This window comes from Propioniciclava tarda (assembly GCF_900182665.1).
In the GTDB taxonomy this organism is placed as follows: domain Bacteria; phylum Actinomycetota; class Actinomycetes; order Propionibacteriales; family Propionibacteriaceae; genus Propioniciclava; species Propioniciclava tarda.
The window spans coordinates 57069-97767 of sequence record NZ_FXTL01000012.1 but is presented as its reverse complement, the minus strand read 5'-3'; the positions used below and the strand labels follow the sequence as shown (position 1 = coordinate 97767).

Sequence of the window (40699 nt, the reverse complement as noted above, 5' to 3'; positions counted from 1 at the left end):
GATCAGAGCTACTTGGACTTCAGATCATCCTCGGGAAGGTGCGCTCCTTCACGTCACCCGGCCGAGGACCATCCACAGGTTCTGATCATTGCTCCATCGGTGCTGGGGCCTGTGCTTTCTACCAGAGCGACATGACGAACGCCGAAAAGTACTGGGCCGCTGGCGTGGCCGCGCATCCGAACAACCCCGAGCTGCGCTACGACTTGGGCTTCATCTACATGACGACGGGCCGCAGCGCGCAGATGAAGGAGCAGTGGGACAAGGTCGTCGAGCTGGCCCCGAACTCCACGCTGGCCAAGACCGTCCAGCAGCAGGTCGGATCCATCAAGTCCACCGCTTCGCCCGCTCCATCAGCGACGCCGAGCAAGTGATCCCATGATCGAGGTCGGGCTGGCAGTCGCGTTCATCGCGGGGGTGGCGTCGTTCGCGTCGCCCTGCTGCCTGCCCATGGTCCCGGTCTGGGTGAGCTACGTCGTCGGTGCCCACCCCACCCCGGGTCGGGCCGCTCGCTCGGTCGCGTTGCGGCAGTCCCTGGCCTTCGTCGCCGGCTTCACGGTCGTCTTCGTTGCACTCTGGGCCTCGCTCGGCCTCGTCGGCTACGCCCTGCGCGACCAGGCGGCGCTGCTTCGCCAGATCGGGGGAGCGGTCCTGATCATCATGGGCTTGCACGTCGCAGGGCTCATCTCCATCCCGGTCCTGGGCCGCTCGATGGGCCTCGACGCCGGACGCCTCGTCAAGCGCCGCGCGGACGGCACGGTGGCGCAGCAGGGGCCGAGCCTCGGCCGCTCGCTGCTGTTCGGCGTGGTATTCGCGGCGGGCTGGACGCCGTGCGTCGGCCCAACACTGGGCGCGATCATCGGGATGGCGTCCCTTCGGTCCAGCTTCGCCCAGGGCACCCTGCTGCTGCTGGTCTTCGCGCTCGGGCTCGGCCTGCCCTTCGTGCTCGTGGCACTGGGGGCGGACGCCGTCCGACGTCGTCTCGCCTGGTTCACCGCGCACGAGGCCGTCGTCTCCGTCGTAACCGGCGTGCTGCTGATGATCGTCGGCTTCCTGATGATCACCAACCTGCTCGTCAGGCTCTCCCAGTTCTTCCCGCAGTTCCCCGTCTGAAACCGTCTGAAAGTAGTTGCGTGATGACCACACCTGTGAAGGATGGCGCCGAAGTCACCGGTAGCGTTCCGGGGCATGTCGACGCTGTCGACGTCCTCGACGGTGGGCGGCGCCCGAGCGCCGAGGGCGTGAGCATCCTCGGCCGGGTGTGGGGCTTCTTCATCGCGATGCGGACGGGCCTGTTCATCATCCTGATCCTCGGCCTGCTCACCCTCATCGGCACGGTCATCGGTCAGGTGTCCGAGGAGGTGCTCGCGGACCCCGTGGCCTACCAGCAGTGGTTTGAGGCGGGTCCGAGGCAGAAGTTCGGCGGCTGGGCCACGGTCTTTGACGCGCTCGGCCTCTTCCACGTGTTCTCCGCCTGGTATTTCCGGGCACTGTTCGCCACCTTGGCCGTGAGCATCCTCGCCTGCTCGGTGAACCGCGCCCCTCGCCTGTGGCGGGTGGCCACCAAGCCCCGCACGTCGATGAACGACGCGTTCTTCGCTGCGGCGCCGCTGAAGGCCGAGTTCGTCCTGCCGGTGGGCGTCGATGCTGCGGTGGAGCGGGTCAAGGCCGGCTTCGCTCAGGAGCACTTCCGGGTGCTCGACGGCAGCAAGAAGTCCAGGTGCGGATGTGTACGCGGACAAGTTCCGCTGGGGCCCCTTCGGCACGGTGGTGGCCCACCTCAGCTTCTTGATCATCCTGGCCGGGTTCGTCGTCTCCGGGACCTCCGGTTTCAAAGACAACCAGGTCATCGCGCCGATCGGCGTCCCCGTGGCCGTGGGGCACGACACCGGGCTGACCGTGACGGCGATGTCGTTCCAGGACAGCTACTACGACAACGGCTCGCCGAAGGACTACGTGTCCGATCTCGTCGTGACCAAGGGGGGCGTCCAAGTGGCCCGGCAGGAGACCCGGGTCAACACGCCGCTGATCGTGGACGGCGTTTGGTTCCATCAGGCGTTCTTCGGGGTGGGCGCTGACGTCACGGCGACGAAGGACGGTCAGACCATCTTCACCGACACCGTTCCGCTTCAGTGGACCTCCGACGACGGCCAGCGGTCGATTGGGCAGTTCGCCATCCAGTCGGCCGGTGTGTCCGTCTACGTCATCCAGGCGGCGTCCGGGGCGAAGCTCGCGGACCTGCCGGCCGGGTCAGTGGCCCTCGAGGTGCACAAGACCGGCGTCACCGATCCCCAGGTGCAGGTGGTCAGTCAGGGCAAGTCGGCCACCATCGACGGCATCACCTACACGTTCGACCGGAATCGCCAGTACACAGGCCTCGCCATCACGCGCGACCCCGGATCGTGGATCGTCTGGCTGGGCAGCATCCTGCTGATCCTGGGCAGCTACCTCACGTTCTTCCTTCCCCACCGCCGCGTCTGGGTGCGGGTCCGCCCCACCGCGAAGGGCAGCAGCATCCAGGTCGGCTCGCCGATCAAGAGGGACCCGGCCTTCGAGCCGCGGTTCAACGACATCGTCGCCCGCATTCAGTCCACCGAGTCCTAGCCACCTAGCCACCGTCAAGCGAAGGAGCAACCGCCATGCTTGTCTACTCCCAGTACGCGATCGTCGCGGCGCTGGTCGCCACCGCCCTGGCCAGCGTCTGTTACATCTGGGCCGTCGTCAGGGGCCACCAAGAGATCATGGCGGCGTCCGGAGTGCAGCGCCGCACCAAGGTGCTGGTAGGCACCACCGGAGATCACCTCGATGATCTTGAGTCCCTGACCGAGACCCCGGTGGCCAGCACGCAGGTGGCCCCGTCCGGACCCGCCGCTGGCAGCCTGGCTCGGTACGGATCGTTGCTCGCTTGGCTCGCCCTCGGGTTCCTCACCGTCGCCCTGGTGCTGCGCACGATCGTCACCGGCCACGGACCGTTCGTCACCCAGCATGAGTTCGCGACGTCCACCGCGTGGGGCTTCCTCGCGATGTACCTCTTCTTTGAATGGCGGTACCGGGCCCGCACCCTCGCCCTGCTGATGTTGCCCATCACGGCCGGCGCCCTGCTGTATGCGCTGTCGTGGGCCACGACGGCCGATCCGCTGGTTCCGGCCCTGCAGAACAGCCTGCTGCTGACCACGCACATCATCGTCGCCGTGTTCGCCTACGGCGCCTTCGCGGTCTCCGCCGCCGCCGCGGGCCTCTACCTGCTCGTCTCGTACTGGCCGGAGCGCTTCGGTCACGTCCTGCCCAAGGAGGACGTCCTCGACCGGCTCGGCTACCGCGCGGTCGTCATCGGCTACCCCCTGCTCACCATGGTGATCGTCCTGGGCGCCGTCTGGGCCGAGATCGCGTGGGGCAGCTACTGGAGCTGGGATCCCAAGGAGACGGCGTCCCTGGTCACGTGGCTCATCTACGGCGGCTACCTGCACGCACGCGTCGCTCGCGGCTGGGTCGGACGTGGCGCCGCCTACCTGCTGCTCGTCGCCTTTGCCTCGGTCATCCTGACCTTCGTCGGCAACGCCTTCTTCGGCGGCCTGCACAGTTACGGCACCGGTCGCTAGCCGGACGCCTCACGCCGGGCCCCGGTGGCCCGGCACGGGAAGGGAACGAACATGTCAGACCACGTGGACGAGTCGTTCGACGAGTTCCTCGACGACGACGTCGATGAGCCGGCCCGTCCTGTCCGGCTGGCGCCGGTGGATGTGCTGTCGGACGCTCCTGCTGGGGCCCGGGAGCGCATCAGGTCGTCCAAGCTCGGCACCCTGGTGGTCCTGCTGATCACCGCCGCGGTGGTCGCCGGGGGCGTGTGGCTGGTCAACCAGGGCAATGCCAAGAACGCTGCCGCGCAGACCGCCGGCGGGACCGTCGTCAAGATGCCGGGGATCTCCAAGGTGGCCCCTCCGGAAGTGGGCAAGCCGGCGCAGGACTTCACCATTACGACCTATGACGGCAAGTCGGTGTCGCTGTCGGGACTCAAGGGCAAGGCCGTCTGGGTGACGTTTGGCGCCAGCTGGTGCTCCGGCTGCCAGGCCGAGGTCCCCGACATCAACGCCGCAGCCAAGGCGTTCGAAAGCAAGGGCGTTGTCGTCTTGGGGGTCAACATCTCCGAGGACAACGCCGCCGTGAAGGCGTACGCCCAGCGGATCGGGCTGATGTACCCGATCGGCGCCGACCCAGAGTCCGCCATCGCGGACGACTACGCGGTCTCCGCGATTCCCTCGCACTTCTTCATCGACGCCAACGGCGTCGTCCGCGACATCCGCCTCGGCGCCCTGTCGCCGTCGATGATGGAATCCATCCTCAACAAGCTGGTGGCGTCATGAACGATGATCCCGACTCCCCGGATGCCCCTGACGTCTCCGACAACGGTGTCGCGGAGCCGTCGGTGTCCGCCACCACCCCCAAAGCCCCGCGGACGCCTCCGCCGGTTGCTGGACCGCATCCCGATTCCGCGTCCCGACACGAAGCGCGGCGCGATCTTCCTGATCCTGGCCGTCCTGGCGGTGGGTGCTGCCGTGACCCTGGCCGGGGTGCACGTGGTCGAGTACTCCGGGAGCACGGCCTTCTGCACCCAGCTCTGCCACACGATGGAGCCGCAGAAGAAGGCGCATGCGGCGTCCACTCACTCCGAGGTCGAGTGCGGGTCCTGCCACGTGGCCCCCGGCGTCTACGGCTTCGTCAAGGCGAAGCTGGAGGGCACCCACGAGCTGTTTGCCCTGATCACCAACACCTACCCGCGGCCGATCCCCGCGATCGAGCACTCGAAGCTGCCTTCGACCACGGTGACCTGCCAGGCCTGCCACCCGCTGGCGACCCGAAGACCGGCGAGCACGTCACGTACATCAGCCTCGCCAAGATCCGGCAGTCGAACGACGCCGGCAACGAGGTCCAGCGGCTCAAGGCCGCGGGACAGGTGCGGACGATGGACTGCACTGACGGCCACAACCGGGTCGGGCACTCGGTGCCGTCGGTGTCCAAGGCCGTTGACGAGTCCATGGTGGCGGGAGCGATCGATCCCAGCCTGCCCTACGTCAAGCGCAGCGCGGTCGCACTGCTGACCCGGCCCTACGCGTCCGCCGAGGCCGCTCAGACCGCGATCAACGGCTTGGGCGTCCAGTACGCGCAGGCGTATCCGCCCGTCGCGACGGCCAAGGCCAAAGAGATCAGCGCGGCCAGCCAGGAACTGAACAAGCTCTACAGCCTGATCGCGACGCCGCACATGAACACCGGCGACATGACGTACGCCGACAACCTCGGCCACCAGAACGCGCCAGACTGCTTCCGCTGCCATGACGGAGCGCACTTCAAGGTGGTCGGGAACCAGGTCACCAAGGACGCGATCCCGTCCACGTGCAACACCTGTCACACGTTCCCCCAGATCGCCAGCGGCAACTTCATCCCGCAGGGCGCGACGCAGTTCGGCCCGACGTCGGCGGTCCCGGTGGGCGAGAAACCGGCCGACCACAACGACACCCTGTGGGTCTTCAACCACCGCAACGTGGCCGGCGGCGTCAACCCGACCGGCACCAGCTGCGGCTCCTGCCACACGCCGTCGTACTGCTCGACCTGCCACGACAGCGGTGCGATCGAGGTCGATCACTACCAGATGCTCTACAACCACGCCCAGTCCGTACGGGACGCCGGCGCCACCACGGCCTGCGCGGTCTGCCATCAGCCCTCGTACTGCGATCAGTGCCACCAGGGGGACATTCTGGGCCCGACCAACAGCCACCTCGACAAGCCGGGAGGGTAGTCGTGCGCACAGCCACCGCGCGGGTGCCCACCCCGGACAGCGAGGTGTGGCTCTCGGTCCACGACGCCAGCGCGATGCTGGGTGTCTCGCCCGCGACCCTGCGGCGCTGGAGCGTCGCAGGCGAGATCGAGGCGTTCACCACCCCGGGTGGGCATCGCAGGTTCGCCCTGTCGACCTTGCGGGCCCTGCTGCGGATGTCGTCCCAGACCCCGGTGCGGCTGGCTGCCTTGGGGGAGTCCTCCGAGCGCCTGGTCAAGGTGATCCGCAGGCACGCGCGGTCGGCGTCCGGGAACTGCTCCTGGCTAAGAGGCGTGGCCGACGAGAATCGGGAGACCTTGCGCGAGCAGAGTCGCGCCATGGTCCAGGGACTGGTCGGTTACTTGGACGCCGCGACCCCCGATGCCCAGGACGCGGCCCTGTCGGACGCCGAGACCGCGGCCCGCGTTGTCGGGGCCATGTCTGCGGCCCACGGCGGCGACCTGGTCGAAAGCTTCGGGGTGTTCCTGCGTTTCCGGTCGCTGGTGATGCGCGAACTGTGCTCCCTGGCGGTGCGGCGCAGTCTGTCGACGCCCGAGGCGACCACCTTGCTCACGAGGGGCGGCGAGGCGGTGGATCGCATGCTGGCTGCGATGGTGGACGCCCATGCGGCCGCCTGAGCGGCCGTGTGTATAGTGCTCGCCATGGCTAGGGCGTGCCTGCTTCTTGGACGCCGCAGCGAGGCCTAGGGCGTCCCTCGTGGGCAGCCGGTCAGGCTTCCTCGTTGCGGAGTTTCGCCACGCCTGGCGTCGGATCAGCCATCAATCGAGGAAGACACCATGACCGACACTGTCGCGAGCACGAGCCCCTTCGGCACCCGGATCCAGGGCCGCGCCAACCTGCAGCAGCCCAGCCCGATGCCGCACCATCGCTACCACCCCTTCAACCCCATCGAACTGCCCGATCGCACGTGGCCGTCCAAGAAGGTCACCCAGGCACCGCGCTGGCTTTCGACCGATCTGCGCGACGGCAACCAGGCGCTGATCGATCCCATGACGCCGGCCCGCAAGCTCAAGCTGTTCAACCTGCTGGTCGGCATGGGGTTCAAGGAGATCGAGATCGGCTTCCCGTCGGCGTCCCAGACGGACTTCGAGTTCGTCCGGAAGCTGATCGACGAGGGCCGCATCCCGGACGACGTCCAGATCACCGTGCTGACCCAGGCGCGCGAGGACCTGATCTCGCGCACAGCCGAGTCGCTGGTCGGGGCCAAGCGGGCCAACATCCACATGTACAACGCGACGGCCGAGATGTTCCGGCGCGTGGTGTTCGGCATGGACGAGGCCCAGTGCATCGCGATGGCGCGCCGGGGCACCGAGCTGGTCATGAAGTACGCCGAGCAGTACCTGGGCGAGACGGCGTTCGGCTTCCAGTACAGCCCCGAAATCTTCACCCAGACGCCCACGGACTTCGCCATCGAGGTCTGCAACGCCGTCATGGACATCTGGCAGCCCGGTCCGGACCGCGAGATCATCCTCAACCTGCCGGCCACCGTTGAGATGTCGACGCCCAACACCCACGCCGACCAGATCGAGTACTTCGGACGCCACATCCGCAACCGCGACAACGTGTGCATCTCGTTGCACCCGCACAACGACCGCGGGACGGCCGTGGCCGCGGTTGAGCTGGGCCTGATGGCCGGCGCCGATCGGGTCGAGGGCTGCCTGTTCGGCCACGGCGAGCGGACCGGCAACGCCGACCTGGTGACGCTGGCGATGAACCTGTTCAGCCAGGGGATTGATCCGCAGCTCGACTTCAGCAACATCGACGAAGTCCGCCGCGTGGTCGAGTACTGCACCGGACTGCCGGTCCACCCGCGCCACCCCTACGCCGGCGACCTCGTCTACACCGCCTTCTCGGGGTCGCATCAGGACGCCATCAAGAAGGGCCTGGAGTCGCTCGAGAAGAAGGCCAAAGCCGAGGGCAAGTCCATGCACGACATCGCGTGGGAGGCCCCGTACCTGCCGATCGATCCGCATGATGTGGGCCGCACCTACGAGGCCGTGATCCGGGTCAACAGCCAGTCCGGCAAGGGCGGCATGGCCTACATCATGAAGACCGACCACAACATGGACCTGCCGCGCCGGCTGCAGATCGAGTTCAGCCGCGTCGTCCAGCGCCACACGGACTCCGCCGGTGGTGAGGTCAGTTCCGACACGATCTGGCAGATCTTCAACGACGAGTACCTGACCCACACGACCCCTCTCAAGCTGGTGAAGTACACGTCGGCGTCCGTCGACGAGGGTTACACCGTGGACGCCGTGGTCGCGATCGACGGTGTCGAGCGCACGGTCTCGGGGGAGGGCAACGGTCCCCTGTCGGCCTTCGTGGACGCCCTGGGCTCGGCCGGGTTCGAGGTCCGGGTGCTCGACTACACCGAGCACGCGCTCAGCAAGGGCGGCGATGCCACGGCTGCGGCGTACGTCGAGTGCGAGGTCGGCGATCCCGAGCACGCCGAGGTCCTGTGGGGCGTGGGCATGTCCCAGTCGATCGTGACGGCGTCCATGCGCGCCGTGGTCAGCGCCATCAACCGGCACTCCACGCGCGACTGAGCGAATCTCGCGGCGGCGCCGTGGCCCTCGGGGCTACGGCGTCGCTGTCGTTGCGGGCGGTGCCGGAGCCGTCGTCGAGGTAGCCGGCGCGGCCGCCGTCGTGGTGGTGGTCGTCGTCGCGGCCTGGACCGGGGGAGTCATCCGCACGGGTGCCTTGGTCGTCACTTTGGTCGTCGCCTCGGTGGTGGCGGCCGCGTGGGTCGTCGAGACCGTCGGGCTCGGGCTCGGCGTGTGCGTCGGGGAGGCGCTCGGCCCAGGGGACGCCATGGGCGTAGCGGTCTGCGCAGCGGGCCTGCTCACAGACGGGCTCTCAGCCGGTTGGGCGAGTGCCACGGTGGCGTTTCCGGCACTGGAGTTGGCGCGCAGAGAAGCGATCATGGCCGGGCCTGCCCCTACCCCCACCGCCGCCAGGGCGAGGACGGCCGCCGCCGCGGCCGCACCTCGGCGACGGAGCGACCCTGGATCAGCCTCGGGCCGCGCGGGCGGGGAGTCCGTGTACGGAATCGGTTCGGGGGTGCTGGCTGGCTGCACTGCGGACACGGCAAAGAGGGCGTGGGTCGCCGGGTGCTAGGGCTCGCTGAAGGGGAGCGCTTCTGGTGCGCTGTGCGGCTCCTGCGTCTCCGGCGCCTCGATGGGTGGACGCGCTGCCGGAGGCGGCGACTCGCTCAAGAGAACCGCTCCCAGGTCGGCGGCCACCGCTACGGCCGCGGTGGCGATGGGGCGTTGGCGGCCGAGAGCGGGGACGCCGTGACGAGGGGCGATCGGCGGCTCCCGCGCCGGTGCCGCCAGGGGCGGGCGGTTGGCCGGGGGCGGTACCGCGAAAGCCCAGGCGTCGTGAGGTTCGTCCCCGGACGCGACCGCCGGCCCGGACGCCGCCAGGGGCTTGAGCACCGCCACGGCCGCCTCCGGGGCCGACGAGACTGCCTCCCCGAACCTCGCTGACAAGGCACTGATGATGGGCGAGGACGGGCCGCAGCCCTCGACCAGCACGGACCGGGGGAGCGCCGCACCCTGGGCTTCGAGCGCTGTCAAGAGGCCCTCGGCGGCCGAGTTCGCCACCCGAGCGACGGGCCGGTCGAGCTGAGCCCGGCTGATCCGGACGGCTGACAGTCCGGGCAGTTGAACGTCGAGGCGCTGGGCCCGGGGTAGCAGCACGGGCGCGGCCTCGCAGCCGGCGGCGAGGCCGCGCGCCTCGGAGTCGGTGAGCCGGCGTCCGGCTGCGGTTTCGGCCTCTCTCCGGGCGATCTCCGTCGTGTGGTCGACGAGGTCGTCGGTGGTGAGCTGGAAAGGGAACTGGCCGATCGTCCGGCCCTGCGGTGCGTCCAGGAGGGTCGCGGTGGACGCCTCAGGCCCGAGGTTGATGACCAGGACGCCGCCGGCGGGCTCGCCTGCACTGAGCGCAGCCAGCACCGCCGCGTGCTCGGCCACCTCGACGCTCGGCGCTCCCGCCGTGGCCAGGGCATCGGTGAACTCCTGCAGCACGGCGGGCGACCACCGCGGCGGGGTGACGAGGATGACCCGGTCGGTCGTGGACGGCAGCGCGCCCGTCAGGATGCGCGCGACCAGCTCGGTGGCGCTGTGCGCGGTGCCGCCGAGCAGGACGGGCACGGCATCGCCGATGCGCAGCGTCAGGCGGTCCCAGCCGGCCCCGGGCTCCTCTCGAAGCAGGTCGGCCGCCTCCTGGCCAGCACGACGGCTCCATCGCGCCAGGTGGCGGCGGCCGGGACGCTCCAGCAACGGACGGTCCCCATCTCGCGCGTCGCCAAACGGAGCCCGGCGCCCCGAAGGTCGACGGCAACGTTGGCGGCTGGTCCGAACAAGGTGTGATTGCTCCTGGCGTGCTGGTTCTGACAACGCTGGCGGGGATCTCTTAACGGTCCTGCCCCGGCTTTCGTCCGGGCGTGAACCACGATGATGCCAGCCTGCGGAGGACCAGTGCGCGACGACGCGATGCCATCGCTCGATGACGTGCGCGCGGCCATCGCCCACGAGCGCCTGGTGGCCTGGGACGACGAGGCCGTCACCGCCCAACTCAAGGACCTCCAGGCCCAACTGGACGCCAGCGCGGACGCCCCACCTGACCAGCAGCTTGCCGCCGCCGAGGCCGTGGCGGAGGCTCTAGATCGGCTCCGGTCCGCCAAGGGTCAGGCCCAGGGCCAGGCGGCCGCTCCCACGCCGCGCCCGGCTCCGGCGGGCGACCGTCCCGTGGACGCACGCACCCTGCTGGCCCGGCCGGTGTCCGGCCTCAACTCGGACCGGCGGCGGGTCGCCGTCGACCTGTTGGAGGCGGCCTACAACCCGAATGCCTACCTCGATTCCTGGCACCCGGCCGACCTGCTAGCCGAGCTGGCGCTCTGGCGCTCCGCGGCGTCCGACCCGACCTTAGGGCGTCCGGTCCGCCGGGCCGCCGCGCAGGTGGGGCGTGCCTGCGAGCAGTTGCTGTCCGCGCGCTCCACCAACTGACCCGACCCGCGCGAGACCGGGCGCGTCGGCGTCCGCAGCGTCGATAGGATCGACGCCATGCCCAAAGTCCTCATGAAGCTCCCGGTCGGGGAGAAGGTCGGTCTCGCATTCTCTGGTGGTCTGGACACCTCGGTGGCCGTCGCCTGGATGCGCGAGAAGGGCGCGATCCCGTGCACGTACACCGCGGACATCGGCCAGTACGACGAGCCCGACATCGACTCGGTGCCGGGACGGGCAACGGAGTACGGCGCCGAGATCGCTCGCCTGGTCGACTGCACCGAGAACCTGGTCCATGAGGGACTGGTGGCGCTGAGCTGCGGCGCCTTCCACATCCGCTCCGCGGGCCTGCCGTACTTCAACACCACCCCGCTGGGACGCGCGGTGACCGGCACCATGCTCGTCAACGCCATGTTCGCCGACGGCGTCAACGTGTGGGGCGACGGCTCCACGTACAAGGGCAACGACATCGAACGGTTCTACCGCTACGGGCTGCTCGCCAACCCCGAGTTGCGCATCTACAAGCCCTGGCTCGATTCCGACTTCGTCAACGAGTTGGGCGGACGCCACGAGATGAGCGTCTGGCTGAAGGAGCGCAACCTGCCCTACCGCGACTCGGTCGAGAAGGCGTATTCGACGGACGCCAACATCTGGGGCGCCACGCACGAGGCCAAGACCCTGGAGCACCTGAACGAGTCGATGGACATCGTCGAGCCGATCATGGGCGTCGCGCACTGGCGCGACGGCGTCCAGATCGACCCCGAGATCGTGTCGATCACGTTCGAGCAGGGCTGGCCGGTCGCGATCAACGGCGAACGCCTCGACCCGGTCGCTCTGGTGCGCAAGGCCAACGAGATCGGCGGACGCCACGGGCTCGGCATGACCGACCAGATCGAGAACCGCATCATCGAGGCCAAGAGCCGCGGCATCTACGAGGCGCCCGGCATGGCGCTGCTGCACATCGGCTACGAGCGGCTGGTCAACGCGATCCACAACGAGGACACGGTCGCCAGCTACCACAACGAGGGCCGCAAGCTCGGTCGCCTGTTGTACGAGGGCCGCTGGCTCGACCCGCAGGCGCTGATGATCCGCACGTCGATCCAGACCTGGGTGGGCTCGGCGGTCACGGGCACCGTGACGGTCCGGCTGCGCCGTGGCTGGGATTACACGGTCCTCGACACCGAGGGCCCGCAGCTCAGCTACCACCCCGAGAAGTTGTCGATGGAGCGCGTCGACGACGCCGCCTTCGGCCCGGTCGACCGGATCGGTCAGCTGACCATGCGGAACCTCGACATCGCCGACACCCGCACGCGACTTGAGCAGTACAGCGCCCTCGGCCTCGTCGGCGGCACTGTTGCCAAGCTCGTCGGCCCGCTGGAGGCCGGCCTCGCCAAGCGTTACCTCACCGACCAGATGGAGAAGGTCGACCCCGAGATCGAGGTTGCCCAGGCCGACGGCTCCTTCGACCTCGGCACGGACTGACCTCGCCGTGGACCTGTCCGACGTCGAGTGGGGCGACGTCCTGAGCGACGCGGACGGCGTCCTGGCCGTCGAGGGTCGGGTCGGCGATGCCGACGTGCTCGTGCTGCGGTTCGCCGATCCGGGCGACCGTGACGCGGTCGCGTCCGGCCTGCGGGCGGACGCCGCAGGCCCGGCCTTACCGGTGCTCGGCTCCGGCGAGGGCTGGGTGATCCTGGGCGTGGACGACGGCTTCGACGCCCTCCTCGAGCAGCGGGGATTCGAGGCGGAGGCGTCCTCGGGTCAACCGTTCGGTTGATCGGCTCGCCTTGCCTCGCTCAGACGCCGCGGACTACCTTTTAGGGACACAATGTCTCTAAGAAGGTTTCGATGAGCACCTCACCCATGCCAAGCCGAGCCGACGGCGTCCGACCAGGCACGTCGCCTTGGCGCGCACTCGCGGTGCTGGCCGCCGGGCTGGCCATGATCGTCCTCGACGGCACCATCGTCGGCATCGCGCTGCCGACGATCATCTTCGATCTGCACCTCGGCATTGCCGAGTCGGTGTGGGTCAACTCGGTGTACTCGATGATCTTCGCCGGGCTGCTGTTGAGCGCGGGCTGGCTCAGTGACCGCATCGGACGCCGCCTGCAGTTCCTGATCGGCGTCGGTGTGTTCATCGTGGGCAGCGTCCTGGCCGGGGTCGCCGCGGACGCCGGACTGCTGATCGCGTCCCGCGCGGTCCAGGGCGTCGGCGGGGCCCTGATCATGCCGACCACCGTGTCGACCATCAACGTCCTCTTCCGTGGACGCGATCGCGCGGCCGCGTTCGGGATCTGGGGCGCCGTCATGTCGGGCACCGCCGCGATCGGGCCGCTGCTCGGCGCGGCGCTGACCCAGTACGCCGACTGGCGCTGGGTCTTCTTCGTCAACGTCCCGGTGGGCCTGGTGGTGCTGGTGCTGGGCGCGCTGTGGATCCCGGAGAATCGGGGAGTTCAGCGGGTCGGCTTCGACCTGGCCGGACTGGTCCTGAGCGCAGGCGCCCTGAGCCTGCTGGTGTTCGGGCTCATCGAGGGCACTGACCTGGGCTGGTGGCGTCCGAAGGACGTCTTCGTCCTGGGCCCCCTGACCTGGCCCGAGACCGCTGCGGTGTCGCCGGTCCCGGTCGCGCTGGGGCTTGGTCTCGTCATGCTGGTGGCGTTCATCGTCGTCCAGCGAAACCGGGCACGGGCGGGGCGCGGGGTCATCCTGGACCTGGGGCTGTTCGCCCTGCCCACCTTCACGTGGGGCAACGTCGCCGCCGCGATGGTGGCCGTCGGCGAGTTCGCCCTGGTGTTCGTGATGCCCCTGTTCCTGATCTTCGTCGCGGGGCTGGACGTGCTGGCCGCCGGTTGGGTGTTGGCCGCGATGGCCATCGGCGCCTTCGCGTCAGGTGCGGCAGCGCGGCACCTGGCCGCGGCGCTCGGCGCCGCCTCGGTCGTGGTGCTGGGCTTGGTGCTGGAGGTCGTTGGAGTCGCTGCCACGGCGCTCGTCCTCACCCCGTCCACGCCGGCTGCCCTCATCGCCGCCACGATGGCCGTGTATGGGCTCGGTCTGGGGCTCGCGGCGGCCCAGCTGACCTCGACCGTCATGGTCGCCGTGCCCCAGGCGATGTCGGGCGCGGCGTCCGCGGCGCAGAGCACCGTCCGGCAGGTCGGCTCGGCCTTGGGTTCGGCGTTGGCCGGGACGACCCTGGCGATCGGTCTCGGGGTCATGCTGCCCGTCCGCCTCGCCGAGATCCCGGGCCTGCCGGCCAACGTCCCGGACCAGGTCGTCTCCGCCACGATCGACAGCGTCGGAGCGCTGATCCCGTTGCTGCGCTCGGGCAAGGGCTACAACACGCTCGGCGAGTGGCGGTTGCCCGTCGGGGACGCCCTGGCCCACGGCTTTGCGGACGCCACCGTCGTCACGCTGTGGGTGGCCGTCGCCTTCCTCGTCCTGGGCCTGCTCGCCTCGATGCTCGTGCAGCGCTACGGACGCGACGCCCACGCGGCTGACGTGGCCGCAGAGGCGTCCGGGACTCGTCAGCCGTAGGGTGACGCCCCACGCGCGAAAGGACCGCGCATGACCCTCGGGACCAAAGATGAGCCCTGGCAGTTGACGACGGCCCCGGGCACGTCGTCCTACACGATGTACCGCGATGGCGAGACGCGGCACTGCCAGTCGGCTCCACCAAGCTCAGCTACCAAGCCCGGGCGATCGACGACCTGCACGCGTGGCTCGTCGCGCAGGGCGACTGGGTTCCGCTCGGCGCGGCTGACGAGAACAAGCCCGCCGCGCCCGGCACCGTCGAGGCGTTCGGCCGCGACGAGGCCAACCCGGTCGGGGTTTCTACGGGCTCCGCAAGGCTACCGAGGACGGCCCGGCATGTACCTGCCCCCGCTGCTGGAGCTGCTGGGGGCTGGTCGAGCTCACCCACGAGGCGCGCAACAACAGCGTGCGGGCCATCAGCCGCTAGCGACCGCGTCTAGGACGCGCTGCTGCAGCCACCGACGCGCGGCCAGCCCTCGGACTTGACCACGCGTCCGTCCGCGTGGACGACGATCCACTCGCACGAGGGCACCTGCGCCACGGACGACCCCCAGCCGACGCCGATCACGGTCGCCAGTGCGTCCGCGGTCATCGCCTCGGGCGCCAGGGTCGCCACCGCCACGATGTCGTCGTTGGGCCAGCCGGTCCGCGGGTCGATGATGTCGCGGAGTCGGCGATCGCCGACCTGGAAGCCGCCGCGCAGGCGCGAGGAGCGCGTGAGGGCGGCGTCCCGCAGGTGCACGACCTCGAGCGGCTCGGAGTCCCCGGGTTCGGCGAAGAGGTTCAGCAGAGGCACCAGAACGCCGCCGCTGCCCTGATGGCGCTGGTCGCCACCCGCGTCCAGGCGGATGGAGGACGCCAGCCCCAGGCGCCAGCCGACCTGCATGGCCCGATCGAGGATGTAGCCGCGGGCGATCGAACTGAGGTCGACCTGGGAGCAGTCGCCCGTGCGGCGGATGGGTCCGTTCACCGCGGTGTACGGAAGCTCCAGGGCGGCGGCCAGTTGCCTCATCTCGGACGCCGTCGGCAGGGTCCCTTCCGCCTCGGCCCGCTGCCAACGCCGCACCAAGGCGGCGGAGCCCGGATGGAAGGCCCCGCGGGAGAAGACCCAGAACCGTTCGGACGCCGCGAGCACCCGTCCCAGCTCGGGCGAGACCGCGGACTCCTCCTGATCGGACGCCTTCCACTGCGAGAGCTCGCTGGCGGGGTCGTCGGGGTCGAAGATGCGTTCGAGGCGGTCAATCTCGGCCAGCACGGCCGAGATGACCTGGTCAGCCGCGCGCGGGTGGGCGTCCACGGACACGTCGATGGGCTCCCCGAGGAGCAGCGGTGACGTCGTCGACGGGTGGCTCGCGGTCATCGCGGCCCCACGGCGTTGGGCAGGGCGCCCCCGTAGCGGCGGTCGCGTCCGGCGTACAGCTCGATCGCGTGCCACAGATCTCGGCGGTCGAAGTCCGGCCAGAGCCGGTCCAGGAACACCAGCTCGGCGTACGCCGACTGCCACAGCAGGAAGTTCGAGGTGCGCTGCTCGCCGGAGCTGCGCACGAAGAGGTCGACGTCGGGGATGTCCGGCTCGTCGAGGTGGCGAGCGAAGGACGCTTCGGTGATCTTCTCGGGATCGAGGCGTCCGGCTCTGGCGAGGCGCGCGAGCTCGCGCGCGGCGTCCACGATCTCGGCGCGCCCGCCGTAGTTGACGCAGAACTGCAGCGTGATCACGTCGTTGCCGGCGCTCATCCGCTCGGCCTCTTCGAGCTCGCGGACGACGCTCTTCCACAGCTTCGGATAACGGCCCGCCCAGCGGATCCGGACGCCGAGGTCATTGAGCTCGTCGCGCCGCCGATGGATCACGTCGCGGTTGAAGCCCATCAGGTAGCGGACCTCGTCGGGGGAGCGCTTCCAGTTCTCGGTGGAGAACGCGTAGGCGCTCAGGTACTTGACGCCGACCTCGATCGCACCGTGGATCACGTCCAGCAGGGACGCCTCGCCGCGCGCGTGGCCCTCGGTGCGGGGGAGTCCGCGCTCCTTGGCCCAGCGTCCGTTGCCGTCCATGACGATGGCGACGTGCCGGGGCACCAGCCGCGCCGGGATCGCGGGCGGGCGCGCACCGCTTGGATGCGGGCGAGGTGGCGAAAAGGTCACGAATCGGATACTAAACCCGCCCGCGCGTCCTCGTTCGGCGGGGCCCGCAAATGCGCACGCCAGCGGGCCGCGGCGGCGGCGTCCGTCAGCGAACGACGTAGTCGAGCGAGCGCAGGCCGCGGTCCAGGTGCCAGGCGACGAAGGCGGCGAGCAGTCCGGACGCCTGTCGTTGCGTCGGCTCGGAGGCGTCCCGGGTGGCGGGCCAGTCGCCCGTGATGAGCGCCTGGAGGTAGTCGAGGGTGGCGCCAGTGAAGAGGCCCGAGCCGGGCGGACGACACGTCCGGCAGACGCTGCCGCCGGACGACGGGCTGAAGGACTCGTGGGGCCCAGCCGCGCCGCAGACGGCGCAGTCGGTGAGCGCCGGGGCGAAGCCAGCGGCCGCGACGGCTCGGATCAGGTACGAGTCCATGATCATCGTCGACGGACGCCGTCCGTCGCTGGTGCCGTGGGTCAGGGCGTGCAACCCCCCGACGAGCAGCTTGAACTGCCTCACACTTGGCTGGCCCTCCTCGGAGACGAGTCGATCGGCCGTCTCCAGCATCACCTGGCCCGCCGTGAAACCGGGGTAGTCGCCGGTCAGCGGCTCCGAGTAGGGACGGATCGTCACCGCCTCGGTGATCACGTCGAGGGTGCGTCCGGTGGCGAACTGCAGGTCGACGTGGGAGAAGGGCTCCAGGCGCGCCCCGAACTTCGACGACGTGCGGCGGACGCCGCGGGCGACCGCCCGAACCTTGCCGTGGCGCTGTGAGAGCAGGGTGATGATGCGGTCCGCCTCGCCCAGCTTGTGGGTGCGCAGGACCACTCCCTCGTCGCGGTAGGTCGGCACGCCGGCCATTCTCGCACCCGGTGTCGGGACGCCCCGGGAGGCGGTCGCTCAGCGCGTGCTGTGGCGGACAACCAGCGTGGGCGGCAGCGCCTGGAGCGACGGACTTTCGCCCGAGATGGCCGACAGCAGTACCTGCACGCAGAGCTCGCCCACCTGTTCTAGGGGCTGCCGGACCGTGGTCAGCGCCGGATGCAGGTAGGCGGCGGTGGGGAGGTCGTCGAAGCCCACCACCGAGACGTTCTCGGGGACGCGGATCCGACGTTCCCGGAACGCTGCAAGCAGGCCCACCGCGGTGAGGTCGTTGGCGCAGAAGATGGCGTCCGGCAGGCGGCGTTTGTCCCAGGCCTGCCCGATCTCATAGCCGCGCGGGGCGCTCCAGTCGCCGACGATGAGGTCGTGGGGCTGAAGTCCGGCCGCGGCGAGAGCTTCCCGCCAGCCGTCCACCCGGCAATCCGCATCGAACCAACCCACGGGTCCCGAGACGTGGGCGATGCGTCAGCAGCCGCGCTCGACGAGGAACTCGGTCGCCAGTCGCCCACCGAGGGTCTGGTCGACGATCACTCGGTTGGCGGGGGCGGCCGACTGCGGCAGCCCGCCGATGAGGACGACGGGGATGCCGTGGGCCTTGGCCAGGGCGATCTCGGCCGTCTCGCGGCGCGGGGTCACCACCGCGATGCCCTGGACGCCGTGCTCGACGAACGCGTACATGCTGTCCATCACCTCGGAGGGGCTGGGATCTGCGTGCACCCCGACGATGGCGGTGTAGCCGGCGGTTCGGGCGGCGGTCTCGATCGCGCTCACCGTGGTCGGCGACATCCATCATCGCGGGAGGTCGTGCATCGATCGAACTCATGTTGGCCTCCCGGTCACCGCGGACGGCATGCGGCCGACCTGTCCGGCGTCGACGCCAAGAAGGTCGACTTCTTCGTGATGGTCAACATGGCCTTCCTGGCCGCGATCGCGGGCATGGTCTTCACGGCCTACCTGAACGCGGCCAACCCCAAGGACGGCACCAACTTCGAGCTGGACGCCATCGCGGCCTGCTTCATCGGCGGCGCGGCCGTCACCGGCGGCGTGGGCACGGTGATCGGGGCCATGACCGGTGGTCTCGTCATGGGCGTGCTCAACCTCGGCCTGGCCAACATGTCCGTCGACCAGAACCGCATCCTGCTCATCAAGGGCCTGGTGCTGCTGGCCGCCGTGGCGTTCGACGTGGTCAGCAAGAAGCGCGGCAAGCCGAGCTTCATCGGTCTGATCATGCGCGGCTTCAGCGGCAAGTCCTCCGACGGGGCGAAGGCGCTGGCGGCGTCAGATCTGGAGACGGCTCAGCCGAAGGTGAACGCGGTCGCGGAGGCGGCCAAGATCGACATCACCAAGGAACCGGGCGTCTGATCGGATCGGGATCATGCAACGGCGGGACCGCTTCGGCGGCCCGCCGTTGTTCGTTCGGACGCCGACGCGCGAGTTACCTGGCGCAGTCGGCGCAGGTGCCGAACAGCTCAAGCTCGTGCGCGACAGCGGTGAAGCCGTGGGAGTGCGCGATGCCCGCCAGCAGCCCCTCGAAGCTGCCCAGCTCGATCTCGACGGTGTGCCCGCAGGTGCTGCAGATCAGGTGGTGATGGTGCGTGTGTCCCTGGGAGCAGGAGCGATAGGCGGACTGGCCATCCGGCGTCCGGATCGAATCGACCTCGCCCGACTCGGCCAGCGACTGCAGCGTGCGATAGACGGTGGCGAGCGCGACCCGCTGGTTTCGCTCGACGAGCAGGTCATGAACCTGTTGGGCGGTGCGGAAGCCGGGCGACTCGGCGAGCGCGTCGGCCACGGCGGCGCGCTGGCGCGTCCGGCGGGGCTGAACGGAAGTCGTCACGTGCCTCAGCCTACCGAGCCCGGCGCCGCGCACGGGATCGCCCGATCGGACGGGTCGCTAGGGTAGGACCGTGCTAGCCGTGACCCGCTTTCGCGTCGAACCCGAGGCCGAACCGGGCTTCGTCGTGGCCGCGCGGGCGGCGTCCGACTTCTACGCGACGCGTCCGGGGTGTGAGGCGTCCGATCTGGTGCGCAACCTCGACGATCCTCAGCTGTGGGCCCTGATCTCGCGGTGGGCGGACGTCGGCTCCTACCGGCGGGCGTTCAGCGGCTACGAGGCGAAGATGATCCTGACGCCGCTGCTGTTGCTCGCGATCGACGAGCCGGGCGCCTACGCGAGTCCGGACGCCGTCGGCGCCAACCTGCCACGCGGCGGTTGATCAGGCGCAGCCCGGCGGGCCGATGACGAGGTTGGGGACGTTGAACCCCATCCGCCCACCGGTCGTGGGGTGGTACTCGCGCCAGAGCGACTAGCTCAGCGTCGCCGTCTCCCCGGGTGCCAGGGTGGTCTTGCTCGGGTAGACCACCGGCACCGAGTCGTTGGCTGGACGCGAGTTACCGCGACCAGGGGTCGGCCTGGGCCGCGATCAAATGCCACTAGGCTGCGTCCCTGCGACCAAAGGATGCCAGCCGGGCATCCGCAGCCTGAGGAGGATTCAGTGGCCAGCAAGCTCGACAACGTCATCAGTCTCTGCAAGCGACGGGGCTTCGTGTACCCGTGCGGCGAGATCTACGGCGGCACCCGTGCCGCCTGGGACTACGGCCCCTACGGCGTCGAGCTCAAGGAGAACATCAAGCGCCAGTGGTGGGCTGCGGTGGTCCGCGGACGCGACGACGTGGTCGGCATCGACTCCTCGATCATCCTGCCGCGGCAGACGTGGGTGGCGTCCGGGCACGTGGGCGTCTTCACCGATCCGCTCACCGAGTGCACCTCCTGCCACAAGCGGTTCCGCGCCGACACGCTCCAGGAGGAGTTCGCGTCGAAGAAAGGCATCGAGGACGCCGACACCGTCGCGCTGACCGAGATCGCCTGCCCCAACTGCGGCGTCCGCGGCTCCTGGACCGAGCCTCGTGACTTCAACATGATGCTGAAGACCTACCTCGGGCCCATCGAGGACGAGTCGGGTCTGCACTACCTGCGTCCGGAGACGGCCCAGGGCATCTTCGTGAACTTCGCCAACGTGCAGCAGTCGGCGCGCATGAAAGTGCCGTTCGGCATCGGGCAGGTCGGCAAGAGCTTCCGCAACGAGATCACGCCGGGCAACTTCATCTTCCGGACGCGCGAGTTCGAGCAGATGGAGATGGAGTTCTTCTGCGAGCCCGGCACGGACGAGGACTGGCACCAGCACTGGATCGATGCCCGCACCGACTGGTACGTCGACCTCGGCATCGCCCGCGAGAACCTGCGGCACTACGAGCACCCGGCCGAGAAGTTGAGCCACTACTCCAAGCGCACGGTCGACATCGAGTACAAGTTCGGCTTCGCCGGCGGTGACTGGGGCGAGCTCGAGGGCATCGCCAACCGCACCGACTTCGACCTGTCGACCCACAGCCAGCACTCGGGCACCGACCTGTCCTACTTCGATCAGGCCGAGAACCGTCGCTACACGCCGTACGTCATCGAGCCTGCGGCCGGCCTCACGCGGTCGTTGATGGCTTTCCTGGTCGAGGCGTACGTCGAGGACGAGGCCCCCAACACCAAGGGCGGAGTCGACAAGCGAACGGTGCTGCGCCTCGATCCCCGGCTCGCGCCCGTCAAGGCGGCAGTCTTGCCACTGTCGCGCAACGAGGCGCTCTCGCCCAAGGCACGTGACCTCGCGGCGTCCCTGCGGAAGTTGTGGAACGTCGAGTTCGATGACGCGCAGGCCATCGGGCGCCGCTACCGCCGCCAGGACGAGATCGGGACGCCGTACTGCATCACGGTCGACTTCGACACCCTCGAGGATCAGGCGGTCACGATCCGCGAGCGGGACACGATGTCGCAGGAGCGCGTGGCGCTCGACCAGGTGGCGTCCTACCTCGGGGCCAGGCTGATCGGCTGCTGACCCCTTCGGGGCTGGCGGGCCTCGCTACTTGACCTTGAGCGAGGCCCAGATCGCGGCCACGTCGGCCGTGCTGGCGGCGTCGTCGATGGTGGCCGCGGTCAGCAGGATCGACTGGGTCTTGTCCGGGTTGTCGAGCACCAGGATCGCCACGTCGTCGCCGGTCACCCCTGCCAGGCCCTTGATCTTGACCTGGCCCGTGACCTTGAAGCCCTTGTGGGTGCCGATGGTCACCGCTTCTGACTTGGCGACCGTGGCGGACGTGACGCTGTTGCCGCTGCCGTAGTTGGACTTCACGTTCCAGGCCCAGACGTCCGCGGCGGTCTGTTCGGTCGTGGAGCCGTCGGCGGGCACGGTGGCGACGAGCGCCGAGGTCTGCCATCCCTTGGTGACCGTGCGGCCGCCCAGGGTGAAGCAGTCAGCCCACGAGATGTCGGTGTCGAGGTCCTCGGCCCAGGTGCTCGGCATCGTCACGGTGATGACTCCGTCGGTCAGGTCGCCCTTGGCCGGCGCCGGGCAGCCACCAGCGTCCGGGCTGGAGTCGGGGATCGTCGGCGCAACCGTCTTGCCCGGCACCGTGACCGTCGGCATCGTCACCGTCGGGAACGTCGACGGCATGGACGCCGGCGCCTTCGACGTGGTCGTGGTCGGTGTGGCCGTGGTGTTGGACTTCGTGAGGGCGTTCACCCCGAAGCCCAGGCCGACGAGCAGTGCCAAGACGCCCAGGACGGCGGTGGCTCGGAGCCCCTTGCGGGGTGACTTGGGTGGCACTGAGCCGTAGGTCGAAGCTCCGGACGGATAGGGCTGGCCGGGCACGTAGGGGCCGTAGCCCGTGCCAGGGGCGGCGGGCTGGCCCGTGGCCTGCGGGCCGTACGAGCCCGGGAACCCGGTCTGCGGGGCGGGCTGGACCGGAGGCAGGACGGCGGTCTGGTTGGGCGCGACGGCGGGAGGCAGGACGGAGGTCTGATCCGGCCCCGGGGTCGCCGACGGCTTGGCCATGGTGTTGTGCGTCCACTGCGTGCCGTCCCAGTACCGGAGGCGTCCGGGGGTGCCGTCGGGGTCGTCGTACCAGCCTGACTGGGCCATCGTGCATCCTTCGAAGTCGGGCCGTGCGTCCGGCCGATCGCTCAGCCAGTGTAGGGGCGTCGGCCGAACGAGCCGGCGGCCGACGTTCGCGTCCCTGCGCGGCCGCAATAGGCTGGGACCTTTCCAGACCCCGAAGGATGCTTGTGCCCGCCAGTCCCTTGGTTCTTTCCGCGCCGAGCGGTGGAGCCGTCACGGTCGAGACCCCGGTCGTCCTTGCGCCGATGGCGGGCATCACCAACCCCGCCTACCGCCAGCTCTGCGCCGAACAGGGGGCCGGGCTGTACGTCTGCGAAATGATCACCTCGCGGGGCGTCGTGGAGCGCAACCCCAAGACGTTCGCGATGCTGCGGTTCGCACCGAACGAAACCGTTCGCTCGGTGCAGCTCTACGGCGTGGACGCGGACGTGGTGGCCGAGGCGGCGCGCATCCTTTGCGCCGAGTTCGGCGTGGCCCACATCGACCTGAACTTCGGCTGCCCGGTGCCGAAGGTGACGCGACGCGGGGGCGGCGGCGTCCTGCCCTGGAAGCGGGACCGCTTGGCGTCCATTCTGACCAAGACGGTCCAAGCGGCGGACGCCTACGGCGTCCCAGTGACGATGAAGACCCGGATGGGCATCGACGACGACCACCTGACCTACCTGGACGCCGGACGGATCGCGGAGCAGGCGGGCGTGGCGGCGATCGCGCTGCATGCCCGGACGGTCGCGCAGGCCTACTCGGGGCAGGCGCGGTGGGAGACGATCGGGCAGCTGGCGGCGTCCGTCACCATCCCGGTTCTGGGCAACGGGGACATCTGGGAGGCGTCCGATGCTCTGGCGATGATGGACCGAACCGGCTGCGCGGGCGTGGTCATCGGACGCGGCTGCCTCGGCCGTCCGTGGCTGTTCGGCGACCTCGCGGACGCCTTCGCCGGACGCGAGCCGCGGCCGCTACCGACCCTCGGCGAGGTGGCGTCCATGGTGCGCCGGCACGCTGAGCTGCTCGCCGAGCTGCACGGCGAACGCTGGGGGCTGACCGATCTGCGCAAGCACATGGCCTGGTACTTCAAGGGCTTCCCGATCGGGGGAGAGATCCGCGCAGCGCTGGGCCTGGTGTCCTCCTTCGCCGACCTGGACGCCCAGCTGGCGAAGCTGGACGCCGACGAGCCGTTCCCCGCGGGCGAGCTGGGCACGCCCCGCGGGCGTCAGGGCACCCCAAGGGAGAAGGTCACCTGCCCCTACGGCTGGCTGGACTCCCAGACCCTCGGCGACGAGGACCTGTCGGCGGCCGAGAGTGACGTGTCCGGCGGCTGAGGTCAGCCCAGGGCGGGCATCATGCCCACGACCATCGCAGCGATCATGGCGACGGGCGCGAGGATCCCGAGGATGATCGCGACGATTCCCCACAGGCGACCTCGACGCGTGGCGGCGGCAACGATCCCGACGACCCAGCCGGCGATGCCCGCCAAGGAAGCGAAGCCGATGCCGTTCACGGCACCTGCGTTGCTGAGGGCGAACTGCCGGAAGGCCGGGTTGTCCTGGAGTTGCTGGGCCGCGTTGGGATCAGTCGGGTCGATGCCGGTCGCGATCAGCACGCTGGACAACGCATGCCCGAAATTGAAGGCAAGCACCACTCCAACGATCGCCGTCACCGCCACGACGGCCAAGGCGATCAAGCCCAACAGGCTCGAGCGCTGCTGTGGGCGCTGGTAGGAGGCCGGCGGCTGAGCCGCGTAGCCATACGGGTACGGCTGAGGTGCCTGCTGGTACGCGCTCTGGGGGTGCTGGGCGTACCCACCCGGGTAGGGCTGCTGGGCTTGCTGGACGTAGGGGGATTGAGCGCCGTAGGGCGGCTGCGCACCGTACGGCGACGCCTGCTGCGGTGACTGCGGCGCCGACGCATAGGGCGACTGGCCTCCGTACGGGGCTTGGGGAGGCAGGCTGACGGGGGCCTGGTATCCCGGAGCCGACCCGGCTGGAGGGGTGTAGGCGTGGCCTTGGCCCTGGGGATCGGGGGTCGAGTTCGACGGGGTGTTGCCGGACTGATCGGTCATGGGTTCTCGCTGACTACTCAAGGTGCGCCGCCAGGTGGGGGCCGTTCGTTGTCGGCCATGATATGGCCATGACAGAAGCGGTGAACCCCCGTGCGGTGGCCTGGGCGGAGACCATGCGGGGTCACTCGCTCAGCCAGGATGCCCTGGTACGCGCGCACGCGGACTCCGACGCCCGGGTCGGGCTGACCGAGCCGATCGGACGCCTCGCGCGCGAGGAGTGGGAGGCCGCGACGCTGCGCCCCGGTGCCGCGCTGGCGTCCGGCGCTGGTTACCGCGCCGTCGAGGAGGAGCCGGACGCCGAGCGCACCTGCTTCGAGCGGGATAGGGACCGGATCGTGCACTCGGCCGCCTTCCGCCGCCTCGCCGGCAAGACCCAAGTCGTCGTCTACCCGCGCGACCACCAACGGACGCGGCTGACCCACGCCGTCGAGGTCGCCCAGGTGGCGACGTCGATCGCCCGGGGGATCGGGGTCAACGTCACGCTCGCGGACGCGATCGCGCTCGGGCACGACTGCGGTCACGGTCCGGGCGGGCACGCGTCCGAGGAGGCCTTCGACGCGTTCATCACCGAGGGCTTCGACCACGGCCCCTGGGGCGCGGACGTGACCCTCGCGGGCCTCAACCTGTGCGCCGAGACGCTCGACGGCATCCGGAATCACTCGTGGTCGCGGCCTGCACCGACGACGGTCGAGGGCGAGATCGTCTCCTGGGCCGACCGGATCGCCTACTGCGCGCACGACCTCGAGGACGCCATCCGCGCGGGCATTGTGACCCCGGCCGAGCTGCCCGCCGAGGTCGTGGAGATCGCCGGCGGCACGCGCCGCGAACAGCTGGCGACGTTCATCCGCGCCGTGGTCGCCACGACCGCGCGCACCGGCGTCGTGGGGATGGACGCCGGTGCGGCGTCCGCGCTCGCCGCCTTGCGCCGGTTCAACTACGAGCGGATCTACACGCGTCCGGACTCACTCGCCCAGGCCCGGGCGGTGATCGAGGTGCTGCACGGGCTGGTCGAGTACTACGCGGGGCGTCCGGACCTGCTGCCCGACGCCTCGCCGGACCTGCACGGAGACGACCTCGTGCGCGCGGCGGTCACGTACGTCGGTGGCATGACCGACCGGTTCGCGTTCGACCGCGCGGAGGAGTTCCTGGGCTGGGAGTCGTCCCGGCTGCCGCGCGGCATCGGGCGCGGCGCGTGAGGTTGCCGGTCATGGGGCCCCGGAGCCTCCTGCAAGGGACCGTTCCGGCCGATCGGCGGCTGCGCAGCCTAGCTCGGGTGCGTCGCCTCGAGGCCGTCGTCCTGAGCCCCGACGGCGCGCGGCTATTCCACTATCACCGCGACCAGACGCGTCCGGACCGGCCGTGGGTCCGCGGGGAGCTCATCTCGGACGCCGCAGCGGGCCCCGGCACTATCCGCCAGGCCCGGGGGACTCTGCGCCAGCCCGGCGACCTGCTGGTCGACGTCCCGGAGAACACCGCGGACGGGCCACGGATCGCTCGCTACGTGAGATCGTTCGACGATCCCGGACGCCGCTGGCGGCGGCTGGGCGACGCCGCGGTGCCCGTCGGGGCCCAACCGGACTCCGCCGACGGCTGGACGGGACCCCCCGGTGCCGTCGCGGTCGCGATCGCCCGGACCACCCTCGCCGGCCTCCCCGCCATCGGGAACGTGCTCTCGGCCCTCCCGGGCGGCGACGGCGCGCTGGCCCTGCCGACGTTCGACCCGGGTGGGGAGGGCTGGCTGCAGGCGCTCGTGCAGGAGGGCGCCTCGGTCTACCAGTGGCATCGCCAGGAGTGGGGTGGGCGGCAGCGCTGGGTCCGCGCGTCGTGCCTGCGGTTCCATCCCGACGACGGGTTCGAGGTCGAGGATCGTCCGTCGATCAAACTGGCCCAGGTGACCGGCGAGCGTGACAGTCAGCCCTCGGCGCCGGACGTGACCCTGTCGGCGTCAGAGAGCCGCTCGGGCGTCCGCGGGACGGATCTTGGCGTCCGCTTCGATCACGCCGGACGCTCCTTCCTGCTGTTCGGGGACACCCACTGGACGGCCCGCACCCGCGCCACCCGGGACGCCATGGGGGAGCTCACCCCGGCCGGCCCTCGCGGCGGCCTCCCGGGCGTGACCCTGCACGGGACGCCCCTGCGCATCGTCGGGGGAGCCGCGACCAGCCGCGAGTACGACGTGCCGCTGGACGCCTTCTCCCTCGACGGCGAGCTCTACTGCTTCTTCTCGTCGCACCATTTCCAGCGGCATCAGGTGATGGGCCGCTCGCTGCTCACCCGGGCGCTCGACCCGGACCTGCCGATCAGCGGGGCCGCGCGTCGGCGTCCGATCTCGTTCGCCAAGGTGGCGACGTTCAGCGACCGCTTTTTCGTCAACGTGTCCGTCCAGGTCCGGGGCGGCCGGCTCTACGTGTGGGGGAGCGGCAGCTATCGAGCCGACGACCTGCGCCTGGCCGAGTTCGACCTGACCTCGCCCGCGCTTCTTGGCGCGCTCGCCGGGGAATCACCCTGGACGCGCCCGCAGGTCGGCGTCCGCTATTGGTCCGGATTGCGATCGGACGGGACGCCGCGCTGGTCGCCGCACGAGTCGGACGCCGCGGCCGTCGTCCTCGGCGCCTTCGGCGAGGTCTCGGTGCGCTGGGTGGACGAGCTGGACGCCTACGTGCTGCTGGCGATGGACGGTCCCGAGGACCCGGTCGGAAAGGGCGTGACCTTGCGGTCCGCGCGGCAGCCCTGGGGGCCGTGGTCGCCGCGCCGCCGCCTGTTCGACTGGGAGCTGAGCGGCAAGTCGTATCACGACGAGGCCTCCAGGTTCATCAGGGCGCATCACCGCGATGATCCGGTGGGGGACGCGATGTTCGGTGCCCAGAAGACGATGACGGGGGCCGCCTACGCGCCCTACCTGTTCGACGCCCGCCGGGAGGGCTCAGCCATCGTGCTGCGTTACACGCTGTCGACCTGGAACCCCTATCAGGTGGTGCTGATGGAGCACCGGCTCTCCGCGGACGCCGTCCGCGCGATCAGCGGTGCAGGCTGAGCTTGAGGTCGTCGGGCAGGAGGCGTCCGGCACGCATGAGGCGGGTCGCGACCAGAACAACGACCGCCTGGCAAGCCATGATGCCGAGCAGCACCAGGATCTGCGCCGCCCCCGCCTGGATCGGCGAGCCCCCGCCTAGCAGGACGCCGATGAACGCCCCCGGCAGCGTCACGAGACCGACGGTCTTGGTCTGGTCGAGGTTGGGGATGAGCGCTTCCTTGATCACGGGGTCGAGGACGAGGCCGATGCTGCGCGAGCGGCCAAAACCCAGCGACAGTCCGGCCTCGTAGGCGCCCCGCTGCGAGCGGAGCTCGGCGAAGCAGCGACGGCCCACGAGGGTGTGGGCCGTCATGGCGTTGCCGATGACGATGCCGCACAGGGCGATGATGGCGATGCCCGAGAGCGGGGCGGCCCCGGAGGCGAACACCGCCACCTCGACCGGGACGACTCCGAGGGCGAGCGCCAATGACACCCAGGGCCACGCATGGGTGGTGGCCGTGCGCCGCGCGGTGGTGATGATCGCGACGGCGTACATCACGACGGCGAAGGCGAGCGCGCCCCAGACGGTGGAGGCCGCGGCGGCCACGACGAGCGAGACGACCGCCAGTTGCGCCACGGCACGCACCGCCGCGACCGCTTGCTGACGCGCGAGACCGAAATGGCCCAGCCGGTCGGCCGTGATCGCGATGGCGAGCAGCGCGACGAGGGCGATCGCGAGGCCCCAGCCCAGCGTCACGGTCATGGCGCTCACCCTACTGCGGCCCTGGGGGGCGGTTAGACTCGCCGATGTGCCGGGACGGATCAACGACGAGGACCTCACGACCGTCCGCGACCGCTCTCGGATCGACGAGATCGTGGGCACCTTCGTGGCGTTGCGCAACGCCGGCTCGGGCCAACTCAAGGGTCTGTGCCCCTTCCATGACGAGAAGACCCCCAGCTTCGGGGTGACCCCAGCGAAGGGCTTCTTCTACTGCTTCGGCTGCGGCAAGGGCGGCGACGTCATCGACTTCGTGCGCGAGATCAACAACATGGGCTTCTCCGAAGCCGTCGAGTGGCTGGCCGATCGCGCCGGCGTCCAGCTGCGGTACGAGGACGGGGTCGGGGGACCTCGCGTCGAGCCCGGGCTGCGCATGCGCATCTTCGAGGCGAACAAGGCGGCCGAGGAGTTCTACGCCGAGCACCTCGGCTCGGCTGAGGCCATCGTCGGACGCCAGTTCCTCGCGGGTCGAGGTTTCGACCGGGACGCCGCCGAGCGGTTCGGCTGCGGCTTCGCTCCGACGAGCGGGCGGGCGTTGCGCGATCACCTGCTCGCGCGCGGCTTCACCCGCGACGAGCTGGTCAAGGCGGGGCTCGTCAGAGAGAGCGGCTGGGACTTCTTCCAGGGCCGCCTGCTGTGGCCCATCCGGGACGCCGGCCGCACCACCCTGGGCTTCGGCGCGCGTCGGCTGCTGGACGACGACCGGATGCCGGCCAAGTACCTGAACACCCCCGAGACTCCGGTCTACAAGAAGAGCCACGTGCTGTACGGGCTCGACCTGGCCCGCACCACGATCGGCAAGCGCAACCAGGCCGTCGTGGTGGAGGGTTACACCGACGTCATGGCCTGTCATCTGGCGGGGGTCGAGACGGCGGTCGCGTCCTGCGGGACGGCCTTCGGACCCGACCACAGCAAGATGCTGCACCGGCTGATGACCGCGGACGCCACGTCCGGCGAGATGATCTTCACCTTCGACGGGGACGCCGCAGGCCAGGCCGCCGCGCTCAAGGTCTTCGCCCAGGACGCCACCTTCGCCGCCCAGACGTACGTGGCGGTCGAGCCGTCGGGGCTCGATCCGTGCGATCTCCGCATCCAGCAGGGGGACGCCGCCGTCCGCGAGCTGGTCGCGCGCCGCCAGCCGCTGTACCGGTTCGTCATGCGCAACATCGTCGGCAAGCACGATCTGGACCGGGTGGAGGGCCGGCTGTCGGCCGTCCGCGAGGCGGCGATCCTGGTGTCGTCGGTGCGGGACGCCTCGCGGGTGTCGGGCTACTTGCGCGAGTTGGCCGGCATGGTCGGCATGGACGACGCCGAGGTGCGCGTCGAGGTCACCCGGGTCATCAACCGTCGTCCGGCCGACGCGCCGGCCCCCTTGGCGACGGAGCCCGCGGCGACGTCCGGTCAGCAGGCCATGCTCGTGCTGCCCGATCCGCACGACCGACGACTGCAGGTGGAGCGCGAGACGCTGCGGCTGATCGTCCAGGAGCCGACCGCCTTCACTGACACGTTCAACGACATCACCGCCGAGGACTTCCAGCACCCCACCCACGCGCGGCTGTTCGAGGCGGCGTCCGGCCTTGCGGATCGCTCGACCGGCTGGCAGCAGCGGCTGGCGGACGCCCTCGGCGATCCGGTCGCAGACCAGCTCGTGGCGGCCCTGTCGGTCGAGGTGCTGCAACGCGAGGCGTCCGCGGACTATGTCGCGCGCTACTCGGCTCGCCTGCGCTACGGCACCGTGAGCCGACGCATCGACGCCATCAAGTCGTGGCTACAGCGCACCAACCCGGTCGACGATGCCGCCGCCTACAACCGCGGCTTCGCGAAGCTCCTCGAGTTGGAGGCCCGACGGCGCGAGCTCCAGGCCGAGGCCATCGGGACGGAGTAGGACAACAATCGGCCAACACCTGGGGGCTGTGGAAAACCCGCTGATCCCTGGTGGACGGTGCGGCTACGGCCAAGAGTTGCGGCCATGAACACCTTCAACGCCATGACCTTCTCGGAGCCCGTGCTGACCGGCGAGGAGGAGCTGCGGCTCTGCCGCGAGATCGACGCCGGCGTGCTGGCCGCGGAGGCCCTGGCTGCCGGTCGGGCCGGACTCGACGAGCGCGACGACCTCGAGACGCTGCGGACGTGGGGCGAGGTGGCCCGGGGCCGATTCGTCCGGGCCAACCTCAAGCTCGTGCAGATGGTGACGCACCCGGTCGCCGCCCGCACGGGGGTCGACATCGACGACCTCTTCCAGGAGGGCGTCCTCGGCCTGCTCGAGGCCGTGCGTCGGTACAACCCGGCGCGCGGGGCGAGGTTCGCGACGTTCGCGCTGCCGTGGATTCGGATGCGGGTGACCGAGGCTGCGGTGACGCGGTGCGGGGGCGTCGATCTGCCCGTTCGGCGGGCCAAGGCGTGGACGGCGATCTTCGCTGCCCGCAATGCCCTGGCCGCCGAGAAGGCCGCCGAGCCGAGCGTCGCCGAGGTGGCGGCGCGGTGCGGACGCACCGTGGACGAAGTGGGTGAGCTCATCGACTACGTGCCGGCGATCCGGGTGGCGACCGCGGCGGACTGGCAGTTCCATGCGCTGCGCGATGACGACGAGGGCGCCGATGCCGTGGCGGTGCAGCGGCTCCTGCGCCTGCTGACCCGCTCGGACCGGGAGCTGATCGTTCGCCTGTACGGGCTTCGGGGACGCGGTCCGATGACCTACGACGAGCTGGGTGCCGAGCTGGGCGTGAGCGCCTCGACGGTGCGGCGGCGAGAGCATCAGGCGCTCGACCACCTGCGGACCGGACGCGGGGTTCCGGAGGCGGCGTGAGCGTTGGGTCCGGGGTGTCAGAATGCGGCCATGGGACTCTTCGACCGACACGCGCTGCCGACCGCCCTCCGGTCGGCGTTGGCCGAGGCTGTCGGGGTCGGCCCGCGGGCGCTGCCGCGCGTGCTCGCCTGGGCGCCGACGCCCGTTGGAGCCATCCTGGCCCTCGACGACCGCCTCGCGATCCTGTCCGGTGGCACGTGGACGTTCACGCCCTGGCATCGCGTCCTGTCCGCCGGCTGGGACGACAGCGGGCGCACCTTCATGTGGCGCTCGGTCGACAGGCCGCACGCGCTGAATACCGTGGCGGTCACGCAGCCCCTGCGCCTACCGGAGGCCGTCCGGGAGCGAGTGGAGCAGTCGATCGTGGCCCGCCAGAACGTCGTGCTGGGTCCGAGCGCCCGCGGCACCCTGATCGGACGCCGCGTCCTGGGCGGGGAGGGCTCCGACGCCGTCGAGTGGAGCATCCAGCCCGTCAAGGGTGTCGACATGCAGCGTCCCGAGGTCGCCGACGCCGCACGGCTGCTCATCGAGGCCGCTCGGCAGGACTGGGCGTAGGGCAGGGCCCGCGGGGCGGCGTCCAGTTGGATCAGGGCGGCGCTGGGCAGGAATTGTCATACGGGAGGACGGCGACGGGCGGGGTTGGGGGCGAACTCAGTCGAAACAGCTGCCCCCGATGAACTCTCGAACGATGGAGTTCTGCGGGATATAGGTGTCCGCTATCGGCGTGAAGAACGACAGGAAGTCGAGCATCCGCAACGCCTCGCCGTAGACGGCCGAGTCGCGATCGACCTGTTCGAGCAGCGGCTGGACGTGCCGTTTCAGCGCGTGCAACTCGTAGAGCAGGGAGGAGTTGAACATGACGTCCGCGCGCTCCTGGAACGGGAAGATGTTGCGCTCCTCGCCGGCCCGGACCGACGGCCAACTGGTCAGGGTCTTCTCGGCGTCCGCGCCACGCGTCCTGTTGTCCCGTGCCATGCGCCTCAGCGTCCGCACGTCCGAGACGTAGATGCTGGTGTGGTTGTCCAGGTTGAGCGGATTGAGGGCGCTGGCGTAGATCCGGTACTTGTGGGACTCGGGGATGGCCGGCGTGAGCGCGTCGTTGAGCCCGTGGATGCCTTCGACGATGAGGATCGAGTCGGAACTCATCCGGTAGCGGCGTCCGGTCTGGACGCGCGTCCCGGACACGAAGTCGAACCTGATCAGCTCGATCTCGTCACCGGCCAGCACCCGGACGAGATCACGGTTCAGAGCCTCGACGTCCACCGCTGTCAACGCCTCGAAGTCGTAGCGGCCCTGCGCGTCGCGCGGCGTGTGCTCGCGGTCGAGGAAGTAGTCGTCGGCCGACATCGTGAACGGCTCCAGCCCGAGCACCCGCAGCTGAATGGCCAGCCGCCGCGAGAACGTCGTCTTGCCCGACGAACTCGGACCCGCGATGAGCACCAACCGCGTCTGCGTCAGGTCGGCCAGGATGGCGTCCGCGATCTGGCTGATCTTCTTCTCGTGCAGGGCCTCGGACACCAGCACCATGTCGCGGCCCGCGTCCGCGGCGATCGCGCTGTTGATCTCGCCCACGTTGCCGGCGTGCAGGATGCGCGCCCAGCGCTCGGTTTCGGCGAACGCTGACCGCAGCTTGGGGATGGCGGTCAGTTCGGTGACCTCGTGCGGCGGCTGCTTGGCGGGCAGCAACAGCAGGACGCCGTCGCTGAACGGCACCAGCTTGAACGTGTGCAGGTAGCCGGTGGACGGCACGAGCGCGCCGTAGAGGTAGTCGTAGTAGCCGAGGCAGCGGTACAGGGTGAGGTACTTGCGGTTGGCGCTGCGCAGCACGGCCAGCTTGTCGGTCATGTTGGCCTCGGTGAAGATCCGGATCGCCTCGTCCTTCTTCACCTTGATGCGCTCGATCGGGTGGTCGGCCGCGACCAGGGTGTGCATCGCGTGGTCCACCCGAGCGATGTCCTCGCCGGTAACGGTGTGGCCGTTGGTGATGCTCGCCCGGATCTCGTTGTTGATTGCGTGCTCGATCAGGACCGTCGCCTCGGGCCACACCTCCCGCACCGCCAGCACGAGCAGGAACGCCAGGCTCCGCGCGTAGACGGCGTAGCCGCTGCGGTCGCTCAGGTAGAGCGGCATGATCGTGGCGGGGTCGGTGATCCGCGTCGACAGCATCACGGTTTCCCCGTTGAGGATGGCCGCCACCGGCGCCCCGGCGCCCTGCCCGCCGAACAGCGTGGAGATGCGTGCCCCGAACGGGACCTGCACGCAGCCATCGGGCAAGGTGACCTCGACCAGTTCATCCATGGCCCCAGTGTGGTGCGTCCGGCGGGTGTGCGGGCCGGTTCGGCCGGACGCCACGCAGGCTAGGGTTCGCTCGTGCGTCGCTTCCGGTTGAAGGTCCTCATCGCAGTGCTGCTCGCGGCCGCGCTGGGGTACGGCGTCCACGCCGTCCAGTTGATCGCGATCCGTCCGCCCTTGGTCGTCGGCCAGGATGCCGTCTACCCGGACGCCCCCGCGCAGGTCACGCTGGACGACGCCGGGGGACGCGTCCTGCACATCAAGCCAGCCTCCGGCGAGGCGTCCGTCTTGTTCGTGTTCTACCCGGGCGGGCTGGTCCGGCCCCAGGCGTACGAGTGGCTCGGGCACGCGCTGGCGGCCCGGGGCGTCGAGACCGTCATCCCGGAGATGCCGCTCGACCTGGCGGTGCTGGGCACCGATCGGGCGACGGCGCTGATCGATCGGTACGCGGCGGGGCGTCCGGTGGTGCTGGGCGGGCACTCCCTGGGCGGCGCTATGGCCGCCTCGTACGCGGCGAAGAACCCCGCCAAGCTGTCGGGACTGATCCTGATGGCCGCCTACCCGGCCGAAGGGGACTCGCTGACCTCGGCGTCCTTCAAGGCGCTGAGCCTGCAGGCCGAACTCGACGGCGTCGCGAAGGCGGACGCCGTCCGCGGCGGTCTGGATCGCCTGCCGGCCGGGAGTCGGCTCGTCGTCATCCCCGGAGCCGTGCATAGCTTCTTCGGACGCTACGGACCGCAGGCCGGTGACGGCGTCCCGACCGTCGACCGGGCGGACGCCGAGCGCGCCATCGTCGCTGCTGTGATCGCCTACCTGGACGCCGGACGCGCCTGAGAATCCGTCTCGGTGGCGGGCGGTGCGGTCATCGGTGGGGGCGGTGCGAGTCGGCGCCCTCGATTGGGCGAGCGGGCATGATTCTGCTAACGTTCCTTCTCGCGCGAGCGCGATCCCCTGTAGCTCAATTGGCAGAGCGTCGGACTGTTAATCCGCAGGTTCCTGGTTCGAGTCCAGGCGGGGGAGCCACCAGCAGGCGTCCGAGATTGGGTGAAACACCTAGTCGGACGCCTTTCTTGTTGGCCCGGGTTCACCGAGGTGCCTCGGCGGATCACGCACCGGCGTCGACTCGCGGGCACTAGGCTGGCCCATCGACGCGGGGGGTTAGCTCAGCCGGTCAGAGCAGGGGACTCATAATCCCTGGGTCGCGGGTTCGAGCCCCGCACCCCCCACGAGCGGCCTAGCCGGGCGGCCAGGTGAAGTGGGTGGTCCCACGCCAAGACCATGTTTCGTACCAACGTTCGCTCACGGGGCTCCTCTCACCCGCCCGTCGGGCGCAGTCGTCCGCTCGGGATGGATTGGACGATCAGGGCTCCGTCTCGGACGTAGGCCACCTGCCCAACCCAGCCGGACGCCTCTCGTCGCCATTCGACCAGGACGCCGGGGTGGCGTCCGTCGACGACCACATGCCGCACCCGCGGCGTCCGACTGACCTCCCCGAGCCGCTGGGATTGCACCCGCTCGCCCAACGACCCGAACGGGGCGTCGGTGCGGCTGGACATGCCGCAACGATGGCGGACGCCTCCGACAGTTCGCTCAGTCGGTCGTCTCCGAGGGCGCGATCCATTGCCAGCAGATCTCGGCGGCTCGGGTCTGGTAGCCGAGGGCCTCGTTGATGCGCCACATGTGGTCGTTCTCGCCTGCGTTCCAGGTGTGGATTCGTTCCAGCGCGGGCCAGCCGGCCTTCGCCACGCGGAGGTTGTGCCGCTTGAGGGCCAGGCCGAGCCTGTGGCCGCGGTGGGTCCGCAGCACCTGGGTCACGCCCTGGGTAGCCGCCTCGTCCTTGTCGAGATCGCGGAAGAGCTGGGACGCGCCCACGACCTCCCCGGACGCCTCGTGAATCGCCACCGCCGTGCAGCGCTCACACACCGCGGCAGAGGCGGCCTCGGTCGCGGCGATGCGGTCGGCGTCCCAGGCCTCCTCGCCCAGCGCGACGTCGCCTAAAGGCTGATCGTTGCCGAACGCGGTCCACAGGCTCGCGAGGCCGGCGCGATGGTGCGGTGGCGTCGGTCCGATCCACGCCTCGAGGCGATAGCCAGGCGCGACCTCGGCGTCCGCCAGAACGGCTGGCACGGTGAGCACGCTGTAGCGCTCGATCTGGGCGACCGCGAAGCCGTGGGCGAGGGCGAACGCACTCCCGGCCGTGGGGCGGGCCGTGATGGGGTCGGTCCGGGAGCGGAGCGCCCCGGTCTCGTCAGTGCCCGCGATCGGGGCGTCCATCCAGCCCATGACGTGTGTCCTGCCGCGCGCCGCGGCGTCCGCCTTGACCGCGGCCACGAGGGCCGAGCCGACGCCGCGCCGGCGGGCGGACGGCCGAACGCCCAGCTCGAGGGCGTCCAGGGTGTGCAGGTTGTCGGCCGTGGGAACGTCGTAGTAGGCGTACCCCAACACGTCGTCGACCTTCAGGCCGACCAGGTCGGCCCGGGCTCCCGCCACAGCCACGAGGAGCGGACGATCGTACGACACCCTGTGCGTCATCCGGTGCAGCCACGCCTCGGGGGAGCGCGCGAAGTCGACGTGCCCGAAGAGGTCTAGCCACACTCCCCGGGAAATGGTGGCCGCTCCGGCTACTGCAGTTCGGACGCCGTCGGGCACCTCGCCCTCGTCGGGCGGCACCACCGGGAGCACCGAGAAGTCGTTCGTCACCCGGCGATCGTAGTGCGGAGGGCGCTGCGCTCGAGTCCGTAGGCTGTCACCATGCCGGTCACGATGAGTGAAGAGCGGTTCGCCGCGTTGGTCGAGCAGGCGCTGGACGACATCCCGGACGAGCTGTCCTCGCTGATCGAGAACTGCCTGATCGTGGTGGACGACGATGCGCCCGCCGACGACCCCGACCTGCTCGGCCTGTACGACGGCATCCCCCTCACCGAGCGCGGCATGGACTATTCGGGTTACCTGCCCGACACCATCCACATCTTCCGGCGCAACATCTTGGCTGCCTGCGACACCGAAACCGACGTGGTCGAGGAGGTCTACATCACTGTGGTCCACGAGGTGGCGCACTTCTTCGGTATCGACGACGAGCGGCTTGACGAATTGGGCTACGCCTGAGTCCCGGCCAAGGCGAGCAGCCCGGCAGAACGGCTGACTCACTACCAAGGTGAAGGGCCCCTGCACGTATGAGGTGCGGGGGCCCTTCGGGTCGATCGGGAAGCTGGTGACGATTCCGATCTGCACCGCCCGATGCGTCGACCTGGTCTGCGCGTCACCCGCAGGCCCCCCTCGAGTTGCCCCGAAGGCGAGAGACCGACACCGAGATGGTGCCCCGCTGCGAGCCTTCCACCTGGAGCGATGCTGTCGGGTGGCGGGCCTTTCGGCCAGTCTCCCTCGGCTTCACTTCAGCCCTGGCTTTCCTGTCGGTTCGCCCGGCCTGCTGCGGTGCCCTCTTTCTAATCTGCCTTTGACTAGGTGCGCAAGTGCCTGGAGCGAAACACAGCGCTGTATTTTGTTGTCAACAGGACACCTCACAGGCCACGACTGGTCACCCCCAAGACATCCACAGCCTGTGCACAGAAGTGTGCACAGGGCGAGTGAAGGAACGCACAACGATGGTTGGTGGTCAGGCGTCGGCGAGCAGGCGACGCAGCACCGATCCGACGCCTCCGGCGTCCGCAGAGCCCGCACGGGGGAAGCGGTCCAATAGTGACGGATGCCCCCCGCCCATCACGTAGCCGTGCCCGGCCCAGCCCAGCATGTCGGCGTCGTTCGGCATGTCCCCGAATGCCACGACGTCGGACGCCGCGACGCCCAGGTCGGCGCACAGGGCCGCCAACGCCTGGGCCTTCGTTACCCCTGGCACGCTGAGCTCGGCCATCCCGAAGTGGTCGTGGACCAGCGACGTCGTGACCACGGCCCGGTCTGCCACCACCCGGGCGATCTGCCCGGCGAGAGCGTCGCAATCCAGGTCGCGGCTGTAGGCCAGCAGTTTGACGACGGGCGAGATGTGCGAGATCAGCTCAGCCAACGGCAGCTGCAGCACCCCCGGAAAGAAGGCGTGATCGGAGGGCGAGTCGGGTTCGGTCCCGAACAGGTCACCGCGCTCCAGGCCGAACCGGACGTGGGGGAGCGCCCCTTTCACGGACGCCGACAGCTCAGCGACGCTCGCCTGGTCGAAGGCCGCCGCCGCGAGCACCCGATCGGCGGCGAGGTCGTAGAGGACGGCCCCGTTGCTCGCGATCACGTGCGGATGCAGGTCGGCGATCGGCTCCAGGCAGGCGAGCCACCGCGTGGGGCGTCCGGTAGCGACGACGATCGCCACCCCGGCCGCGTGGGCCTCGCGCAGCGCGGCGACGTTGGCCGGCGGAATCGTCCCGTCCGAGCCCAGCAATGTGCCGTCCAGGTCGGTGGCGACGAGTGAGATCACAGTCGGCTCTGCGTCGTCGGTCCGCCCGAGGGGGTCTCGGTCGGCGACGTCGAGGGGGAGGCCGGTGAACCGGACGCCGTCGACGGCGACGCCGAGCTCGACTCCGGTGGCGGCGAGCCGCTGCCGCTGCCGGACGCCGACGTAGGAACCGGAGGCGGCGGCTGCTGCGGAGGCGCGTTCTGGAACAGCAGGATGGCGATCAGGACGGCCAACAGCATCAGCAGCATCATCAGCAGCCACGAGGCCAGGATCGACAGCCACCCGGACCGGTCCTTGCGACCGGGCCACGGCAGCGGCCACAGCCGCCAGATGCCCGGGCGGCCCTGCTCGATCCAGTAGTGCTGGTAGTCCGGGCCGCTCGGCCGTCCCTGCGTCGACAGCCACGAGAGGTCGACTTCGGCCAGCAGGCGATCCGCTTCGGACGCCGCGCGTGCTGTCCCGTCGTACGCCAGCGCCACCCAGGGGGCCAACGTCGGCAGCGGTGCGCCCACGCTGCCCGAGTCGGGATCGTCGTCCTCGGCGCGGAACTTGCGCCCGAGGCGTCCGTCGTCTTGCCCCTGGCCGCCGCGAGCGATGACCGTGTCGATGTGCATCTTGTTCACGGCGCCGGCGAGGCGGTCGCGCGCGGCGGCGTCGCCGGACGCGCCCTCCGACAGCAGCAGCACCATGGCCTGGCGCTGTTCGTCGTCGTGCGCGACGTAGACCACGCCGGACGCCGACGCCGTCAGTCGGGCGTCGAGGGCAAAGTCGCCGACCTTGGGCGGATCGTCGCCGCGCAGCGGCGTCAGCCGGGCAGGCTCGGCCGCAGCGGGCTCATCGATCGGCGTCACGGCCACCATTGTGCCCGACGGCACCGGCAACATCGCGGCCCGACTATCGTCGGGCGCGTGAGCCTCACCATCCGGCCGGCCGTGGCGTCCGACGCGGCTGCCCTCGTCGACCTGCGCCAACTGATGTTCGACTCGATGGGCACGCCTCCCAACGACAGCTGGCAGTCGGACGCCGAAGCATGGTTCGCCGATCACGTCGTCACCGACGCTGATCTCTGCGTGCTGGTCGCGGACGAGGCGGGTCAGGTCGTGGCGTCCGGGCTGGCGATCCTGCAACGCAACCCGCCGAGTCCGGGCAGCCGGGGCCTGTCGGCCTACGTGGCGAACATCGCCACGCTCCCGTCCGCCCGTGGCCAGGGCGCAGCCACCAGGATCCTCGACGGGCTCCTGGAGTGGGCCGTCGAGCAGGGCGCCGACCGTGCCGAGCTGCATGCCACCGAGGTGGGGCGGCCGATCTACGAGAAGGTGGGGTTCGTCGACACCGCCTGCCCCTCCATGCGACTGTCCCTTCGCTAGCCGGCGCACGGCCGGTGCTCAGGACGCTCGGGTATCGTTGCGTCCGGCCCGCCGGTGGCCGACAGATCACAGGAGACACGCGTGACGACCCCCAGCCAACCCAGCCCCGCCGGAGCGGGCGACGTCGGAGCAGCCGCCAAGATTCTCGGCGAGGCGATCTCCGAGGTCCAGCGAGTGATCGTCGGCCAGGAGCACATGGTCGAGCAGCTCATGGTGAGCCTGCTGGCCAAGGGCCACACGCTGCTGGAAGGCGTCCCCGGCACGGCGAAGACCCTGGCCGTGCGCACGTTCGCCACGGTCGTGGGCGGCGACTTCGCGCGCATCCAGTTCACCCCGGACCTGGTGCCCTCCGACATCGTCGGCACCCGCATCTACTCGGCCCAGCAGGAGAAGTTCGACATCTCCCTCGGCCCGGTCTTCGTGAACTTCGTCCTGGCCGACGAGATCAACCGCGCGCCCGCCAAGGTGCAATCGGCGATGCTCGAGCTGATGGCCGAGAAGCAGGTCTCGATCGGCGGCAAGACCTACCCCGTGCCGAAGCCCTTCATCGTCATCGCGACGCAGAACCCGATCGAGTCCGAGGGCGTCTACCCGCTGCCCGAGGCCCAGCGCGACCGGTTCCTGCTCAAGGTCGACGTGCCGTACCCGCGCGGCAACGAGGAGTTCGAGATCCTGCGCCGCATGTCGGTGTCGCCGCCTGAGCCGAAGCGGATCCTGAACCCCGAGCTGGTCATCAAGCTCCAGGACCAGGCGTCCCACGTGTTCGTCCACAACCTGGTGGCGGAGTACATCGTCCGCCTCGTCCTCGCCACCCGGACGCCGGCCGAGTTCGGCATGCCCGATCTCGCGTCCATCATCCAGATCGGCGCCTCGTCCCGCGCGACCCTGGGCCTGACGGCCGCCGCCCGCGCTTTGGCGCTGATCCACGGCCGCGACTACGTGCTGCCGACCGACGTCCAGGCCGTCGCCAAGGACGTCATGGGCCACCGCATCGTCCTGGGCTTCGACGCCGTCGCCGACAACATCTCGACGACCCAGGTCGTCGAGCGGATCCTGGCGATGGTGCCGGCCCCGACTCCCGTCTGGAACAGCCCCCAACCTCAGTCTCGGACGCCTCAGCCGGCGGCACCGCTTCCTCCGGCACCCCAGGCCCCGGCCCCGCAGTCCCCGGCGCAGCAGCACCCGGATGGTCAGCCGCCGGCCGCCCAGCCGTACGTTCCGCAGCAGCCCCAGCCGGCGCCGTACCCGGCCCCGTCGCAGGCCGCGCCCGCGGCGTCCGGTCTGAACTTCCCGCCGCCGAGCCCCGGTCAGGCGCCCCAGGCGCCGCCCAGCCCCTAGGACGCCGTGGCAGCCGTCGACTTCACTCCCGCCAGCGAACCCGATCTCGGGGCGCTGGCGTCGGTGCTGCGCGAGCCGACGGCCGCCACCCTGCCGCTCAACAAGCTGGCCCCGGAGGCCGCGCTGCGCCGACTGGAGCTGACGATCGTCCGGCGCATGGAGGGCTTCCTGCACGGGGATCACCGCGGCCTGCTGCCGGGTCCGGGCTCCGAGACCAACGACGCGCGCATCTACGTGCCGGGCCAGGACGACGTGCGCAAGATGGACTGGGCGGTCACCGCGCGCACCCAGATCCCGCACGTCCGCGACACCATCGCCGACCGCGAGCTAGAGGTGTGGGCGCTGCTCGACGTCACC

General features: G+C 70.1%; 43 protein-coding genes, 2 tRNA genes and 3 pseudogenes (1 of these 48 running past the window's edge). 32 read left to right on the top strand and 16 right to left on the bottom strand.

The window, feature by feature from the left end; all coding sequences use genetic code 11:
• Positions 1 to 131 precede the first annotated feature (131 nt).
• The 10 genes and pseudogenes from FN821_RS10075 to leuA all read left to right on the top strand — a co-directional run bounded on the left by FN821_RS10075 (position 132) and on the right by leuA (position 8373).
• On the top strand, positions 132 to 371 hold the full coding sequence (locus FN821_RS10075) for a tetratricopeptide repeat protein (RefSeq protein WP_131172393.1): 240 nt from the start codon (positions 132 to 134) through the stop codon (positions 369 to 371).
• Positions 372 to 375: 4 nt separating this feature from the next.
• Positions 376 to 1110, top strand: coding sequence for a cytochrome c biogenesis CcdA family protein (locus tag FN821_RS10070; RefSeq protein ID WP_180319759.1), 735 nt, complete (start codon positions 376 to 378; stop codon positions 1108 to 1110).
• Between the two features lie 23 nt (positions 1111 to 1133).
• A pseudogene (locus tag FN821_RS15065) lies at positions 1134 to 1688 on the top strand (cytochrome c biogenesis ResB family protein); the annotation flags it as partial.
• Positions 1642 to 2601, top strand: coding sequence for a cytochrome c biogenesis ResB family protein (locus FN821_RS10060; RefSeq protein ID WP_131172395.1), 960 nt, complete (start codon positions 1642 to 1644; stop codon positions 2599 to 2601). The pseudogene FN821_RS15065 and the gene FN821_RS10060, both read left to right, overlap by 47 nt.
• Positions 2602 to 2636: 35 nt before the next feature.
• Entirely contained in the window at positions 2637 to 3596 is a 960-nt protein-coding gene (gene ccsB, locus FN821_RS10055; protein ID WP_131172396.1) for a c-type cytochrome biogenesis protein CcsB, read from the top strand.
• 51 nt (positions 3597 to 3647) lie between these two features.
• Positions 3648 to 4358, top strand: coding sequence for a TlpA family protein disulfide reductase (locus FN821_RS10050; RefSeq protein WP_131172397.1), 711 nt, complete (start codon positions 3648 to 3650; stop codon positions 4356 to 4358).
• Positions 4359 to 4361: 3 nt separating this feature from the next.
• A pseudogene (locus FN821_RS15060) lies at positions 4362 to 4760 on the top strand (NapC/NirT family cytochrome c); the annotation flags it as partial.
• A gap of 197 nt (positions 4761 to 4957) precedes the next feature.
• Positions 4958 to 5788: a hypothetical protein gene (locus FN821_RS14715; protein ID WP_241660192.1), complete on the top strand. Its 831-nt coding sequence runs from the start codon at positions 4958 to 4960 to the stop codon at positions 5786 to 5788.
• A gap of 2 nt (positions 5789 to 5790) precedes the next feature.
• Entirely contained in the window at positions 5791 to 6444 is a 654-nt protein-coding gene (locus FN821_RS10035; RefSeq protein WP_131172399.1) for a MerR family transcriptional regulator, read from the top strand.
• Positions 6445 to 6603: 159 nt separating this feature from the next.
• Positions 6604 to 8373, top strand: coding sequence for a 2-isopropylmalate synthase (leuA, locus tag FN821_RS10030; RefSeq protein WP_131172400.1), 1770 nt, complete (start codon positions 6604 to 6606; stop codon positions 8371 to 8373).
• 33 nt (positions 8374 to 8406) lie between these two features.
• Here leuA and FN821_RS10025 read toward each other — a convergent pair whose 3' ends face one another.
• Entirely contained in the window at positions 8407 to 8673 is a 267-nt protein-coding gene (locus FN821_RS10025; RefSeq protein WP_131172401.1) for a hypothetical protein, read from the bottom strand.
• A gap of 267 nt (positions 8674 to 8940) precedes the next feature.
• Positions 8941 to 10110 (bottom strand): hypothetical protein, encoded by a 1170-nt coding sequence (locus FN821_RS10020; RefSeq protein ID WP_131172402.1) that lies wholly within the window; start codon positions 10108 to 10110, stop codon positions 8941 to 8943.
• 213 nt (positions 10111 to 10323) lie between these two features.
• Here FN821_RS10020 and FN821_RS10015 point away from each other — a divergent pair, with 213 nt between their 5' ends.
• From FN821_RS10015 to FN821_RS15050, 6 genes and pseudogenes are all read left to right on the top strand, one after another.
• On the top strand, positions 10324 to 10836 hold the full coding sequence (locus tag FN821_RS10015) for a hypothetical protein (protein WP_131172403.1): 513 nt from the start codon (positions 10324 to 10326) through the stop codon (positions 10834 to 10836).
• Between the two features lie 57 nt (positions 10837 to 10893).
• Positions 10894 to 12315, top strand: coding sequence for an argininosuccinate synthase (gene argG, locus FN821_RS10010; protein ID WP_131172404.1), 1422 nt, complete (start codon positions 10894 to 10896; stop codon positions 12313 to 12315).
• 7 nt (positions 12316 to 12322) lie between these two features.
• Entirely contained in the window at positions 12323 to 12610 is a 288-nt protein-coding gene (locus tag FN821_RS10005; protein ID WP_131172405.1) for a hypothetical protein, read from the top strand.
• 71 nt (positions 12611 to 12681) lie between these two features.
• Positions 12682 to 14364, top strand: coding sequence for an MFS transporter (locus tag FN821_RS10000; RefSeq protein WP_131172406.1), 1683 nt, complete (start codon positions 12682 to 12684; stop codon positions 14362 to 14364).
• A 30-nt stretch (positions 14365 to 14394) separates the two neighbouring features.
• A pseudogene (locus FN821_RS15055) lies at positions 14395 to 14445 on the top strand (hypothetical protein); the annotation flags it as partial.
• A 41-nt stretch (positions 14446 to 14486) separates the two neighbouring features.
• Complete coding sequence (locus tag FN821_RS15050; protein ID WP_425326754.1) at positions 14487 to 14801, top strand: DUF6855 family protein; 315 nt, start codon at positions 14487 to 14489, stop codon at positions 14799 to 14801.
• On the opposite strand, the gene FN821_RS09990 is transcribed toward FN821_RS15050, so the two are convergent.
• The 5 genes from FN821_RS09990 to FN821_RS14710 form a co-directional block, all read right to left on the bottom strand.
• A complete protein-coding gene (locus FN821_RS09990; protein WP_131172407.1) occupies positions 14798 to 15721 on the bottom strand; it encodes an FAD:protein FMN transferase in 924 nt (307 codons plus the stop codon). The two genes, FN821_RS15050 and FN821_RS09990, sit on opposite strands and share 4 nt — an antisense overlap.
• Entirely contained in the window at positions 15718 to 16500 is a 783-nt protein-coding gene (locus FN821_RS09985) for an isoprenyl transferase (protein ID WP_241660193.1), read from the bottom strand. The genes FN821_RS09990 and FN821_RS09985 overlap by 4 nt, the downstream gene beginning before the upstream one ends.
• Before the next feature lie 85 nt (positions 16501 to 16585).
• On the bottom strand, positions 16586 to 17326 hold the full coding sequence (recO, locus tag FN821_RS09980) for a DNA repair protein RecO (RefSeq protein ID WP_131172409.1): 741 nt from the start codon (positions 17324 to 17326) through the stop codon (positions 16586 to 16588).
• Between the two features lie 48 nt (positions 17327 to 17374).
• Positions 17375 to 17797 (bottom strand): substrate-binding domain-containing protein, encoded by a 423-nt coding sequence (locus FN821_RS09975; RefSeq protein WP_338324585.1) that lies wholly within the window; start codon positions 17795 to 17797, stop codon positions 17375 to 17377.
• 24 nt (positions 17798 to 17821) lie between these two features.
• Entirely contained in the window at positions 17822 to 18142 is a 321-nt protein-coding gene (locus tag FN821_RS14710) for a type 1 periplasmic-binding domain-containing protein (protein WP_241660194.1), read from the bottom strand.
• Between the two features lie 18 nt (positions 18143 to 18160).
• Here FN821_RS14710 and FN821_RS14705 point away from each other — a divergent pair, with 18 nt between their 5' ends.
• Positions 18161 to 18718 carry an ABC transporter permease subunit gene (locus tag FN821_RS14705; RefSeq protein ID WP_241660195.1) on the top strand — a complete coding sequence of 186 codons (558 nt, stop codon included), beginning with the start codon at positions 18161 to 18163 and terminating at the stop codon, positions 18716 to 18718.
• A gap of 73 nt (positions 18719 to 18791) precedes the next feature.
• On the opposite strand, the gene FN821_RS09965 is transcribed toward FN821_RS14705, so the two are convergent.
• Positions 18792 to 19193, bottom strand: a complete 402-nt coding sequence (locus FN821_RS09965; RefSeq protein WP_131172411.1) for a Fur family transcriptional regulator — start codon at positions 19191 to 19193, stop codon at positions 18792 to 18794.
• A 79-nt stretch (positions 19194 to 19272) separates the two neighbouring features.
• Between FN821_RS09965 and FN821_RS09960 the strand changes: the two genes are divergently transcribed.
• Both FN821_RS09960 and FN821_RS09955 read left to right on the top strand, forming a co-directional pair.
• Positions 19273 to 19572: an antibiotic biosynthesis monooxygenase family protein gene (locus FN821_RS09960; protein ID WP_241660196.1), complete on the top strand. Its 300-nt coding sequence runs from the start codon at positions 19273 to 19275 to the stop codon at positions 19570 to 19572.
• Between the two features lie 243 nt (positions 19573 to 19815).
• Positions 19816 to 21237, top strand: coding sequence for a glycine--tRNA ligase (locus tag FN821_RS09955; RefSeq protein ID WP_131172413.1), 1422 nt, complete (start codon positions 19816 to 19818; stop codon positions 21235 to 21237).
• Between the two features lie 24 nt (positions 21238 to 21261).
• Here the strand turns inward: FN821_RS09955 and FN821_RS14510 are convergent, their stop codons facing one another.
• Entirely contained in the window at positions 21262 to 22320 is a 1059-nt protein-coding gene (locus FN821_RS14510; protein ID WP_206662075.1) for a DUF2510 domain-containing protein, read from the bottom strand.
• Between the two features lie 137 nt (positions 22321 to 22457).
• On the opposite strand from FN821_RS14510, the gene dusB reads away from it, so the two are divergent.
• Positions 22458 to 23612, top strand: coding sequence for a tRNA dihydrouridine synthase DusB (gene dusB / locus FN821_RS09945; RefSeq protein ID WP_131172414.1), 1155 nt, complete (start codon positions 22458 to 22460; stop codon positions 23610 to 23612).
• A 2-nt stretch (positions 23613 to 23614) separates the two neighbouring features.
• Here dusB and FN821_RS09940 read toward each other — a convergent pair whose 3' ends face one another.
• The gene (locus FN821_RS09940; protein ID WP_131172415.1) at positions 23615 to 24352 is read right to left on the bottom strand and encodes a DUF4064 domain-containing protein; all 738 of its coding nucleotides are present in this window, start codon (positions 24350 to 24352) and stop codon (positions 23615 to 23617) included.
• Between the two features lie 113 nt (positions 24353 to 24465).
• On the opposite strand from FN821_RS09940, the gene FN821_RS09935 reads away from it, so the two are divergent.
• Both FN821_RS09935 and FN821_RS09930 read left to right on the top strand, forming a co-directional pair.
• Positions 24466 to 25548, top strand: coding sequence for an HD domain-containing protein (locus FN821_RS09935; protein WP_421958051.1), 1083 nt, complete (start codon positions 24466 to 24468; stop codon positions 25546 to 25548).
• 77 nt (positions 25549 to 25625) lie between these two features.
• Positions 25626 to 27386, top strand: coding sequence for a DUF4185 domain-containing protein (locus FN821_RS09930; protein ID WP_165489323.1), 1761 nt, complete (start codon positions 25626 to 25628; stop codon positions 27384 to 27386).
• On the opposite strand, the gene FN821_RS09925 is transcribed toward FN821_RS09930, so the two are convergent.
• Entirely contained in the window at positions 27370 to 28128 is a 759-nt protein-coding gene (locus FN821_RS09925) for an ABC transporter permease (protein ID WP_131172418.1), read from the bottom strand. The genes FN821_RS09930 and FN821_RS09925 overlap by 17 nt on opposite strands.
• Here FN821_RS09925 and dnaG point away from each other — a divergent pair.
• From dnaG to FN821_RS09910, 3 genes are all read left to right on the top strand, one after another.
• Complete coding sequence (gene dnaG, locus FN821_RS09920; protein ID WP_206662076.1) at positions 28127 to 30028, top strand: DNA primase; 1902 nt, start codon at positions 28127 to 28129, stop codon at positions 30026 to 30028. The genes FN821_RS09925 and dnaG overlap by 2 nt on opposite strands.
• Before the next feature lie 84 nt (positions 30029 to 30112).
• On the top strand, positions 30113 to 30949 hold the full coding sequence (locus tag FN821_RS09915) for a sigma-70 family RNA polymerase sigma factor (RefSeq protein ID WP_131172419.1): 837 nt from the start codon (positions 30113 to 30115) through the stop codon (positions 30947 to 30949).
• 30 nt (positions 30950 to 30979) lie between these two features.
• Entirely contained in the window at positions 30980 to 31504 is a 525-nt protein-coding gene (locus FN821_RS09910; RefSeq protein WP_131172420.1) for a hypothetical protein, read from the top strand.
• Between the two features lie 96 nt (positions 31505 to 31600).
• Here FN821_RS09910 and FN821_RS09905 read toward each other — a convergent pair whose 3' ends face one another.
• The gene (locus tag FN821_RS09905) at positions 31601 to 33247 is read right to left on the bottom strand and encodes a nucleoside kinase (RefSeq protein WP_131172421.1); all 1647 of its coding nucleotides are present in this window, start codon (positions 33245 to 33247) and stop codon (positions 31601 to 31603) included.
• A 72-nt stretch (positions 33248 to 33319) separates the two neighbouring features.
• On the opposite strand from FN821_RS09905, the gene FN821_RS09900 reads away from it, so the two are divergent.
• The 3 genes from FN821_RS09900 (at position 33320) to FN821_RS09890 (ending at position 34467) form a co-directional block, all read left to right on the top strand.
• The gene (locus tag FN821_RS09900) at positions 33320 to 34075 is read left to right on the top strand and encodes an alpha/beta fold hydrolase (protein ID WP_206662077.1); all 756 of its coding nucleotides are present in this window, start codon (positions 33320 to 33322) and stop codon (positions 34073 to 34075) included.
• Between the two features lie 113 nt (positions 34076 to 34188).
• Positions 34189 to 34264, top strand: a tRNA-Asn gene (locus FN821_RS09895).
• Between the two features lie 129 nt (positions 34265 to 34393).
• Positions 34394 to 34467, top strand: a tRNA-Ile gene (locus FN821_RS09890).
• 87 nt (positions 34468 to 34554) lie between these two features.
• On the opposite strand, the gene FN821_RS09885 is transcribed toward FN821_RS09890, so the two are convergent.
• A complete protein-coding gene (locus tag FN821_RS09885) occupies positions 34555 to 34797 on the bottom strand; it encodes a hypothetical protein (RefSeq protein ID WP_131172422.1) in 243 nt (80 codons plus the stop codon).
• Positions 34798 to 34831: 34 nt separating this feature from the next.
• A complete protein-coding gene (locus tag FN821_RS09880) occupies positions 34832 to 35941 on the bottom strand; it encodes a GNAT family N-acetyltransferase (protein ID WP_131172423.1) in 1110 nt (369 codons plus the stop codon).
• Positions 35942 to 35992: 51 nt separating this feature from the next.
• On the opposite strand from FN821_RS09880, the gene FN821_RS09875 reads away from it, so the two are divergent.
• Positions 35993 to 36346, top strand: coding sequence for a metallopeptidase family protein (locus FN821_RS09875; RefSeq protein ID WP_131172424.1), 354 nt, complete (start codon positions 35993 to 35995; stop codon positions 36344 to 36346).
• Between the two features lie 508 nt (positions 36347 to 36854).
• Here the strand turns inward: FN821_RS09875 and FN821_RS14300 are convergent.
• Both FN821_RS14300 and FN821_RS14295 read right to left on the bottom strand, forming a co-directional pair.
• The gene (locus FN821_RS14300) at positions 36855 to 37658 is read right to left on the bottom strand and encodes an HAD family hydrolase (RefSeq protein ID WP_165489324.1); all 804 of its coding nucleotides are present in this window, start codon (positions 37656 to 37658) and stop codon (positions 36855 to 36857) included.
• A complete protein-coding gene (locus FN821_RS14295) occupies positions 37655 to 38488 on the bottom strand; it encodes a hypothetical protein (RefSeq protein ID WP_165489325.1) in 834 nt (277 codons plus the stop codon). The genes FN821_RS14300 and FN821_RS14295 overlap by 4 nt, the downstream gene beginning before the upstream one ends.
• A 57-nt stretch (positions 38489 to 38545) precedes the next feature.
• Between FN821_RS14295 and FN821_RS09865 the strand changes: the two genes are divergently transcribed.
• The 3 genes from FN821_RS09865 to FN821_RS09855 all read left to right on the top strand — a co-directional run.
• Entirely contained in the window at positions 38546 to 39004 is a 459-nt protein-coding gene (locus FN821_RS09865; protein ID WP_165489326.1) for a GNAT family N-acetyltransferase, read from the top strand.
• Between the two features lie 81 nt (positions 39005 to 39085).
• The gene (locus FN821_RS09860) at positions 39086 to 40342 is read left to right on the top strand and encodes an AAA family ATPase (RefSeq protein WP_241660197.1); all 1257 of its coding nucleotides are present in this window, start codon (positions 39086 to 39088) and stop codon (positions 40340 to 40342) included.
• A 54-nt stretch (positions 40343 to 40396) separates the two neighbouring features.
• Positions 40397 to 40699, top strand: the 5' portion of a protein-coding gene (locus FN821_RS09855; RefSeq protein WP_131172479.1) for a DUF58 domain-containing protein. Its footprint extends 699 nt past the window's final position; 303 of the gene's 1002 nt are visible here — the first part of the coding sequence; it begins with the start codon at positions 40397 to 40399; its stop codon lies off the right edge, out of view.

What these genes read in the sequence shown, in the direction of transcription:
- FN821_RS10070 (WP_180319759.1), top strand. Translation starts at nt 376, where the DNA reads ATGATCGAGGTCGGGCTGGCAGTCGCGTTCATCGCGGGGGTGGCGTCG.
- FN821_RS10075 (WP_131172393.1), top strand. Translation starts at nt 132, where the DNA reads ATGACGAACGCCGAAAAGTACTGGGCCGCTGGCGTGGCCGCGCATCCG.
- FN821_RS09875 (WP_131172424.1), top strand. Translation starts at nt 35,993, where the DNA reads ATGCCGGTCACGATGAGTGAAGAGCGGTTCGCCGCGTTGGTCGAGCAG.
- FN821_RS09940 (WP_131172415.1), bottom strand. Translation starts at nt 24,352, where the DNA reads ATGACCGATCAGTCCGGCAACACCCCGTCGAACTCGACCCCCGATCCC.
- dnaG (WP_206662076.1), top strand. Translation starts at nt 28,127, where the DNA reads ATGGCGCTCACCCTACTGCGGCCCTGGGGGGCGGTTAGACTCGCCGAT.
- leuA (WP_131172400.1), top strand. Translation starts at nt 6,604, where the DNA reads ATGACCGACACTGTCGCGAGCACGAGCCCCTTCGGCACCCGGATCCAG.
- ccsB (WP_131172396.1), top strand. Translation starts at nt 2,637, where the DNA reads ATGCTTGTCTACTCCCAGTACGCGATCGTCGCGGCGCTGGTCGCCACC.
- argG (WP_131172404.1), top strand. Translation starts at nt 10,894, where the DNA reads ATGCCCAAAGTCCTCATGAAGCTCCCGGTCGGGGAGAAGGTCGGTCTC.
- FN821_RS14710 (WP_241660194.1), bottom strand. Translation starts at nt 18,142, where the DNA reads ATGTCGCCGACCACGGTGAGCGCGATCGAGACCGCCGCCCGAACCGCC.
- FN821_RS09935 (WP_421958051.1), top strand. Translation starts at nt 24,466, where the DNA reads ATGCGGGGTCACTCGCTCAGCCAGGATGCCCTGGTACGCGCGCACGCG.
- FN821_RS14510 (WP_206662075.1), bottom strand. Translation starts at nt 22,320, where the DNA reads ATGGCCCAGTCAGGCTGGTACGACGACCCCGACGGCACCCCCGGACGC.
- FN821_RS09990 (WP_131172407.1), bottom strand. Translation starts at nt 15,721, where the DNA reads ATGACCGCGAGCCACCCGTCGACGACGTCACCGCTGCTCCTCGGGGAG.
- FN821_RS14715 (WP_241660192.1), top strand. Translation starts at nt 4,958, where the DNA reads ATGGACTGCACTGACGGCCACAACCGGGTCGGGCACTCGGTGCCGTCG.
- FN821_RS10060 (WP_131172395.1), top strand. Translation starts at nt 1,642, where the DNA reads ATGCTGCGGTGGAGCGGGTCAAGGCCGGCTTCGCTCAGGAGCACTTCC.
- dusB (WP_131172414.1), top strand. Translation starts at nt 22,458, where the DNA reads ATGCTTGTGCCCGCCAGTCCCTTGGTTCTTTCCGCGCCGAGCGGTGGA.
- FN821_RS09955 (WP_131172413.1), top strand. Translation starts at nt 19,816, where the DNA reads ATGCCAGCCGGGCATCCGCAGCCTGAGGAGGATTCAGTGGCCAGCAAG.
- FN821_RS10050 (WP_131172397.1), top strand. Translation starts at nt 3,648, where the DNA reads ATGTCAGACCACGTGGACGAGTCGTTCGACGAGTTCCTCGACGACGAC.
- FN821_RS09905 (WP_131172421.1), bottom strand. Translation starts at nt 33,247, where the DNA reads ATGGATGAACTGGTCGAGGTCACCTTGCCCGATGGCTGCGTGCAGGTC.
- FN821_RS10000 (WP_131172406.1), top strand. Translation starts at nt 12,682, where the DNA reads ATGAGCACCTCACCCATGCCAAGCCGAGCCGACGGCGTCCGACCAGGC.
- FN821_RS10015 (WP_131172403.1), top strand. Translation starts at nt 10,324, where the DNA reads ATGCCATCGCTCGATGACGTGCGCGCGGCCATCGCCCACGAGCGCCTG.
- FN821_RS09885 (WP_131172422.1), bottom strand. Translation starts at nt 34,797, where the DNA reads ATGTCCAGCCGCACCGACGCCCCGTTCGGGTCGTTGGGCGAGCGGGTG.
- FN821_RS09910 (WP_131172420.1), top strand. Translation starts at nt 30,980, where the DNA reads ATGGGACTCTTCGACCGACACGCGCTGCCGACCGCCCTCCGGTCGGCG.
- FN821_RS09915 (WP_131172419.1), top strand. Translation starts at nt 30,113, where the DNA reads ATGAACACCTTCAACGCCATGACCTTCTCGGAGCCCGTGCTGACCGGC.
- FN821_RS09925 (WP_131172418.1), bottom strand. Translation starts at nt 28,128, where the DNA reads ATGACCGTGACGCTGGGCTGGGGCCTCGCGATCGCCCTCGTCGCGCTG.